At 43.6% G+C, this 57,671-nt stretch carries 48 protein-coding genes, 1 tRNA gene and 2 other RNA genes (2 of these 51 cut by a window edge); 25 read left to right on the top strand and 26 right to left on the bottom strand.

The window, feature by feature from the left end; translation table 11 throughout:
- On the bottom strand, positions 1-1,152 hold the 5' portion of the coding sequence (gene pncB, locus BMZ28_RS12505) for a nicotinate phosphoribosyltransferase (RefSeq protein WP_074823606.1). It extends 57 nt beyond the left edge of the window; only the first 1,152 of its 1,209 coding nucleotides appear in the window; it begins with the start codon at positions 1,150-1,152; its stop codon lies off the left edge, out of view.
- Between the two features lie 312 nt (positions 1,153-1,464).
- On the opposite strand from pncB, the gene pepN reads away from it, so the two are divergent.
- The 3 genes from pepN to BMZ28_RS12490 all read left to right on the top strand — a co-directional run bounded on the left by pepN (position 1,465) and on the right by BMZ28_RS12490 (position 6,118).
- On the top strand, positions 1,465-4,086 hold the full coding sequence (gene pepN / locus BMZ28_RS12500) for an aminopeptidase N (protein ID WP_074823603.1): 2,622 nt from the start codon (positions 1,465-1,467) through the stop codon (positions 4,084-4,086).
- A 276-nt stretch (positions 4,087-4,362) separates the two neighbouring features.
- Complete coding sequence (pyrD, locus tag BMZ28_RS12495) at positions 4,363-5,373, top strand: quinone-dependent dihydroorotate dehydrogenase (protein ID WP_047781333.1); 1,011 nt, start codon at positions 4,363-4,365, stop codon at positions 5,371-5,373.
- Between the two features lie 190 nt (positions 5,374-5,563).
- A complete protein-coding gene (locus BMZ28_RS12490; protein ID WP_047781332.1) occupies positions 5,564-6,118 on the top strand; it encodes a cell division protein ZapC in 555 nt (184 codons plus the stop codon).
- A gap of 18 nt (positions 6,119-6,136) precedes the next feature.
- Here BMZ28_RS12490 and BMZ28_RS12485 read toward each other — a convergent pair whose 3' ends face one another.
- The gene (locus tag BMZ28_RS12485; protein WP_047781331.1) at positions 6,137-7,240 is read right to left on the bottom strand and encodes a YcbX family protein; all 1,104 of its coding nucleotides are present in this window, start codon (positions 7,238-7,240) and stop codon (positions 6,137-6,139) included.
- 211 nt (positions 7,241-7,451) lie between these two features.
- Here BMZ28_RS12485 and rlmKL point away from each other — a divergent pair, with 211 nt between their 5' ends.
- The 6 genes from rlmKL to BMZ28_RS12455 all read left to right on the top strand — a co-directional run bounded on the left by rlmKL (position 7,452) and on the right by BMZ28_RS12455 (position 16,105).
- Positions 7,452-9,620, top strand: coding sequence for a bifunctional 23S rRNA (guanine(2069)-N(7))-methyltransferase RlmK/23S rRNA (guanine(2445)-N(2))-methyltransferase RlmL (gene rlmKL / locus BMZ28_RS12480; RefSeq protein ID WP_074823725.1), 2,169 nt, complete (start codon positions 7,452-7,454; stop codon positions 9,618-9,620).
- Positions 9,621-9,623: 3 nt separating this feature from the next.
- A complete protein-coding gene (locus BMZ28_RS12475; protein WP_047781330.1) occupies positions 9,624-11,528 on the top strand; it encodes an ABC transporter ATP-binding protein in 1,905 nt (634 codons plus the stop codon).
- Positions 11,529-11,874: 346 nt separating this feature from the next.
- The gene (gene pqiA, locus BMZ28_RS12470) at positions 11,875-13,077 is read left to right on the top strand and encodes a membrane integrity-associated transporter subunit PqiA (protein ID WP_047782669.1); all 1,203 of its coding nucleotides are present in this window, start codon (positions 11,875-11,877) and stop codon (positions 13,075-13,077) included.
- Between the two features lie 11 nt (positions 13,078-13,088).
- Complete coding sequence (gene pqiB, locus BMZ28_RS12465) at positions 13,089-14,717, top strand: intermembrane transport protein PqiB (protein WP_047781329.1); 1,629 nt, start codon at positions 13,089-13,091, stop codon at positions 14,715-14,717.
- The gene (pqiC, locus tag BMZ28_RS12460) at positions 14,714-15,283 is read left to right on the top strand and encodes a membrane integrity-associated transporter subunit PqiC (protein ID WP_047781328.1); all 570 of its coding nucleotides are present in this window, start codon (positions 14,714-14,716) and stop codon (positions 15,281-15,283) included. Before pqiB ends, pqiC begins: the two co-directional genes overlap by 4 nt.
- A gap of 72 nt (positions 15,284-15,355) precedes the next feature.
- Positions 15,356-16,105 carry a MipA/OmpV family protein gene (locus BMZ28_RS12455; RefSeq protein ID WP_074823597.1) on the top strand — a complete coding sequence of 250 codons (750 nt, stop codon included), beginning with the start codon at positions 15,356-15,358 and terminating at the stop codon, positions 16,103-16,105.
- 387 nt (positions 16,106-16,492) lie between these two features.
- On the opposite strand, the gene BMZ28_RS12450 is transcribed toward BMZ28_RS12455, so the two are convergent.
- The gene (locus BMZ28_RS12450; RefSeq protein WP_074823721.1) at positions 16,493-17,365 is read right to left on the bottom strand and encodes a D-hexose-6-phosphate mutarotase; all 873 of its coding nucleotides are present in this window, start codon (positions 17,363-17,365) and stop codon (positions 16,493-16,495) included.
- A gap of 102 nt (positions 17,366-17,467) precedes the next feature.
- Positions 17,468-18,463 (bottom strand): glyceraldehyde-3-phosphate dehydrogenase, encoded by a 996-nt coding sequence (gene gapA / locus BMZ28_RS12445; RefSeq protein ID WP_047781326.1) that lies wholly within the window; start codon positions 18,461-18,463, stop codon positions 17,468-17,470.
- Between the two features lie 360 nt (positions 18,464-18,823).
- Here gapA and msrB point away from each other — a divergent pair, with 360 nt between their 5' ends.
- Complete coding sequence (gene msrB / locus BMZ28_RS12440; protein WP_074823593.1) at positions 18,824-19,231, top strand: peptide-methionine (R)-S-oxide reductase MsrB; 408 nt, start codon at positions 18,824-18,826, stop codon at positions 19,229-19,231.
- A gap of 74 nt (positions 19,232-19,305) precedes the next feature.
- On the opposite strand, the gene pncA is transcribed toward msrB, so the two are convergent.
- The 3 genes from pncA to sppA all read right to left on the bottom strand — a co-directional run bounded on the left by pncA (position 19,306) and on the right by sppA (position 22,940).
- Positions 19,306-19,929 (bottom strand): bifunctional nicotinamidase/pyrazinamidase, encoded by a 624-nt coding sequence (pncA, locus tag BMZ28_RS12435; RefSeq protein ID WP_074823590.1) that lies wholly within the window; start codon positions 19,927-19,929, stop codon positions 19,306-19,308.
- Positions 19,930-19,942: 13 nt separating this feature from the next.
- Positions 19,943-20,968: an asparaginase gene (gene ansA, locus BMZ28_RS12430; protein ID WP_047781323.1), complete on the bottom strand. Its 1,026-nt coding sequence runs from the start codon at positions 20,966-20,968 to the stop codon at positions 19,943-19,945.
- Positions 20,969-21,083: 115 nt separating this feature from the next.
- The gene (sppA, locus tag BMZ28_RS12425; RefSeq protein WP_074823587.1) at positions 21,084-22,940 is read right to left on the bottom strand and encodes a signal peptide peptidase SppA; all 1,857 of its coding nucleotides are present in this window, start codon (positions 22,938-22,940) and stop codon (positions 21,084-21,086) included.
- A gap of 162 nt (positions 22,941-23,102) precedes the next feature.
- Here sppA and BMZ28_RS12420 point away from each other — a divergent pair, with 162 nt between their 5' ends.
- The 4 genes from BMZ28_RS12420 (at position 23,103) to BMZ28_RS12405 (ending at position 27,899) form a co-directional block, all read left to right on the top strand.
- Positions 23,103-23,651 carry an NAD(P)H nitroreductase gene (locus BMZ28_RS12420; protein ID WP_074823584.1) on the top strand — a complete coding sequence of 183 codons (549 nt, stop codon included), beginning with the start codon at positions 23,103-23,105 and terminating at the stop codon, positions 23,649-23,651.
- Positions 23,652-23,830: 179 nt separating this feature from the next.
- On the top strand, positions 23,831-24,874 hold the full coding sequence (gene selD / locus BMZ28_RS12415) for a selenide, water dikinase SelD (protein WP_047781320.1): 1,044 nt from the start codon (positions 23,831-23,833) through the stop codon (positions 24,872-24,874).
- Positions 24,874-25,968: a tRNA 2-selenouridine(34) synthase MnmH gene (gene mnmH, locus BMZ28_RS12410; protein WP_047781319.1), complete on the top strand. Its 1,095-nt coding sequence runs from the start codon at positions 24,874-24,876 to the stop codon at positions 25,966-25,968. Before selD ends, mnmH begins: the two co-directional genes overlap by 1 nt.
- Complete coding sequence (locus BMZ28_RS12405; RefSeq protein ID WP_074823582.1) at positions 25,968-27,899, top strand: DNA topoisomerase III; 1,932 nt, start codon at positions 25,968-25,970, stop codon at positions 27,897-27,899. Before mnmH ends, BMZ28_RS12405 begins: the two co-directional genes overlap by 1 nt.
- A 6-nt stretch (positions 27,900-27,905) precedes the next feature.
- Here BMZ28_RS12405 and BMZ28_RS12400 read toward each other — a convergent pair whose 3' ends face one another.
- From BMZ28_RS12400 to BMZ28_RS12365, 8 genes are all read right to left on the bottom strand, one after another.
- Positions 27,906-28,307: a pyrimidine (deoxy)nucleoside triphosphate diphosphatase gene (locus tag BMZ28_RS12400; protein ID WP_074823579.1), complete on the bottom strand. Its 402-nt coding sequence runs from the start codon at positions 28,305-28,307 to the stop codon at positions 27,906-27,908.
- Positions 28,308-28,366: 59 nt separating this feature from the next.
- Complete coding sequence (gene xthA / locus BMZ28_RS12395) at positions 28,367-29,173, bottom strand: exodeoxyribonuclease III (protein WP_047781317.1); 807 nt, start codon at positions 29,171-29,173, stop codon at positions 28,367-28,369.
- Between the two features lie 113 nt (positions 29,174-29,286).
- The gene (locus tag BMZ28_RS12390; protein ID WP_074823577.1) at positions 29,287-29,859 is read right to left on the bottom strand and encodes an LOG family protein; all 573 of its coding nucleotides are present in this window, start codon (positions 29,857-29,859) and stop codon (positions 29,287-29,289) included.
- A gap of 153 nt (positions 29,860-30,012) precedes the next feature.
- A non-coding RNA gene (locus BMZ28_RS12385) (RtT sRNA) lies at positions 30,013-30,142 on the bottom strand.
- Between the two features lie 43 nt (positions 30,143-30,185).
- Positions 30,186-30,316: non-coding RNA, RtT sRNA (locus BMZ28_RS12380), on the bottom strand.
- A 45-nt stretch (positions 30,317-30,361) separates the two neighbouring features.
- Positions 30,362-30,446, bottom strand: a tRNA-Tyr gene (locus BMZ28_RS12375).
- 190 nt (positions 30,447-30,636) lie between these two features.
- Positions 30,637-31,470, bottom strand: a complete 834-nt coding sequence (purU, locus tag BMZ28_RS12370; protein ID WP_074823576.1) for a formyltetrahydrofolate deformylase — start codon at positions 31,468-31,470, stop codon at positions 30,637-30,639.
- A gap of 116 nt (positions 31,471-31,586) precedes the next feature.
- On the bottom strand, positions 31,587-32,045 hold the full coding sequence (locus tag BMZ28_RS12365) for a YchJ family metal-binding protein (protein WP_047781314.1): 459 nt from the start codon (positions 32,043-32,045) through the stop codon (positions 31,587-31,589).
- 203 nt (positions 32,046-32,248) lie between these two features.
- On the opposite strand from BMZ28_RS12365, the gene rssB reads away from it, so the two are divergent.
- The 4 genes from rssB to BMZ28_RS12345 all read left to right on the top strand — a co-directional run bounded on the left by rssB (position 32,249) and on the right by BMZ28_RS12345 (position 36,794).
- Entirely contained in the window at positions 32,249-33,259 is a 1,011-nt protein-coding gene (gene rssB / locus BMZ28_RS12360) for a two-component system response regulator RssB (RefSeq protein WP_074823573.1), read from the top strand.
- Positions 33,260-33,499: 240 nt separating this feature from the next.
- A complete protein-coding gene (galU, locus tag BMZ28_RS12355) occupies positions 33,500-34,411 on the top strand; it encodes a UTP--glucose-1-phosphate uridylyltransferase GalU (RefSeq protein ID WP_074823571.1) in 912 nt (303 codons plus the stop codon).
- 26 nt (positions 34,412-34,437) lie between these two features.
- Positions 34,438-35,781: a UDP-glucose dehydrogenase family protein gene (locus tag BMZ28_RS12350; RefSeq protein ID WP_074823569.1), complete on the top strand. Its 1,344-nt coding sequence runs from the start codon at positions 34,438-34,440 to the stop codon at positions 35,779-35,781.
- An 8-nt stretch (positions 35,782-35,789) separates the two neighbouring features.
- Entirely contained in the window at positions 35,790-36,794 is a 1,005-nt protein-coding gene (locus tag BMZ28_RS12345) for an NAD-dependent epimerase (RefSeq protein WP_074823718.1), read from the top strand.
- Positions 36,795-37,100: 306 nt separating this feature from the next.
- Here BMZ28_RS12345 and hns read toward each other — a convergent pair whose 3' ends face one another.
- Both hns and adhE read right to left on the bottom strand, forming a co-directional pair.
- The gene (gene hns, locus BMZ28_RS12340; protein ID WP_047781309.1) at positions 37,101-37,508 is read right to left on the bottom strand and encodes a histone-like nucleoid-structuring protein H-NS; all 408 of its coding nucleotides are present in this window, start codon (positions 37,506-37,508) and stop codon (positions 37,101-37,103) included.
- 1,303 nt (positions 37,509-38,811) lie between these two features.
- Positions 38,812-41,484: a bifunctional acetaldehyde-CoA/alcohol dehydrogenase gene (adhE, locus tag BMZ28_RS12335; RefSeq protein ID WP_074823566.1), complete on the bottom strand. Its 2,673-nt coding sequence runs from the start codon at positions 41,482-41,484 to the stop codon at positions 38,812-38,814.
- Positions 41,485-41,954: 470 nt separating this feature from the next.
- On the opposite strand from adhE, the gene BMZ28_RS12330 reads away from it, so the two are divergent.
- On the top strand, positions 41,955-42,602 hold the full coding sequence (locus BMZ28_RS12330; RefSeq protein WP_047781307.1) for a YchE family NAAT transporter: 648 nt from the start codon (positions 41,955-41,957) through the stop codon (positions 42,600-42,602).
- A gap of 82 nt (positions 42,603-42,684) precedes the next feature.
- Here BMZ28_RS12330 and BMZ28_RS12325 read toward each other — a convergent pair whose 3' ends face one another.
- Together BMZ28_RS12325 and cls are read right to left on the bottom strand one after the other, a co-directional pair.
- Positions 42,685-43,020, bottom strand: coding sequence for an HI1450 family dsDNA-mimic protein (locus tag BMZ28_RS12325; RefSeq protein ID WP_047781306.1), 336 nt, complete (start codon positions 43,018-43,020; stop codon positions 42,685-42,687).
- A 38-nt stretch (positions 43,021-43,058) separates the two neighbouring features.
- A complete protein-coding gene (cls, locus tag BMZ28_RS12320; RefSeq protein WP_047781305.1) occupies positions 43,059-44,519 on the bottom strand; it encodes a cardiolipin synthase in 1,461 nt (486 codons plus the stop codon).
- Positions 44,520-44,710: 191 nt separating this feature from the next.
- Here cls and BMZ28_RS12315 point away from each other — a divergent pair, with 191 nt between their 5' ends.
- Complete coding sequence (locus BMZ28_RS12315) at positions 44,711-44,887, top strand: YciY family protein (RefSeq protein ID WP_136655900.1); 177 nt, start codon at positions 44,711-44,713, stop codon at positions 44,885-44,887.
- Between the two features lie 72 nt (positions 44,888-44,959).
- On the opposite strand, the gene BMZ28_RS12310 is transcribed toward BMZ28_RS12315, so the two are convergent.
- Positions 44,960-45,256 carry a YciI family protein gene (locus BMZ28_RS12310; RefSeq protein WP_047782666.1) on the bottom strand — a complete coding sequence of 99 codons (297 nt, stop codon included), beginning with the start codon at positions 45,254-45,256 and terminating at the stop codon, positions 44,960-44,962.
- 340 nt (positions 45,257-45,596) lie between these two features.
- On the opposite strand from BMZ28_RS12310, the gene BMZ28_RS12305 reads away from it, so the two are divergent.
- On the top strand, positions 45,597-46,274 hold the full coding sequence (locus BMZ28_RS12305; RefSeq protein WP_248296106.1) for a TonB family protein: 678 nt from the start codon (positions 45,597-45,599) through the stop codon (positions 46,272-46,274).
- A gap of 56 nt (positions 46,275-46,330) precedes the next feature.
- On the opposite strand, the gene yciA is transcribed toward BMZ28_RS12305, so the two are convergent.
- Positions 46,331-46,750: an acyl-CoA thioester hydrolase YciA gene (gene yciA, locus BMZ28_RS12300; RefSeq protein ID WP_074823558.1), complete on the bottom strand. Its 420-nt coding sequence runs from the start codon at positions 46,748-46,750 to the stop codon at positions 46,331-46,333.
- Between the two features lie 170 nt (positions 46,751-46,920).
- Complete coding sequence (locus BMZ28_RS12295) at positions 46,921-47,481, bottom strand: septation protein A (protein ID WP_047781302.1); 561 nt, start codon at positions 47,479-47,481, stop codon at positions 46,921-46,923.
- Between the two features lie 394 nt (positions 47,482-47,875).
- On the opposite strand from BMZ28_RS12295, the gene BMZ28_RS12290 reads away from it, so the two are divergent.
- On the top strand, positions 47,876-49,588 hold the full coding sequence (locus BMZ28_RS12290; RefSeq protein WP_074823556.1) for a SulP family inorganic anion transporter: 1,713 nt from the start codon (positions 47,876-47,878) through the stop codon (positions 49,586-49,588).
- Between the two features lie 134 nt (positions 49,589-49,722).
- Here the strand turns inward: BMZ28_RS12290 and BMZ28_RS12285 are convergent, their stop codons facing one another.
- Positions 49,723-50,487, bottom strand: coding sequence for a YciC family protein (locus BMZ28_RS12285; protein WP_074823552.1), 765 nt, complete (start codon positions 50,485-50,487; stop codon positions 49,723-49,725).
- Positions 50,488-51,157: 670 nt separating this feature from the next.
- Between BMZ28_RS12285 and ompW the strand changes: the two genes are divergently transcribed.
- Positions 51,158-51,808, top strand: coding sequence for an outer membrane protein OmpW (gene ompW, locus BMZ28_RS12280; RefSeq protein WP_047781299.1), 651 nt, complete (start codon positions 51,158-51,160; stop codon positions 51,806-51,808).
- A gap of 63 nt (positions 51,809-51,871) precedes the next feature.
- Here the strand turns inward: ompW and ppx are convergent, their stop codons facing one another.
- Positions 51,872-53,419 (bottom strand): exopolyphosphatase, encoded by a 1,548-nt coding sequence (ppx, locus tag BMZ28_RS12275; protein ID WP_047781298.1) that lies wholly within the window; start codon positions 53,417-53,419, stop codon positions 51,872-51,874.
- Between the two features lie 5 nt (positions 53,420-53,424).
- Complete coding sequence (gene ppk1 / locus BMZ28_RS12270; protein ID WP_047781297.1) at positions 53,425-55,515, bottom strand: polyphosphate kinase 1; 2,091 nt, start codon at positions 55,513-55,515, stop codon at positions 53,425-53,427.
- A gap of 252 nt (positions 55,516-55,767) precedes the next feature.
- Here ppk1 and BMZ28_RS12265 point away from each other — a divergent pair, with 252 nt between their 5' ends.
- A complete protein-coding gene (locus BMZ28_RS12265) occupies positions 55,768-55,977 on the top strand; it encodes a hypothetical protein (protein ID WP_047781296.1) in 210 nt (69 codons plus the stop codon).
- Positions 55,978-56,751: 774 nt separating this feature from the next.
- Complete coding sequence (locus BMZ28_RS12255; protein WP_074823715.1) at positions 56,752-57,150, top strand: hypothetical protein; 399 nt, start codon at positions 56,752-56,754, stop codon at positions 57,148-57,150.
- Between the two features lie 162 nt (positions 57,151-57,312).
- On the opposite strand, the gene fabA is transcribed toward BMZ28_RS12255, so the two are convergent.
- Positions 57,313-57,671, bottom strand: the 3' portion of a protein-coding gene (gene fabA / locus BMZ28_RS12250; protein ID WP_047781295.1) for a bifunctional 3-hydroxydecanoyl-ACP dehydratase/trans-2-decenoyl-ACP isomerase. The gene runs 160 nt beyond the window's last position; the window shows 359 of its 519 coding nt (coding positions 161-519); its start codon lies off the right edge, out of view — the gene reads right to left on this strand; it ends in the stop codon at positions 57,313-57,315.

The raw sequence follows: 57,671 nt of genomic DNA, 5'->3' as shown, positions 1-57,671 counted from the left end.
TCCTTTGTCCTGACAAATGGTTTTTCCTGGACTATCAGACAGCTTGGCAACGGGTTTACCGTTACATTGAATCAGTTTTATGACGATATTCAGCGGGTTAACGCCTGGAATGTCGCAGGTTAGGCGCGTTCCAATGCCAAAAACCAGTTTGACTCGAGTGTGAAAGCGTTTGTATAGCGCCAGCGCTTTGTCCAAATCGAGATTATCAGAAAAAACCAAGGTTTTCGTTAATGGATCAATAGCAAGATTCTGATAGTGAGCAATAGCCTTTTCGCCCCATTCAAAGGGATCGCCGGAGTCATGACGCAGCCCTTCATATTGAGTAGCAAACTGGATACCGAAATCATGCAGGAATGCGTCCATAGTAATGCAGTCAGTCAGGGCAATACCAAGCTGATTTGGATATTCATCCAACCAACCTTGTAAAGCGGCTCGCTGGCTATTGGCTAGAACCGGGCTAATTTGCTGGAAAGCCTGAAACCATTCATGGGCTTGAGTGCCAATCGGTGACAGATTCAGGCGGCGCGCCAGATCGTAATTACTGGTGCCAATCAGGTAAGGAGAGAACGATTGCTGTAATACGGTCACAATCGCTTGCTGCACATCTTTACTGTAGCGACGGCGTGTACCGAAGTCGGATACTTTAAACTGTGATAAATCGACGTCAGCGTAATTAGCACGAAAATGGGCAAGTTTGTTATGCAGGAAATCGATTGCCTGTTGGCGACCAATTTCAGGTGTTCTGTGGCGATGAATAGTTTCACTGATAACCGCCAGCAGAGGAACTTCCCACAGAATCGCTTCATACCACAGTCCGGTAATACGAATCTGTAATTTCCCGTTTTCATTGGTGACTTGTACCTGATCTGAATTGAAGCGGAATGTTTTCAGCCAGTCCAGATAGTCTTGATGAAAGAAGGGAAGAGAGGCCAGATAGTGGTACTCGTCTTCAGTTAACGCCAAGTCTTGCATTAAAAAGATTTGTTGGCGAATTTCATCAGCATAATCACCCAGAGCATCTTCACTGCGACAGCGAAACTCCGCAACCACGGTAGTATTACGGTAATGATGAAAAACAGCCTGCTGCATATGCAGCTTATAAGCATCGGTATCTAATAATGAAGTAAGAATGGGGCTTGCCTGTGGTTTCATGTTGCGGTTACTGTTTTCTCATTAAGTGACGCTCTGAAATGTCTGGGGAGTATACCTTTTATATTTCATCAAATAAAACGGTTGTATAAAGCCCTTCTATCGAGGGTACCTAAAAACAGGTGAGTGCCCAGCGGTAATGTTGGGCTTAGGTAAAAGGTTTATTGCGGTTGCTATCCTGATATTTTCGGTTAGTCAGACAATAGTAAGGAAGAAAATGATTATTTTTCTTATTTAGCCACGCGCGGTTTTGCAACTGACGAGGAAGAAGCATAGACTCAGTTTATGAATTGATTGAACAACATAGGTTTTTTTATGACACAGAAACCACAGGCAAAGTATCGCCAGGATTATCGTAAACCTGATTTTATTATTACTGATATTGACTTGGATTTTGATTTAGCGCCGGAAACCACTCGAGTAACGGCGGTAAGTCAGGTGCAGCGCAATGGAAAAAATAGTGCGGCATTAGTACTCGATGGGGAAAGCCTAACGCTGATCTCCGTTAGTGTGAATGATCAAGACTGGACGGATTATCAACAAAAGGAAGGTCAGCTGGTGTTGAACAATCTTCCCGACAGTTTTACCCTGAAGATTGTTAATGATATTCATCCGGCGACCAATAGCGCACTTGAAGGGCTCTACGTTTCTGGTGATGCACTATGCACCCAGTGTGAAGCTGAAGGTTTCCGACATATTACCTATTATCTGGATCGTCCGGATGTGCTGGCTCGCTTTACCACTCGGATCGTAGCGGATAAAAAAAGCTACCCTTATTTGTTATCCAACGGTAACCGGATCGACCAAGGGGAGCTGGAAGATGGGCGCCATTGGATCCAGTGGCAGGATCCTTTCCCAAAACCGAGTTACCTGTTTGCTCTGGTAGCCGGTGACTTTGATGTCTTACGCGACAAGTTTGTTACTTGCTCTGGGCGTAGCGTCGATCTGGAATTATATGTTGACCGCGGTAACCTCGATCGTGCGGACTGGGCGATGACCTCGTTGAAAAATGCCATGAAATGGGATGAGACCCGTTTTGGGCTAGAGTACGATCTGGATATTTATATGATCGTGGCCGTTGATTTCTTCAATATGGGCGCGATGGAGAATAAAGGATTAAACGTCTTTAACTCCAAATATGTGCTGGCAAAAGCCGAAACCGCAACGGATAAAGATTATCTGAATATAGAATCGGTGATTGGTCATGAGTATTTCCATAACTGGACCGGAAACCGCGTTACCTGTCGCGACTGGTTCCAGCTCAGCCTGAAAGAGGGACTGACGGTATTCCGCGATCAGGAATTCAGTTCAGATTTGGGCTCGCGAGCGGTAAACCGCATCGATTCCGTTAGAGTGATGCGCGGTGCGCAGTTCGCTGAAGATGCTAGCCCAATGGCGCATCCAATTCGCCCGGATAAAGTTATCGAGATGAATAACTTCTATACTCTCACGGTGTATGAGAAAGGATCGGAAGTGATCCGTATGATGCATACGTTACTGGGAGAAGAGAAGTTTCAGGCGGGTATGAAGCTTTATTTTCAGCGCCATGACGGTAGCGCAGCCACCTGCGATGATTTTGTGCAGGCCATGGAAGAAGCTTCCGGTATCGATTTAACGCTGTTCAAACGTTGGTATAGCCAGTCCGGTACGCCGCAGCTAACGGTACTTGACAGCTATGATGCGGATAAACAGCAGTATAGCCTGACGGTGAGCCAAATGACGCCACCAACTCAAGATCAGGCAGAAAAGTTACCTCTGCATATTCCATTAGATATTGAGCTCTATGGCAACGGCGGTGAAGTAATCCCGCTTTATACGGCAGGGAAATTGGTTAATCCTATTCTTAACCTGACGGAAGCCAAGCAAACCTTTGTGTTTGATAATGTGCCACAGCAACCAATTATTTCGTTGTTGAGAGAGTTTTCAGCCCCGGTGAAGCTGGACTATCCATATAGCGATGAGCAGCTAGCGTTTCTGATGCAGCATGCCAGCAATGATTTTGCTCGCTGGGATGCTGCTCAAATGCTGCTGGCAAAATATATTAAGCAGAATGTTGCAGATATACAGCAAGGTAAACCGTTTGAGCTACCTCTACATGTGATTGATGCTTTCCGCGCCATTCTACTGAGCGATAAGTTGGATCCGGCCTTGGCGGCGCAGATCCTGACACTGCCATCAGAGAATGAAATGTCTGAGTTGTTTGAGGTTATCGATCCAGACGCCATTCATACAGTAAAAGCAGAATTGGTGAATACCTTTGCTCGGGAAATGCAGGATGAGTGGTTGGCGGTTTATCTGGCTAACAGAACCAAAGCTTATCGGATTGAACATGGTGATATTGCCAAACGAGCGCTGAGTAACGTGTGCTTAAGCTATCTGGCTTTTACCGAAAGCGAATTTGCCGACGGGTTGGTAAGCCAGCAGTACCATCAAGCGAATAATATGACCGATTCTCTTGCCGCCTTGTCTGCGGCGGTTGCTGCTCAGTTACCTTGCCGGGATGCGTTAATGTCAGCCTTTGATGAGCGCTGGCATCAGGATGGTTTGGTGATGGATAAGTGGTTTATTTTGCAGGCCAGTAGTCCGGATCGTCATGTATTGCAGAATATAACATCGTTACTTAATCATCGATCTTTCAGCATGAATAACCCAAACCGGATCCGTTCATTGATCGGCGCTTTTGCTTCTGCTAATCCATCGGCATTTCATGCGAAAGATGGTTCAGGCTATGCGTTTTTAACTGAGGTATTGGTGGATCTTAATCAACGTAACCCGCAGGTGGCTTCACGGTTGATTGAACCGTTGATCCGTTTAAGTCGTTATGATCAAGTGCGTCAGGGGCTTATGCGTAATGCTTTAGAGAAGTTGAGAGGTTTGGATAACCTGTCAGGGGATCTATTTGAGAAGATAAGTAAAACGCTAAATAAATCATTCTAGGTAATATTAAGCCAGCTCGATAGTGTTTGTTGGTTAAGAACATTTGATGAGTTGGCTTTTTCTTTTGGCCTTTCTTTGAGCGCTGGAATGCAGGGGGCGTTCGTCCTTAACGCCCCTTGCTCGGCCACGTATATGGACGTTGATTTGTTCTCTGTACTGATAGTGGACGAAATATTCGCTGCCATTAAACTTAATTTCTGTCATTGATCATTTATTTTAACCACAGATTACTGAATAATGTGCCCCCGGTTGATAGCCGGATTTAAGGAGAGAGTAATGTTCTATCCCTTCATCAGGAAAGCGCTGTTTCAGCTTGATCCTGAACGTGCACATGAATTCACATTTCAGTTGCTTCATCGTATTAATGGTACGCCATTACAATTTCTTATTCGCCAGTCGGTGCCTGATAAACCCGTTACCTGTATGGGACTTACATTTAAGAATCCACTGGGTCTGGCGGCGGGTTTAGATAAGGATGGCGAGTGTATTGATGCATTAGGTGCCATGGGGTTTGGATCGATCGAAGTGGGTACTGTAACTCCGGAACCTCAGCCCGGAAATGATAAGCCACGGTTATTCAGGATCCTACCTGCTGAAGGCTTGATCAACCGAATGGGCTTCAATAATCTCGGCGTTGATAATTTAGTCGAGAATATAAAGAAGAGCCATTTTAATGGCATTATTGGCGTTAATATTGGTAAGAATAAAGTTACCCCGGTAGAACAAGGGAAAGATGACTATTTGATTTGTATGGATAAAGTTTATCCTTACGCGGGTTATATTGCCGTTAATATCTCTTCTCCAAATACACCTGGATTACGTACTCTGCAATATGGTGAAGCATTAGACGATCTATTAATGGCGATTAAGAATAGACAAACTGAATTAGCAAAACGCCATGCTAAATATGTTCCAATTGCCGTTAAGATCGCGCCGGATCTTTCTGAAGAAGAATTGATCCAGATTGCGGATAGTTTAATACGACATAATATTGATGGTGTTATTGCAACAAATACCACGTTAGATAGATCTCTGGTGAATGAATTAATTAATTGCGATCAAATCGGTGGTTTAAGTGGACGTCCTTTACAATTAAAGAGTACTGAAATGATCCACCGTTTAGCGATAGAGTTAAATGGGCGGTTACCTATTATCGGCGTGGGTGGGATCGATTCATTGATCTCCGCCAGAGAAAAGATAGCGGCGGGATCTTCATTAATTCAAATTTATTCCGGCTTTATTTTTAAGGGGCCAGCTTTAGTTAAAGAAATTCTTACTCATATTTAGTTTTATTTATTTTAATTAAGAGCCGGGGGTTTATTTTTTCCTCCGGTTGTTCTATATTTTAATAGTTTGATATTATATTTATCACTTCGGTTATGAATATCTCATTTTTACTACGCTAATAGGCGATATTTAATGTAGCCATAAGCCGTAAAAATACATTCATTTTGTTTTATAGTTTAAGGAAAGAATAATGAGGATTAAGCCAGACGATAACTGGCGCTGGTATTTTGATGAAGAACACGATCGATTGATGTTAGATTTATCTAATGAAATGATTTTTCGTTCGCGTTTTTCTACCAAGATGTTGACGCCTGATGCGTTTACCGAATCCGCATTTTGTGTTGACGATGCCGCGCTATTTTTTGAATTGGAAGAATGCTGCCGTTGCTTGCCTTTAACTAACGATCAGCGTGCAGAGTTAACGCTAAATGCGCTATCGGCTCATCGCTTTCTTAAACCGCTGATGCCTAAAAGCTGGTATTTTGTTCAGCAGGGTGTGGATCTCCAGCCTAAGTGTGGCGACCTGGTAGCCGTTACCCTGATTGAAAATGGTGAAACCGCTATTTTGCTGGTGGTCGATGCCGGTGAGAACGCCAGTCTGTGCCTGGTAGCTCAGTCTTACATGGCGCTCTCTGGTAAATGTCTACAGTTAGGTGATGCGATTAAAGTAATGCATGACAGAATGATGACCGTAGTGATTGAGAATACTGATTCACAAAGCCATTCATTGGCACGAGCCGTATAAATAAACTAGCTTAAATTATTAAGCTAGTTTGATATTGCCTTTAGGTATGCAGCTACAGGCAAGGACAGACCCATCTCTTTTGATTGCCCCTTTTCTTAACGCACTGACTTCCCCTGTTTCCAGCTTGATTCTACAACATCCACAAATACCCGCCCGGCAGGAATAAGGAATCTGGATACCATTTTGTTCCAACTGTTCCAGTAATACCTGTTGATTATTACCGAGGAAAGTATGTTCGCCATAGCTGATAACCACATCTTTGGGCTCAACGCTTTCTTGTTCTATGGTTTCTATTGGTTGACTGGATTTATACACTCTGGCGGGATGGGTTGCCAGAATCTCGATTTTATCCCCCAGTCTTACCACACCACTATTACGGGCAATCAGGTTTTGACCAAAATCAACATCGCCATTTTCCGCAGTTCTAAACTGTTGCAGGGTGCGTAACGGTTCACCTTGAGGATGTTTACGCCCATTTTCAGTGTTTACCGTGGTTAGAATACAGCGGCTACAGGGCTTAACCAGATCGAAAATAACCTCTCCAATACGAATGGTTTGCCAGTTATCTTCGGCAAACGGAGCGGCATCGCGAATAATTAAATTTGGCCGAAATTGCTCAATCACAATATTGCTGGGACAACGAGCTTGTAGTGCCTGAAAAGAGGTTTCATTAATCAACAGATAGGGAAAGCCATCAGCAAATGACAGCGGTGTTTCCGGACGATTTTTTACCCGACGGGTTAGCTCAGGCCCAACCCAACGTAGTTGAACCGTGCGGCGCAGATAGCTGCTGAGCCATTGGTTGATACTTTCTGGGGCAATATGGGCAGAAAAATGATTACCCCAGACTTCCGTGGGTGACATATCAGCAGAGAAGTCGCTAAAAGCGACGGTTTGATGTTGGCCATCAGGGGCAGTGATGGAAATACCGTTAATCAACAGAGCAGGAATAAAACGAACCAACTGCGGATATTGTCGAGCAGTAATAAAAGTCCCGTCAGGATCGGTCACCATAAAAATACGGTCAAAGGCTAAGCCGCTTTCGCCAACCTGAGCATGGGAAAGTTCCAGCCCGCGCATTGATTTAACCGGGTGTACATATAAACGGGAAAGAGTAACCACGCGAAAGCTCCATTGATGACTTAATGAATGTACTGATTTCTGCTGCTAAGGGCTTGGTCTGAGTGAATAAATGGCAGGGTTGCCAGGATCCAGTAACCAGAAAGACCCAACGGATTGGAGAATTCAGTAATAAATAAAGGGTAACTTTATGACAAAGCGCATGGATTGGCTATAATGCAGCACTATTTTTATTATGTGGTGTTATGACGTTATGATCTCTCTGTTTGCCAGTACGGCGCGTGGTCTGGAAGAACTATTAAAAACTGAGCTAGAAGCGCTGGGAGCAAGTGCCTGTAAAGTGGTTCAGGGAGGCGTGCATTTTGAAGGCGACGAACGCCTGATGTATACCAGTTTGCTATGGAGCCGGTTGGCTTCGCGTATTCTTATGCCGTTGAATGAATTCAAAGTATACAGCGATATGGATCTGTATCTTGGGGTGAATGCGATCAATTGGCCAGCGATGTTCGGTGTAGATAAAACCTTCGCGGTTAATTTTACCGGCACTAACGAAGAAATTCGTAATAGCCAATATGGTGCGCTGAAAGTAAAAGATGCGGTGGTTGATAGCTTTACACGTAAGGTTCAGCAGCGTCCGAATGTTGCTAAGCTACAGCCAGATATTCGAATTAATGTTTTCTTGCAGAAAGAGCGAGCCAGCGTTGCTATCGACTTAAGCGGCGATGGATTACATCAACGTGGTTATCGTGATGCTGCGGGGCTGGCGCCGTTAAAAGAGAATTTGGCGGCGGCGATTGTGATGCGTTCTGGCTGGCAGCCGGAAACGCCGATGGTTGATCCGATGTGTGGTTCAGGTACGTTGTTGATTGAAGCGGCTATGATGGCTGCTGATATTGCACCAGGTCTGCGTCGGGATTACTGGGGCTTTAATCAGTGGCTGGGTCATAACGCGGAACTATGGCGTGAGTTATTAGCAGAAGCTCAGGTTAGGGCGAGCCGTGGGGTCAATAACACCCAATCTCGTTTTTATGGCTATGACCACGATCGTCGAGTGATTGAAATTGCTAAAGTCAATGCGCGTCGGGCTGGCGTTGCCAGTTTAATCCATTTTGAAACGCAAGAACTAACACGTCTGGTCAATCCATTACCTGCGGGAACGCACGGTACGGTATTGAGCAACCCTCCTTATGGTGAACGTTTGGACAGTGAACCGGCATTGATTGCTTTGCACAGTGCCCTTGGCCAAATCATGAAACGTGATTTTGGTGGTTGGAATCTTTCACTGTTTAGTGCTTCACCGGACTTACTTAGCTGTTTGCAGTTGCGAGCGGGACGTCAGTTTAAAGCGAAGAATGGCCCTCTGGATTGCGTACAGAAAAATTATCAGTTGTCGGAGAATATGCGCCAAGGTGCTGACAGTCAGGAGAATAAGATTGCTGGACATGAACAGCCTCCTGAACAATCGGTGCAGATCGCCGCTGACTTCGCTAATCGCCTGCGTAAAAATGTCAAAAAATTGGACAAGTGGGCGAAACAAGAAGGTATTGAATGTTACCGTCTGTATGATGCTGATTTACCAGAATATAATTTAGCATTGGACCGCTATGGCAGTAAGTATGTGTTGCAGGAATATGCTCCACCGAAAAGTGTCGATCCGCAAAAAGCTCGCCAACGTTTGTTTGATGCGATTAACGCCACGCTGGCGGTGTTAAATTTACCGGCCAGCGCGCTGATCCTTAAAGTGCGTGAAAAGCAAAAAGGCAAAAGCCAATATGAAAAACTGGCGCAAAAAGGTGAATTTTTCCTGGTTAACGAATTTGGCACTAAACTGTGGGTGAATCTGACCGACTATTTGGATACCGGACTGTTCCTCGATCATCGTATTGCGCGTCGTATGCTAGGACAGATGTGTAAGAATAAAGATTTTCTGAATCTTTTTGCCTATACCGGTTCTGCCAGCGTGCATGCGGGTGTCGGAGGTGCGCGCAGTACCACTACGGTTGATATGTCGCGTACTTATCTGGAGTGGGCAGAGCGCAATCTGCGGGCGAATGACCTGACAGGCCGACAGCATCGTCTGATTCAGGCTGACTGTTTAGGCTGGATGAACCAGACAAATGAACAGTTTGACGTGATTTTTATTGATCCTCCTACGTTCTCTAACTCCAAGCGTATGGAGAATAGCTTTGACGTTCAGCGCGATCATTTAGCGCTCATGACCGATCTAAAGAGAATGCTACGCCCGCGGGGAACCATCATGTTCTCAAACAATAAGCGTGGTTTTAAGATGGATCTAGACGGCTTAGCCAAATTAGGGTTAACGGCGCAAGAGATATCAGAAAAAACGCTGTCTACCGATTTTGCTCGTAACCGACAAATCCATAATTGCTGGCTGTTAAGCCATGCTAATGAAGGTAAGTAACCGATGTCTTTAATTAATATGTCCGGCGCATGGCTGTCATTTAGCGATGCGCCTTTACTGGATAACACTGAACTGCATATTGAACCCAATGAGCGGGTTTGTCTGGTTGGCCGTAACGGAGCTGGAAAATCTACCCTGTTGAAGATTCTCAACAAGGAGTTACCGTTGGATGATGGCCAGTTGATATTTGAACAAGATCTGGTGGTTTCTCGCCTGCAACAGGATCCTCCGCGTAATGTTGCGGGAAGTGTGTTTGATTTTGTGGCCGAAGGAGTAGAGAAGCAGGCTGGGCAATTAAAAGAGTATTATCATCTGTCCCAGATCATCGGGCAGGATCCCAGCGAACAGAATCTGAACAAACTGGCTGTCTTACAGGAAGAACTGGATCATCAGGGAGCTTGGCTGATCGATAGCCGAATAAGAAGCGTGTTGGCTAAGTTAGAGCTATCGGCTGATGCGTTGCTCTCTTCGCTGTCGGGCGGTTGGTTACGTAAAGCTGCACTGGCCCGAGCACTGGTTTCTGAACCTGATGTTTTATTGCTGGATGAACCGACTAACCATTTGGATATTGAAACGATCTCGTGGTTAGAAGAATTTCTGAAAGAGTATCAGGGCAGCATTATTTTTATTTCCCATGACCGTTCATTTATTCGCAATATGGCAACGCGCATTGTCGATCTGGATCGCGGCAAGCTGGTGTCATGGCCAGGTAACTACGATCTTTATCTTCAAGGTAAAGAAGAAGCGTTACGAGTCGAGGAGCTACAAAATGCCGAATTCGATCGTCGCTTAGCGCAGGAAGAGGTTTGGATCCGCCAAGGGATTAAGGCGCGTCGAACGCGTAATGAAGGCCGCGTTAGGGCATTAAAAGCGATGCGTAATGAGCACGCAGCGCGTCGTACCACTATGGGTACGGCAAAAATGCAAGCGGAAGAGTCCCTGCGCTCCGGAAAAATTATTTTTGAGCTGGAGAACGTTAGCTATAGCGTTGGTGGAAAAACGTTGGTCAAAGACTTCTCTGTTCAGGTGCTACGCGGTGACAAAATTGCCCTGATTGGACCGAACGGTTGTGGTAAAACCACCTTATTAAAATTAATGCTACAACAGTTAAAACCTGACAGTGGTACAGTGAGTGGTGGTACCAAACTCGAGGTGGCCTATTTCGATCAGCATCGGGCTGAATTGGATCCGGATAAAACCGTGATTGATAATCTGGCAGATGGCAAACAGGAAGTAATGGTTAATGGCCGTTCACGCCATGTATTGGGTTATCTACAGGACTTCTTGTTCCATCCTAAACGGGCCATGACGCCAGTGAGGGCTTTATCCGGTGGGGAAAGAAATCGACTGTTGTTAGCTCGTTTATTTTTAAAACCGAGTAATTTACTGATTCTGGATGAACCAACTAACGATCTTGATATCGAAACACTGGAGCTATTGGAAGAACTGCTGAATGATTATACCGGTACCGTGTTGCTGGTTAGTCACGATAGGCAATTTGTTGATAACTCAGTGACCGATTGTTGGATTTTTGAAGGTCAGGGCGTGATAAAACAGTATGTTGGTGGGTATTTTGACGCTCATCATCAACAGGCCAATGTGCAAACGTTGAAGGCTCCAGCTTTCGCGGAAGAGGCTAAGCCTGTCGTTCAAAAAAATGAAGAGAAAAAGCGTACGGCCAGTAAGCTAAGCTATAACCAACAGCGTGAGTTGGAAGGGCTACCGGCTAAAATTGAGCAGTTGGAAGCTCAGGTTGCTACATTACAGGCTCAGGTTGGTGATGCTTCATTTTTTAATCAGTCTCATGAAGTAACACAAAAGACATTGATGGATTTAGCGACGGCAGAGAAGGCGTTTGAAGATGCTTTTCTCCGCTGGGAAGAGCTTGAATCGCAGAAAAATGGTTAATAAGCGCGTATTGAAATGTCACATTAGCAAATAGATACGGCGGTGACGGTAGCGCTCAAAGCTAATGAAAGCGTTTAATATTGTGTTACACCTATCATTCTTGGTGATGTGTGATGAAATAAATTACACATCACCAGTCTTGGTATTTTCATTTAATCGTATTAATTTGTTCGTAAATGATGGATTCTCTTTCTGACAATAAAAGGTGGTAGTTATGTGTACAGATGCAGGCTGTTCTCATGCATCGCTGCCACGGGCGGATGTTAAGCAAACTGGCAGTGGAAAGCCGCATGCAGTAGTGGAAGAAAAAACGGACAAGCTGGTTTTATGCCCACAGTGTGATTTGATGGTGCAACTGCCGGATATTCAAGAAGGGGATAAGGCCGTTTGTCCTCGCTGCCACACTACGCTCAGTGCTCGGTGGGTTGAGCCAGTATTACAACCTGTTACCTGTGCGGCCAGTGCCCTGATTATGATGTTATTTGCCAATTTATTTCCGTTTATCAATATGCGGGTATCCGGCATTTATAATCAGATTCGATTGATTGAGATCCCTCAAGCGATGGTCAGCGACGATTATGCTAGCTTGGCCACACTATTCGTTATTTTTGTGCAACTGATACCCGCATTTTGTATGGTGGCGATTATCCTGTTGTGCCTTAAGGTGAAGCTGCCTTATCGCTTAAAAGTGATGATGGGGCGGATGATTTATCAGGCTAAAGTCTGGTGCATGGTTGAGATATTTTTAGTCGGCGTCTTGGTGAGTTTCGTTAAGTTAATGGCTTACGGTGATATTGGTATCGGCGCCAGTTTTATACCCTATTGTTTGTTTTGTTTACTGCAGGTAAGAGCATTTCAGTGTTTGGATCGTTATTGGCTTTGGCAGAATATTCAGTCGCCTCCTCCTTTAACCAAAACACCTCAAGTTGGCCTGTCTGGCTTAGAGCAAGGTTTGCGCTCTTGTCCATGTTGTATGGCGATTCTACCCGCAGAGGAAACTAAGTGTCCACGTTGTCATACCGTTGCACATGCTCGGCGTGCCAATAGCTTGCAGTGGACTCTCGCGTTATTGCTAACCTCGGTTATTATTTATATTCCGGCCAATATATTACCGATAATGGTGACCGAAGTACTGGGAAATCCATCAGCATCCAACATTATGTCCGGAGTTATTTTATTGTGGCAGGATGGTTCATATCCGGTTGCCTTGGTGATATTTATTGCCAGTATTATGGTGCCTACTTTGAAGATTCTGGCCATTGCCTGGCTTTGCTATGACGCATCGGATAAAGGAAAGTCAAACAATCATCTCGATCGGGAAAAGATGCATTTTATTTATGAAATTGTTGAATTCGTTGGTCGTTGGTCAATGATCGATGTATTTGTGATCGGTGTATTATCTGCACTGGTTCGTATGGGAAAATTGATGAGTGTTTATCCAGATGTTGGTGCAATACTGTTTGCGATGGTGGTTATTTTGACCATGTTTGCGGCTATGATGTTTGATCCCCGTCTTTTGTGGGATCGTAATAAAGTGACTAATAAATAAGGAGCCTGATTGTGCAGGATAATTATCAGGACGTAGCAAAAATTGAAAAAATAAAGCGCTGGTCGCCGGTGTGGATCATTCCTATTGTCACCGTACTTATTGGTGCATGGATTCTGTTTTACCATTTTAGTACACAAGGGCCAAAGGTCACCTTAATTGCGGTATCTGCTGAAGGTATTGATGCGGGAAAAACGGCCATCAAAAGCCGTAACGTTGATATCGGGATGGTAGAAACGGTTAACTTAAGTGAGGACTTAAAGCAGGTTATTATCACGGCTCGCCTCCATGATGGTATGGAAAAACTACTGAACAAAGGTTCGGTATTTTGGGTTGTGAAGCCACAGATTGGTCGAGAAGGGGTCTCGGGTTTAAGCACGCTGTTATCCGGTGCGTATATTGAATTATTACCGGGGCAGGATAAGCAGGTAGAAAACGAATTTACTCTGCAAGACGCTGCTCCTTTAGCCTCTTCAGATACCAAAGGTTTGCGTATTGAACTGGAAAGTAAACAACCCAGTCGCCTGAATGCCGGTGATCCGGTGCTGTTTCGTGGTTTTCGCGTAGGGACCGTTGAAAGCAGCGAGTTTGACGCTAAAGAGCGTGTGATGCGCTATAAGCTGTTTATTATGGACGCTTATCGTGGTCTGGTGACCAGCAACGTGCGTTTTTGGCAAGATAGCGGTATTGCATTTGATATGTCATCTCAGGGGGTTCGGGTTGAGATGGCTTCACTGGATACGTTAGTGACCGGTGGAGTCAGTTTTGATTTACCAAACGGCTGGTCGATGGGCGATCCGGTAAAAGACTTGGATGAATTTGAGCTTTATGCCGATCAGAAAAGCATCCAGGAATCGTTATATACCCGACATGAAGATTTCTTACTCTATTTTGAAGATTCTATTCGCGGTCTGATTCCCGGCGCTCCGGTCGAGTTTCGTGGTATCAGAGTGGGTACGGTTTCGGAAGTGCCGTTCTATATGCCTGAATTGAAAATGACCAAGAATAAGAACTACTACGTTCCGGTGTTAATTCGTATTGAACCGGATAGAATTCAGAATCGTTTTGGCAAAGATTTCGATCTGAAGGCTCATTTACTTTCCTCAGTCACTGATAACGGGCTAAGAGCATCATTAAAGACGGGCAACTTGTTAACCGGTTCTCTGTTTGTCGATTTGGATTTCTATCCTGATGCTAAACCGTGGAAAGGGCCGAAAGAGGTTTACGGACATCCATTGATTCCATCGGTAAGTGGTGGGTTGACCGAAATTCAAAAACGTCTGATGCAGGTTTTGGATAAAGTTAATAATATGCCGGTTGAGCCAATGTTGGCTGAAATGACGCAGACATTGAAAGAAACCCGCAAAACTATGGCTAGCTTGAATGCTATTCTTTCCAGTAAAGAAACCAATAACTTACCGAAAGATATGCAGAAAACGCTTAATGAACTGAATCGCAGTTTGAAAGGATTCCAACCGGGATCGACAGCATACAGTTCTATGGTTTCTGATATGCAGCGTCTCGAACAGGTGATGCGCGAATTACAGCCTATCTTGCAGAAATTAAACCAAAAGAGTAATGCACTGGTATTCGAAGCGCCAAGTGCTAATGATCCTCAGCCCAAAAAGGCCAATAGCAAATGATGAAAAAGAATATTATAGCCATTGCGCTGCTATTAAGTGCTTGTAGCAGTCAGACTCAGGTATCTTATTATCAACTGCCAGCGGTTGCGGCTAAAACAAACAGCGTAGCTGAAATTGCGGTTAATTCCGGTAAGCAGCTTTGGATTGAAAATGTCACTGTTGCGGACTTCTTGACCGGAACTGGCATTGCTTATCAGACCAGCGATGTAAAATACACGATTGCTAATAATAACTTATGGGGCAGTGGCCTTGAGCAACAGCTAAAACAATCGTTGACCAATAATCTGAACGCGCTACTTAGCGGATGGATTGTATCCGCTCAGCCGATTGGTGGTAGTAGCGATATGGATATTTTACGCGTCACGATTAATGGTTTCCATGGTCGTTATGATGGATATGCTGTGGTCAACGGTTACTGGATATTGCAGCGCGGTGAACAAATTACTCGTAGGCCGTTTGATATTGAGATGCCATTACAAAAAGATGGCTATGATGAGCTAGTGCATACCTTAGCTAAGGCTTGGCAGCAGGAAGCTGAAGCTATTGCTAAGTCATTAAACAATTAATGGAAAGTAATTAAGATAGTAACGTAATGGTTAGTGTGATTGTTTGCGTTACTGAAACAAACGGAGATAGTAATGAGATCGAGTAATGTTTTTTTAAGTTCGTGTGTATTGGGAATGGTTTTGGTAGCGCCGGCTGCAAATGCGGATACATGGTCATTAGGGGCCAGTGCGGCTATTGAAATGTATCCTTATAAAGATGTTGATAACGACGTTTTACCGTTTCCAATGATCGGTTATGAAGGGGATAATTTCTTCTTCCGCGGCGCTGTTGCTGGCACCTATCTTTGGAAAGATGCAGAAAACCAACTGTCTCTGGATGTTTATTATTCACCTTTGCATTTTCGCCCAAGTAAAAGTGATGACCACCAGATGAAACAGCTGGATAAGCGCCGTTCCACGATGATGGGTGGAATAGGATATAAGCATATTGCTGATTGGGGTATTCTCCGTACCTCTATTGCTGCTGATATGCTGAATACCAGTAATGGATTACGTGCTGAAGGTGCGTATTTATACGCTTTCAATATTGATAACCTGAAGTTGACACCGGGAGTAGGTGTTAGTTGGTATAGCAGTAACTTTAATGATTACTACTATGGTATTTCAGGGCATGAATCTCGCCGTAGCGGTCTGGAACAATATAATGCGGGTAGCAGCTGGTCTCCTTACGCTGAATTAACTGCGAATTATCGCTTTAACCCGAACTGGAGTGCATTTGCCACTGCGCGATATACGCGTTTAGACAGTGAAGTAAAAGATAGCCCAATGGTTGATAAGTCATATACCGCCTTGATCGCTACCGGTATTACTTATACTTTCTAAAAGATTAAAGCTGACTTGTTTATCGTTGAGGCTGATTTATCTGTTATGTGGATTGGTTAAGACCATGTGATGAGTGAGTTTTGTCTTTTTCCCTTTCTATTGAGCGCTGGAATTCAGCCGACAACTGAGAGAGGGAGCACATCCAGCAAGGATGCAGGATGAGGCGCTGCTTCGTCAGGAACGAATCAGCGCCGGTGCGTTAACCCGAGCGAAGGCGGAGGGGAGTTGCGCAGCGACCTGGATTCGGGGGCGAAGGCGTGGAGTGCAGAGGCGCTCGCCTTAGCGCCTCTGCTCGGCCACGGACACCTATGTTGATTTATTCTCTGTACTAATAGCGGCCGAAATTTTCGCTGTTATTAATTTTAACTGACAAGCATTTCAACCCAATTAATTCCTACGACATAAAATAATCGATGACAGGCGCTGTGGTCTATCATTACGCACATCCACAGGATTACTAACGCTGGCAGTTTCTACACAAACCATGGTTTTATATCCGTCATTTTCCATATCACTCATGCCACTGGCACCTTCTGCGCCGGGATTCCAGGTAACAACATCAGTCGCATTGCGGTGATGAATTTCAATGGAACGGCCAGCAACGGGATCCTGAATCAGGCTGACGGATTCTGGCTGAGTATAAATGCGATCGATGGGGCCGTTAAAGGTTAACGCCTTCTCAGTGGAATCATGTTCACCACCAATCACTTTATCCATGTAGTGACCACCCAAGCCTGAAACATTAACCTGGCTAATATCGGCAATGTTCAAATAGGTATGCAAAGCGCAAGTGACAGGATAATCACCGTGAGATTCCAACTCGATTTCGCAGGTGGTGTTGATTTTTATTCGCGCGATTAAACGAAATGCATAAGGCCATATTTGGCGGGTATGTGGATTATCTTCCAGTGAAAACGTCAACCAGACGCCATCTTCATTTTCACTGTGCTCAGTTAATTGCCAAAGCTCATTTCTGGCAAAGCCATGAGAAGGCGTCCCTGCTTTGCCAAACCAAGGCCAACAAATAGGAACGCCACCGCGAATAGCGGCACCGGTTTTAAACTGGCTGGATTGACTTAGCCATATGACAGGCATTTCACCCTTGGGCTGCCACGATAGCAGATGCGCGCCTTGTAGAGCGATAGCCGCAGTTGCTTTTGGATGGTTAATCACGATGATGGATAAATCATCTTTTTTGCGTAGCGTTAGAGAAGGTGTGAGTTGTTGTTCTATTGGTAGAGAGAAAAGAGAGTCTGACATAGCGTTGGCCTTTTTATCATACTTGAATTGCAGCATAGTATAGCGCCAATAAAAAGGGCAGCGGTTAAGCTGCCCTCTTAAAATCAGATGTGACTCACTATCTTATTTAGATACGTGAGCAATCAGGTCTAATACTTTGTTTGAATAACCGATTTCGTTATCGTACCAAGCAACAATTTTCACGAAGTTATCGTTTAAAGAGATACCGGCTTTAGCATCAAATACAGAAGTGCATTTTTCGCCTAAGAAGTCAGTTGAAACTACGTCGTCTTCGGTATAACCCAGCACGCCTTTCAATGGACCTTCAGCAGCGGCTTTCATGGCTTCACAGATTGCTTTGTAAGAAGCTGGTTTCTCGATACGAGCAGTTAAGTCAACAACAGAAACGTCTGGAGTTGGAACGCGGAACGCCATACCTGTTAATTTACCGTTCAGAGCAGGAATAACTTTACCTACTGCTTTAGCTGCACCGGTAGATGAAGGGATAATGTTCTGAGCTGCACCGCGGCCGCCGCGCCAATCTTTGTGAGATGGGCCATCAACAGTTTTCTGAGTAGCAGTTGTTGCGTGTACAGTGGTCATTAACGCTTCAACAATGCCGAACTTATCGTTCAGTACTTTAGCAACAGGTGCCAGGCAGTTAGTGGTACAAGATGCGTTAGAAACGATATCCTGACCAGCGTAAGTTGAATCATTCACGCCCATAACGAACATTGGTGTGTCGTCTTTAGAAGGACCGGTTAACACAACTTTCTTCGCGCCAGCAGTGATGTGCTTACGAGCGGTAGCATCGTCAAGGAACAGGCCAGTTGCTTCAGCAACAACGTCAACACCAATTTCGTTCCATTTCAGGTTTGCTGGATCTCTTTCAGCAGTCACGCGAATTTTTTTACCATTAACGACTAAGTGACCGTCTTTCACTTCAACGGTACCTTTGAAACGGCCGTGAGTTGAATCGTACTTCAGCATGTATGCCATGTACTCAGCATCGAGCAAGTCGTTAATTCCAACGATTTCAATGTCAGTGCGCTCTTGTGCAGCACGGAATACGAAGCGACCGATACGGCCAAAACCGTTAATACCTACTTTGATAGTCATATTGTTCCACCAGCTTGTTTGTTAGTGAATGAAGTGAATTTCATAACCTACCAGTAAAATTACAAAAACCTTGCAAAACGTCAAGCGGAATCGTGTCAATCATTGTTAGCAATCACAAAAAAAATGCTAAATCACTATGCAGTAGACACAAAGAACTGCTGTTTTTTTGTACTTTAATGGTGGTTCATCGGGTGCCGATTCGATAATTATAACCCTTTTCAGGGGGAATTTGGTAATTATTGGTGGTGGATGGCAATGAATGACGTTTTAGTGAATAAATTCCCTGCTTCGTTGTTAATTTATTGTTATAATTGGCGCGGAAATTAATTTTTTGCCCGCATGCAGGTATAGGGGAAATATATGGCTAACAAATTGAATAATAAAGTTAACCAGCTGACAGAGCTACAACGGTTCGTTACGCAGGATCGAGGAACAGAATCACCCTATACAGGGCATCTTTTACATAATAAAAAGTTAGGGACTTACTATTGTATTTGCTGTGATTCTCCACTTTTTTATTCTGATACTAAATTTGATTCTGGCTGTGGCTGGCCGAGTTTCTTTCAGGCTATTTCACCGGAGGCTGTTCGTTATCTTGATGATAACTCTCATAATATGCATCGAGTGGAAATTCGTTGTGGCCATTGTGATGCCCATTTAGGACACGTGTTTCCAGATGGACCTCCGCCAACTGGAAAACGTTACTGTATCAACTCTGCATCGATGAAATTTGTTGATGAACAAACCGGAGAAGAGAGTATTGGCTGATTTTTAGCGAATAATTAACAAAAACGATTCAGCAAGAAACGGTGTTTTTTCATTAACGCTAAAGAATCCTTGAATTAAAGCTGCTGTAGCTGAATGATTTTTGCGCCTTGCTCCATCATATCTGTCAGGGCTTGTTCACTATCGGTTGGCTGTAGATTAACGCCTCGACAGCCGGCAGCGAGAACTTCAACTTGATAACCTAATTCCAGACCATCGAGAACGGTGAATTTAACACAGTAATCAGTGGCTAATCCCATAATAACCAGTTGACGGATATTCTGTTCCGTTAGCCAGTCATGGAGTGGTGTGGAGGAGCGTTTATCATTGTCAAAGAAGGCGCTATAGCTATCCGTTTCGCTATTTTGACCTTTATAGATCAAGGTGGTTATCTGCTGTTGTTCGAGTTTTTCATGTAAAGATGCGCCATGGGTATTTTGAACGCAGTGTACCGGCCACCATATTTGAGGCAAGCCGTTCAGCAAGCCTGACTCTCCGATTTGGCCGCCAGAATTAACGGCAAAACTTTTGTGATTTGCCGGATGCCAATCAAGAGTGGCAATAATTGGCCAGCCACGCTGATGAAAAACATGGATAGCTTGATTGGCGACATGAATAACCTCATCGCCATCAGGAACGGCTAATGCGCCATTCAGGCAAAAATCATGTTGTAGGTCAACCAGAAGCAAGGCCTTCTTCATTGTCACTCCTAAATTATTCATTTTCTGTTAATTCACCGCACAGGTTTTTTTGCATCAGTGACCGTACTTCGCTAACCGGTAAGTTCTGACTTAACAGAAAATGTAGTTTGGTTAGGGCTGCTTCAACAGTCATATCAAATCCACTGATCACACCTGCGTGAGATAGGGCATTACCCGTCGCATAGTCATCCATATTAACCCGACCGGACAGGCATTGTGTCAGATTAACCACGATAATATCCCGTTGAGCAGCATCGCGGAGTTCTTCGAGTAAATCCGGACGTTGTGGCGCATTGCCAACGCCATATGAGCGCAAAATTAAGGCCTTAACCGGTTGGCGTAGAAAATTGCTGATAATTTCCGCCGAAATACCCGGATAGATAGTGATAACGCCGATCGGTTGAGGCGCAATAGGATGAATCTTAAAGGCACCAGAATGGACAAATGGGTCTGGTGAGGCGATGCGTTTTATATGAATACCGGCTTCAAGTAAAGCAGGATAATTCGGTGAAGCAAAGGCGTCAAAGCCGTCGGCGTGAACTTTCGTGGTGCGGTTGCCGCGAAATAGTTTGTTATTGAAAAACAGACAAACTTCGTTAATAGGATAATTAGCGGCAACGTAGAGCGCGTTGAGCAAATTGGTTTGCCCATCCGACCTCAGTTCAGCTAATGGAATTTGTGAGCCAGTGACGATAACGGGCTTCCCAAGATTCTCCAGCATAAACGAGAGGGCTGAGGCGGTGAAAGCCATGGTATCGGTGCCGTGTAGAATGACAAAACCATCATAACGTTGATAGTTCTGATAAATATCATCAGCAATATTTTGCCAGTCTTGCGGGGTCATATCTGAAGAATCAATCAGTGGATGATATTCGTTAATCACAAATTCAGGCATCTCGTCCCGATGGAACTCAGGCATTTGGGCCAACTGCTGCTGTAGATGGCCAGAGACGGGAATATAGCCATGCTTAGAACGGTGCATGCCAATAGTGCCGCCAGTATAGGAAACGTAAATCGATTTCTTTTGCTTATTTTGCATGAGTATTCAAATCGCTTACCGGAAGGGATTTTCATTATAGAAGATTCAGCAGGGGATTAAAACGTACTGGCCGGATAGAAAAAAGCCCGGTAGTGAGAACCGGGCTTGAATAGGATTAATTGGAATAGCTACAGCTTAAGCAGTAGATATAACGATGTCCCGGATCGTTCATATTACCGAAAAATCCAGGTTGTTTATTCATATCATCCGCCACCTGTTGTAACGGTGCCGGGAGCTGGATTTTAAACGCTTCTGGCAGCAAGCTATTGACTGAAATAGAGGCCTGACCTAATAAAATATCACGTAAGCCAGGTTCATTTTTAGTCCATTTAAGATCATAGCTCTCTAACTTGGCCAGCTCAGCAGCTTTGTTAACGGCATCATCAAAATCCCCAAGCATATCAACCAGCCCGTTATTTTTAGCGTCTAAACCAATCCAGACTCTTCCCTGGGCTAATTTATCCACTTCCGCCGGTGTTTTATTGCGGGCTTTGGCGACCAGATTGATAAACGTTTTATAGCCATTTTCAATCGTTAACTGCATCATTTCGGCAAATTGCGGCGGCAGCTGTTTGGTTATGGTCGCCTCTGCGAGAGGTGATGTTGCGACCCCATCGGTATGAACGCCAATGGCATCAAGGGAGTTTTCAAAGGTATTAATGACACCAAAAATGCCGATAGAGCCGGTTAGCGTACTTGGGCTGGAGATAATATAGTCAGCAGGTGTTGATATCCAGTACCCGCCTGATGCTGCCAGTCCTCCCATAGAAACAACCACCGGTTTTCCGGCATCTTTCACGGCTTGAACTTCAGCTCGGATCATTTCTGAAGCGGTTACGCTACCGCCTGGGCTGTTAACTCTTAGAATGACTGCTTTAACATTGTCATCTAAACGAGCATCGCGTAACAGTTTGGCAGTGGTATCGCTACCTACCATTCCCGGCATTTCAGGACCGTCAACGATAGCTCCGTTAGCGAAAATAACTGCAATTTCAGCGTCTTTTTCGTATTTTGGCTCAGGATCGGGGATCTGATAATTATAAATACTGGTGAAATTGAAGTTTTTATTCTTTTCATTCCAGCCAAATTCTTTGGTTAGCACTTTCTCGATGTCAGCACGAGAATGGATGGCATCGACCAGTTTGCTGTTTAGCGCAAACTCAGCGGTGTTCCCATTGCTGGCTTTCAACTGTTTAATCAATTGTGTCGGCTCTGGATAAACCTCGCCAACGGAAAGGCCACGGTTAGCGGCAACATCGGTCAAGTAGTTAGACCATAAGGCATTGACCCAACGGCTATCGGCTTGACGAGCTTCTGGTGACATATCGTCACGAATAAAGGGTTCAACGGCTGATTTATAGGTGCCAACACGGAAGATATTGGTGGTGACTTTTAACTTATCCAGCAGCGACTTGTAGTACAAACCGTTGGTGGCGATACCAGGCAAACTAACATCCCCCATCGGAGACAGATAAATTTTATTGGCAAAACTGGCCAGATAATATTGTCCCTGAGAATAGCTATCGCCGATGGCATAGATCGGTTTACCACTGTCTCTGAACTCTTTTAGCGTCTTACCGATATATTTTAGCGAAGGTTGGTCGGCGCCGACAAAGTTGTTCAATGATAGAACCATACCGCTAATTTTTTCGTCGTCTTTGGCATAACGAATCTGTTTAACGATATCGAACAGCGAGTTTTCCTGTACCTCGTTATTGCCGCCGATGAGTTCTTGGCTCAATTGGCGTAGCTTGATATCGGAGCTAAGCGTGTCAACAATAGTCCCGCTTAGGTTAACCAACAGAGCGCCTTTCTCCGGACGCTGATTAGCATCTTGAACCTGAAGGTAAGCCCCTAAACCCACCAATAACACAATGAGAAATATCAGATTGAAAAAGGCCTGACGGATAAAATTAAGAACGCGCCAACTCAGTTTGAAGATGGCGACAATGATTTGCCACAATGCCCGCATATTTGCTCCGTTATTTGAGCTGTGAATAACAATAATGGATATCCTAAAGGTTGATGATAAAAAAGTCAGTGTAAAATAGTTAAATGTTTACGTTATATTGTGTTATCAACATGTTTTTTAACTTTATCATTGCCTATCATTCCCATTTGGAGAGTCTGTCTTATGGACGCATTAGCATTATTACTTAATCGTCGTTCGGCTTCGCGTTTATCAGCGCCTGCACCTCAGGGAGAGGCGCTGGAAAATATTATCCGTGCCGGTATGCGTGCACCGGATCATGGCATGCTGCAACCTTGGCGTTTTATTATTATTGAAGGTGATGCACGTAGCCGATTTGGTGAGGTGTTGCTAGCCGCTGCATTAGATGCCGATCAGGATGAATCGGTGCAGGAAAAATCAGTACAGGCACCTTTACGTGCACCAATGATTATCACGGTGGTTGCACACTGCACTGAGCATCACAAAGTGCCCCAATGGGAGCAGATAGCCTCAGCAAGTTGTGCTGTGCAGGCTATGCAGATGGCAGCGGTCGCTCAAGGGTTCGGTGGAATCTGGCGCAGTGGATTTTGGACTGAAAACCCGATCGTCAGAGACGCATTTGGTTGCCGTGAGCAGGATGCCATTGTTGGTTTTCTCTATTTAGGTACGCCGTTGGTGCAACCGGCAAAGGTGAAAGCCGAAGATACTTCACCTTTTGTATCGTATTTTTAATATAACGGCGAAGTTCCTTAATTAAAACCCGGAAATTTCCGGGTTTATCTTATTGAAAACGGCTGAAATCTGAGCGGTTCATCGACGAACTGTGTGGTATGTCTTATCAATAGCGGTGAGGCGCGTTACTATATAGCCTTAATCCAAAAGACTGACTTGGTCGGAAAGGGGAATTGACGATGACAAAGCAAGCTATCCGTTTAACACAATACAGCCATGGTGCGGGGTGTGGATGTAAAATCTCACCTAAGGTGTTGGAAACCATTCTCCATTCCGAGCAAGAAAAATTTATCGATCCGCATTTATTAGTGGGTAATGAAACCCGTGATGATGCCGCAGTTTATGATATCGGTAACGGCATTGGCATCATCAGTACCACCGATTTTTTTATGCCTATCGTTGACGACCCGTTTGATTTTGGTCGGATCGCGGCAACCAATGCGATTAGTGATGTTTATGCCATGGGCGGCAAGCCGATTATGGCTATTGCCATCCTTGGTTGGCCCGTTGACAAGCTGGCGCCTGAAATTGCGCAGAAAGTTATTGATGGTGGTCGTTATGTTTGTCAGCAGGCGGGTATTTCTCTGGCCGGTGGCCACTCCATTGATGCGCCAGAGCCGATATTTGGGCTGGCAGTCACCGGCATAGTCAGTACCGATCAAATTAAGAAAAACAGCGCAGCAATAGTCGGCTGTAAATTATTTCTGACTAAGCCTCTTGGCATTGGTGTACTGACGACGGCCGAGAAGAAAAGTAAGCTGAAAGATATTCATCAGGGTATTGCCACTGAAACGATGTGCCAATTAAACAAGCCTGGTGCGGAATTAGCTAAAGTTGATGGCGTAACGGCCATGACGGATGTCACCGGGTTTGGCTTATTAGGCCATTTAAGCGAGATTTGTCAGGGTTCCGGGCTTCAGGCTAATGTTTGGTTTGACGCGGTACCAAAACTGCCGGATGTTGAACAATATATTGCAGAAGGCTGTGTTCCCGGCGGTACCCAACGTAACTTTGATAGTTATGGGCACTTGGTGGGTAAATTAACGGATTTACAGCGCAATTTATTATGTGACCCGCAAACTTCTGGTGGATTGTTAATTGCCGTTATGCCTGAGGCTGAAGATGAAGTGCGTAAAATAGCTGAACGCCATCAGATAACCTTAACGGCTATTGGTGAGTTAGTTGAAGCTCAGCAAGATCGCGCTCTGATTGAGGTTTGTTGATGTTTCGTGGTGACAGCGCTGACTATCAGCATATTTTTCTGAACGATCTTCCCTTGGTAGACGTACGTGCCCCGATTGAATTTATCCAAGGTGCGTTTGAACACGCGACCAATCTACCGTTGATGAATGACGATGAGCGTCAGGCTGTCGGTATCTGTTATAAGCAGCAGGGGCAGGATGCGGCCATCGCGTTGGGAGAACAGCTGGTTAGCGGTGAAACGCGTGAACAACGTATTGAGCAGTGGCGAGATTTTTGCCGTCAGCATCCGCAGGGATACTTGTACTGCCTGCGCGGTGGCTTACGTTCCCATATAACCCAACGCTGGCTACGTGAGGCTGGCGTAGATTATCCTCTGGTTAAGGGCGGTTATAAGGCATTAAGAAACTGTCTGATGGACATTAATCGTCAGGCTGCGACGATGCCATTACGGGTTATTGGCGGCAATACCGGATGCGGAAAAACCCTGTTGGTTCGTGATTTACCTTTTGGTCTTGATTTGGAAGGGGCAGCCCGACACCGGGGCTCTTCTTTTGGGCGAACGCTGGTGAGCCAAAGTACCCAGATCAATTTTGAGCACCGAATCGCGGTAACCTTGCTGAAAAAACACCATGCAGGTATTAACCGTTGGGTGATTGAGGATGAAGGGAAAACTATCGGCTCAAATCATGTTCCGTTAGAGATGTATGAGTCTATGCAGCAAGCGGGGATGGCGGTGATTGAAGATCCGTTTGAGGTTCGTCTGGCGCGTTTACAGCAAGAATATATCGATAATATGAGCGCTGAATTTGAACGGGTTTACGGTATTGAATCCGGTTGGGAGAAATTCTGCGAATATCTGCGCCACGGCATGTTTGCTATTCGTAAGCGATTAGGCATGGAGCGTTATCAGGTGCTGCTTAACGAGTTGGATATGGCGCTGTTAGCTCAGAAACAAGGTAAGGGTAGTACACAACATGAAAGCTGGTTGGTGCCTTTACTGATTGAGTACTATGATCCGATGTATGCGTATCAGCTTAGTAAAAAAGCCGATCGCATTATTTTCCGTGGCAACTTTGCTGAAGTTCGTGACTTTTTATTGAATGATATTCACTAATGCGTTTGTTTATTGCCGAAAAACCGAGTTTGGCACGGGCTATTGCAGATGTATTACCTAAACCGCATAAGCGTCAGGACGGCTATATCGTTTGTGGCAGCGATCAGGTTGTAACCTGGTGCGTGGGTCATTTGCTGGAACAGGCTCAGCCGGATCAATATGATGCCCGCTACGCGCGTTGGTCGCTGGCCGACCTACCGATTATTCCTGAAAAATGGCAATTAAAACCGAGAGAGTCGGTCGCAAAACAGCTTAATGTGATCAAACGGTTGCTAACCGAAGCTAGCGAAGTGGTACATGCCGGTGACCCGGATAGAGAAGGGCAACTATTGGTCGATGAAGTACTCGACTTTCTTGAGCTGGATTCGGAAAAACGTCAACAGGTTAAGCGCTGTTTGATTAATGACTTGAACCCGCAAGCGGTTACCCGGGCGATAGATAAGCTTCGCTATAATCGTGAATTTATTCCCTTGTGTGTTTCTGCTTTGGCTCGCGCCCGCGCTGACTGGCTCTACGGTATTAATATGACCCGGGCTTACACGCTGTTAGGGCGCAATGCTGGGTATGATGGTGTGTTATCCGTAGGTCGGGTACAAACGCCGGTGCTTGGGCTGGTGGTGCGCCGCGATGAAGAAATTGAGAACTTTGTACCGAAAGATTTTTTTGAGGTCAAAGCGCATATTGTTACCCCGGCTGAAGAACGCTTTACTGCGATTTGGCAACCCAGTGAATCCTGTGAGTCTCATCAGGATGAAGAAGGGCGGTTATTAAATCGTGCTCTGGCGGAGCATGTGGTTAAACGCATCACCGGCCAGCCAGCATATGTGACGGAATACAATGATAAGCGAGAGTCAGATATTGCGCCGTTGCCATTCTCTCTTTCTGCCTTACAAATTGAAGCGGCAAAACGTCACGGACTAAGCGCCCAGCAAGTGTTGGATCTGTGTCAGCGTCTGTATGAAACCCATAAATTAATTACTTATCCTCGTTCCGATAGCCGCTATTTACCGGAAGAGCATTTTGCCGATCGTCATGCGGTATTGGCTGCTATCGAGATTCATCAGCCGCAACTTTTCCCCCTGCCGGTGATGGATACTGAAAAACGTAATCGCTGCTGGGATGACAAAAAAGTGGATGCCCACCATGCGATCATTCCTACCGCCCGCAGTTCATCAGTCTCTTTGTCAGCGGATGAACAGAAAATTTATGAGTTAGTTTCTCGACAGTATCTGATGCAATTTTGTCCGGATGCTATTTTCCGCAAGTGTGTGATTGAGCTGGATATCGCCGGTGGAAAATTCATTGCCAAAGCCCGTTTTCTGGCAGAAGCCGGCTGGCGAGTGTTATTAGGCAGTAAAGAACGGGATGAAGAGAATGAAGGTACCCCGTTACCAGTGGTGGCTAAGGGTGATGAGTTATTGTGTGAAAATGGCGAAGTGGTTGAGAAACAGACTCAGCCACCTCGACCTTTTACCGATGCATCATTGCTTTCAGCTATGACGGGAATTGCCCGTTTTGTTCAGGATAAAGATTTAAAGAAGATCCTGCGAGCAACGGATGGACTTGGTACTGAAGCAACGCGGGCAGGTATTATTGAACTGTTGTTTAAGCGCCGCTTTTTGCAGAAAAAAGGACGAGCGATTACCGCTACGGAAGCGGGACGTGCATTGATCCATTGTTTACCAGAAACCGCTGCCCGACCTGATATGACGGCACACTGGGAATCTACCCTGACCCAAATTAGTGAAAAGCAGTGCCGCTATCAGGATTTTATGCAGCCGATGGTCATCACATTGCAGGAACTGATCTATCAGGCTAAGCGTAATCGCATGCCAAAGGTGTTTAAAGGCATACAGACAACGGTAGACGAAGCGGAAAGTAAGCCGAAAAAGAAACGCGCTAAAACCAGCAAAAAGAAGAATGAAGAGTAATTCAGCCTATTTTTTTAGCAACGTAAGACAATAGGCGTTTAACAAGGGAATATCTGCCGGAGCCAGCAGGTAATGTCGAGCCTCATCGGGGGTTACCCAACGATAGTCAGTATGGCAATGTAGCTGGATATTTCCCTGATAGGCGACAACTTTCCATGCCTGTAGCTGTATTATGCGTTCAGGCAGCCGAATGTGGCTGGTTGCGATGTAATCGGTGACCTTTACCTGTTCAATATTCAACTCCTCATACAGCTCACGGCAGAGTGCCTGCTGAGGTGTTTCATTAGCTTCAATTTTGCCACCCGGGAATTCCCAGTAGCCAGCAAGATCGCTTTGGTTATCCCGTTGGGCGATTAAGATATGATCTTGATGCTCAATAATTGCAGCGACAACATTAATGATTTTCATGATGGTCAGCAAAGGTATGCCCTTCCCGGGAGGGAAAGGCAGTTAGTCTATTGAGGAGTTCAGAGCTTAAACTCAGCCCATATAGGAGCGTGGTCGGAAGGTTTTTCCATGGCTCGAATATCGTAATCAATACCGGTAGCGATGCAGTGGGGAGCTAAGGCCTGACTGGCTAATACCAGATCGATACGCAGTCCGCGGTTTTCATCAAATCCACGAGAGCGATAGTCAAACCATGAATATCGGTCGGTTGTTTCTTGGTGGGCATGACGGAAAGTATCCACTAATCCCCAGTCCAATAGTTTAGCCATCCACTCCCGCTCTTCCGGTAGGAATGAGCATTTTCCAGTACGTAACCAACGTTTACGGCTATCTTCACCGATGCCAATATCGTTATCGGTTGGGCTAATGTTCATATCGCCCATAATCACTACTGGATTAGCCGGATCTAACTGTTGTTCCAGATAGGACTGTAAGTCGGCGTAGAATTTCTGTTTAGCAGGGAATTTTGTGGCGTGATCGCGGCTCTCACCCTGAGGGAAATAACCATTGATAACGGTTAATGTGCCCATTGGGGTAGCGAGATCGGCCATGATAATACGGCGCTGGGCTTCATCATCATCGGTTGGAAACCCTTTTCTTACCGCGAGTGGTTCTGCTTTGGTTAACAGAGCTACGCCATAATGGCCTTTTTGACCATGGTAAAAGACGTGATAACCGTGTTGACTCACTTCCTCAAGCGGAAACATATCATCATGGACTTTGGTTTCCTGTAATCCGATCACATCCGGCTGGTGCTGTTCAATAATCGCAGCAAGCTGGTGCGGGCGGGCTCTTAATCCATTGATATTAAATGATATAAATTTCATGAGTATCGTCTTTTATCTGCCAAGAAGGTTGAACAATAGTAACAGAGATTGAGTCTTATTGTTACATTAACCGATGTAGTATTGTTGACTACATCGGCCAGATCAGAGGCTAATTATTTAGCCCAGCGATCGAGGTTATGTGGCTGGTATTGATCAAACTGTTCCAGCAGCTGATGAGCCGAATCACTGACTAATAGCGTATTCAGATAGCTCTGGCGTACAAATCCTTCATCAACAACATGCTGCAAGAATTGACTCATCGGCGAGTAAAAATCTTGAATATTCAATAAGCCAACCGGATTTTTATGGTAGCCAATTTGGCTCCAGGTCCACACCTCAAATAGCTCTTCAAAGGTACCAATGCCACCAGGAAGGGCAATAAACCCATCGGCCAACTCACTCATGCGTGCTTTGCGAATGTGCATATCGGCCACAATTTCCAGCTTGGTTAAACCATGGTGCGCGGTTTCGGCCTCAACCAAAAGCTCAGGAATAACGCCGGTTACTTCACCGCCAGCCTCTAATACTGAATTAGCCAAAATGCCCATCAGACCTTTGTTACCACCACCATAAATTAAGCGACGACCTTGTTGTGCAATGGCTTTTCCAAGTTGTTGAGCCGCTTCAGCATAGACAGGATTATTCCCGGTGCTAGCACCACAATAAACACAAATATTTTTACGCATGAGACACCCTGATAAATGAATATAAGGGGCTTGGTATAGCTTATTTAATCTCTCGCTTCAAGTTAGGGATGAAAAAAACGATGAATTGTTGATGCTCTTAATGCATCACTTTGGCATTAAGAGTGGTGAGGTAAAACTAAAAATCAAATAAGATGGTGGTGGGAGAAGGATGACTCATCACGTTGTGATTCGCCCTATGGGCCGTTGCTGATAGCAACGTTGTCTCGCGTTGCTCGGCTCGAACCTTGGTCGAAGCTTCTCACCTTCTCCCGAGGAGTAATAATCACCAGAGAAGTTGCGGAGTAAACCAGATGCTTGAATAAGGATGGTGGTGGGAGAAGGATGACTCATCACGTTGTGATTCGCCCTATGGGCCGTTGCTGATCGCAACGTTGTCTCGCGTTGCTCGGCTCGAACCTTGGTCGAAGCTTCTCAACCTTCTCCTAAGGAGAAATGATTGGCGCAAGAGTAGTAATGGGGTAAAGATAAGAATCAAATAAGATGGTGGTGGGAGAAGGATTCGAACCTTCGAAGTCTGTGACGGCAGATTTACAGTCTGCTCCCTTTGGCCGCTCGGGAATCCCACCAATAACGATATTTATTATTCTGCTTTACAGCAGGGACGCGCATCATACCAAAGTCCGGCGGACTGTAAAGCATTCTGATGGAAAAAATAAGTGATTGCTGATTTTTCCAACGTGAAGCGGTGGTTTACTGTACTTTTGATTATAGCGGCATGAATAAGACATGCCGCCTGACTTTCAGTGAGGATTGTAATTAAAGAATGACGGTTCTATTACCGTAAACAAAAACTCGCTGAGTGAGCACATGATGTAAGCCGTGGCTTAATACATTCTTTTCAACATCCCGACCGGCACGCATCATATCTTCTGCGCTGTATGTGTGGTCGACGTGGATAACATCCTGCATGATAATTGGTCCTTCATCAAGGTTATCATTAACAAAATGAGCCGTTGCACCAATAATTTTCACGCCACGTTCATAAGCTTGGTGATAAGGACGCGCACCGATAAAGGCTGGTAGAAATGAATGGTGAATATTAATGATACGATTAGGATAGTGGCGCACAAAGTCAGGGGTCAGGATACGCATATACTTGGCTAGAACCACATAGTCAGGAGCAATCTTGTCAATCGCCTCAACCACTAATTTGTCATGTTCATCACGGGTTAAGCCTTCATGGCTAATCAGATGAAATGGAATATCAAAGCGTTCCACCAAAGTGCGCAATGTATCATGGTTGCCGATAACCGCAGCAATTTCCACATCCAAACCACCGTAAGTGCTCTTCATCAGTAAATCGCCCAAACAGTGGGCTTCTTTGGTGACTAAAATAACGATTTTTTGTTTACCGGCCTCATTCAACTCGCGGATGGAGCCTTCAGGTAAGGCACCGTCTAAATCAGCTAACAGAGTTTGATCGTTAAAATATCCCTCAAGCTCTGTGCGCATAAAAAAGTGGCCAGTGCGATGGTCGACGAATTCATTATTTTGCACAATGTTCAATTGATGCTTGTAACAAATATTGGTTATCTTGGCGATAAGTCCTTTAGCATCAGGGCAAATGGTACGTAGTATTTTCTTTTGCATGTTTTTTCTGGCCTTTGGATGTGTGCTGTTACTTATTTTATTATAAGGGGGGTTATAGGTATAAACCGGCGTTCATTGTGGCATACCGCGATTCAATAGCCGATGGTTTGATTCAATTATTTTCCGCAACATTTTTTATATTTTTTTCCAGAATGGCAAGGGCATAGCTCATTACGTCCAAACGAAGGTTTAACACCCGAGGTATAGTACCAACTGTCTTTCTGTTTTATAAAATGAGAACGTTCATGAATGGCATGATGCTCTTGTGTCTGGGTATCACGAAATTTAGCGATAAACTCAACGTATCCTTCATTTAAACCGTCTGCGGTTGAGATGATGGTTAATCCCAGCCATTCAGTATTCTCAAAGCTGTGGGTGAGGGATTCCGCTAACTCAGGATGACGATAGTCCGGATGCCATGTGGCGATTAAATAATTAACGTCATGTTTGACATAGGCACTGTAACGGGATTTCATTAAATCCAGCGTGGTTAATGCGATAGTTTGTCCTAATATAAGAGGCTGACAGCATAAACTGAACTCTTTTAAACTATCGCAAGGGCACGGGTTGAACAATATGAACTCCTTTGTGTCATAAGAAGGATGATTAGCCAGAACTTTAACTTAAACAGAGTGGCAGGAAAACTGCAATGAGGAATCTCATGATGAAGATTGAAAAGCCTAACAATAATAATTATCAAGAATAAATAATGAATTTAGCAGGCATAAGTGCCAATTTTGGACCAAAATATAATAAACCGTGAAGCATGGAAGTTGATATGACACCCCCTTTAGTTAATAAACATATATTGCTTGTTGAAGATGATGCTGTATTCCGCTCAATGCTGGCTGGATACCTTACTTCACTTGGGGCCGTCATTGGTGAAGCGGAAGATGGTGAGCAAGCATTAGTCTATGTTGAACAGTTTCAACCAGAATTGATGATTTGTGATTTAAATATGCCGAATATGGACGGTATTACCTTAGTTGACCGCCTGAGACATCAGGGATGTCAGATCCCGGTTATTGTCATTTCGGCCACGGAGAAAATCACCGATGTCGATAAAATGCTGCGCCTCGGTGTTCATGATGTTTTACTCAAGCCAATCTCTGATTTAAATCACCTGAGAGAAGCACTATTAGCCTGTTTTTATCCCTATCTCTTTTCGTCTCCTGCCAGCGATGAAATCGCCATGTTGGAAGATTGGGCAGATTTAAGTGAAAAACCGCAAGAAGCATTGCACTTGCTGCAGCAGTTACAACCTCCGGCACAACAGGTCATTTCTGGCTGCAATATCAACTATCGTCAATTAACGTTGGTAGATCGTCCTGGTATTGTTTTTGACATCGCAGCGCTATCTAACGATGACTTCACTTTTTACTGTCTGGACATCTCTAAAGTTGGTAATAAAGGGGTACTGGCGGCATTAATGTTACGCGCCTTATTCAATAATTTATTGCAAGAACATTTAGCCGAGCAGAATGAAGCCTTGCCGCAAATGTCGACGGTACTTAATCGTATCAATAAGTTATTACATCAATCTTATCTGGAAGGGCAGTTTCCATTTTTAGCTGGCTATTACCATGTGCCGAAGCAAAAGCTACTGGTTGTTTCCGCGGGATTGCATATTTCTATTGATGCTAACGATCGAAAATACGAATTAAATGATAGTGTTCCTATGGGAACATTACAAACCCTCTATCCCAGCCAAACCAGTTTGGTGGCCGAACGTTGGAGTTGTCGTATATGGGGAAATGGCGGCCGCCTACAGCTAAATGTCACGCCTTAATCATAGATATTGATGATTTATCGCATTATTAAGATAAGGAAGTTTATCGGATAATATCACCTTACCTGATATACTGAGGCAACTATTTGTTCTGAATAGCTATACTCCATAATCTTATGACACTGAGTGTCTAAATATGGGGCAGGACAATGCTGAACAAGGCCGGATTCATGTTATGAACGCCAGAGCGTCTTATCTTTGAACAGGCCCTTGATATTTTGAATAGTGAGAATTTACTCTATGTCACAGCCTAAGATCAAAAAAGCCATCATACCGGTTGCTGGATTAGGAACCAGAATGCTACCCGCGACCAAAGCCATTCCGAAAGAGATGTTACCGCTGGTTGATAAGCCGCTTATTCAGTATGTGGTGAATGAATGTATTGCGGCCGGAATTGATCATATTGTATTGGTAACCCATTCTTCTAAAAACTCGATAGAAAACCATTTTGATACCAGCTTTGAGCTGGAAGCCATTTTGGAAAAGCGAGTTAAGCGCCAATTACTAGAGGAAGTACAGGCTATTTGCCCCAGTAATGTGACCATTATGCATGTACGTCAAGGGCTGGCAAAAGGGTTAGGTCATGCCATTATGTGCGCATATCCGCTAGTAGGACATGAGCCTTTTGCCGTCGTGCTGCCTGACGTGATTATTGATGAGTATGACTCGAATCCGAAGAAAGATAATCTCAGTGAGATGCTTTCTCGTTATGAAGAAACTGGACATAGCCAAATTATGGTTGAACCTGTTCCGATTAACGAAGTGAGTGATTACGGTATTGTTGATTGTGATGGTTATGCCCTGACAGCGGGAGAAAGTGCGCCAATTATTAAAGTGGTAGAGAAACCAAGCGTCACTGAGGCTCCATCCAATCTGTCGATTGTGGGGCGCTATGTCCTGTCTGCTGATATTTGGCCGCTGTTATCTAAAATTCCACCAGGAGCAGGTGATGAAATCCAGTTAACTGATGCGATTGCATTATTAATGGAGTCCCAGCCGGTGGATGCTTATCACATTAGAGGGCGCAGCCACGATTGCGGCAACAAGATGGGGTATATGCAGGCTTTTGTGGAGTATGGCTTACGTCATGCAAGTCTGGGTAGCGAATTTCATTCTTGGTTGCAACAGCTGCAACTGTCTGCGAAGAACTAATTAACGGTATATGTGGATATCATAAGATGAAAGTAACAGTTTTTGGTATTGGTTATGTTGGTTTGGTTCAGGCCGCCGTATTGGCTGAAGTTGGCCATGATGTGATGTGCGTTGACATTGATGAAACTAAAGTCGCCAATCTTAAAAAAGGTATTATTCCTATTTTTGAACCAGGGCTAACCCCTTTGGTTAAAGAAAATTATGAAGCAGGACGGCTGATTTTCACCACCGATGCTAAACAAGGCGTTGCTCATGGCGAAATTCAATTTATCGCTGTTGGTACTCCACCGGATGAAGATGGCTCCGCTGACTTAAAATATGTCACCGCTGTTGCTCGCACCATTGCTGAGCATATGACAAGTTATAAAGTGATTATTGACAAATCTACCGTGCCGGTAGGAACAGCGGACAAAGTCCATGAAGTTGTTAGTGAAACCTTGAAAAAACGTCAGTCAGAACTATCGTTTGACGTTGTGTCAAATCCTGAATTCCTCAAAGAAGGTGCCGCTGTTTCTGACTGTATGAAACCGGAGCGCATTGTTATCGGTACGGATAATGAGCAAGTATTGGATTTGATTCGTGAGCTGTACAGTCCTTTTAACCGTAATCACGACAGAATGGTGATTATGGATATCCGCAGTGCCGAGCTGACTAAATATGCCGCAAACTGTATGCTGGCGACTAAAATCAGCTTTATGAATGAGATGTCTAATTTAGCCGAGATGCTGGGTGCTGATATCGAGAAAGTTCGTCAAGGTATTGGTTCGGATTCTCGTATTGGCTACCATTTTATTTATCCTGGTTGTGGCTACGGCGGTTCTTGCTTCCCTAAAGACGTACAAGCGTTAATCCGTACTGCTCAACATATCGGATATCAACCAGAACTACTTCAGGCTGTTGAAGCCGTTAATGCCAGACAAAAACATAAACTATTTAGTTTCGTACAGCGCCATTTTAATGGCGATCTAAAAGGTCGGACGTTTGCGCTGTGGGGACTGGCATTTAAACCAAATACTGACGATATGAGAGAGTCATCCAGTCGGGTTCTTATGGAAGCGTTATGGCAAGCCGGAGCTAAAGTTCAGGCTTTCGATCCAGAAGCCATGGAAGAAGCCCAGCGCATATATGGCAATCGTGACGATTTGCTCTTAATGGGCACGAAAGAGGCAACATTGCATAACGCTGATGCATTAATTATTTGTACGGAATGGCAAAATTTCCGTGCGCCAGATTTTGACTTGATTAAAGCTACGCTTAAACATCCTGTTGTTTTTGACGGGCGTAATCTGTACGAACCGGAAAGAATGAACCAACGTGGGTTTACCTATTATGGTATCGGCCGCGGAGCCTCCGTTAATCCCGTTATTTAAGGTCTATGATGAAATTTTTAGTTACTGGCGCTGCTGGTTTTATTGGTTTTCACGTTAGCCAGCGCCTTCTTTCGTTAGGTCATGAGGTTGTCGGTATCGACAACCTTAACGATTATTATGATGTGAGCCTCAAGGAGGCTCGCCTTGCATTGATTGAAGAACACCCTCAGTTTCGCTTTATCAAGCTCGATTTAGCTGATAGAGAGGGGATGGCCGCATTGTTTGCTGCTGAGGGATTCCAGCGGGTGATTCATCTGGCAGCTCAGGCTGGGGTGCGCTATTCGTTAGAGAATCCTCATGCTTATGCTGATGCAAACCTTATCGGCCACTTAAATATTCTGGAAGGGTGCCGACATCATAAAATTGAGCACCTTCTATACGCTTCTTCAAGTTCAGTGTATGGATTAAATCGTAAGCTACCATTCTCTACGAATGATACGGTTGATCATCCTATTTCGCTGTATGCGGCGACTAAAAAAGCCAATGAGCTAATGTCTCACTCATATTCCCATCTGTTTAATTTGCCGACTACCGGATTGCGCTTTTTTACCGTCTATGGCCCTTGGGGGCGTCCTGATATGGCCTTATTCAAGTTTACCAAGGCGATTATTGAAGGACGAAGTATTGATGTTTATAACCATGGGGATATGCGCAGGGACTTTACCTATATCGATGATATTGTTGAGTCGATAGTTCGTATACAGGCGGTTATCCCGGCAGCTAATCCATCATGGACGGTTGAAACAGGTTCGCCAGCGACAAGCTCTGCTCCTTATGCCATATATAATATTGGCAATAGCCAACCTGTACGTTTGATGGAATATATTGAATCTCTTGAAAGAGCATTAGGGAAAATAGCTAAAAAGAATTTGTTGCCAATGCAACCAGGTGACGTTTTGGAAACGAGTGCGGATACTTCCGCATTAGATAAAGCGATCGGCTTTAAACCGCAAACGTCTGTTGAAGATGGCGTACAGAGATTTGTTGATTGGTACCGGAGCTTTTATCAATAGTGGGTAATATTTACCTGATGATATTTAAAAAGGGCTTTGCCCTTTTTTTATTAATTATTATTGATACTTAATAACGGATATGGGAAAAATCAACGCATTTGGTTGTAATTGGTATTGTTACAATTGTAATTATCTAAAAATGTTTAGGAATATTTACTGAAGCGTCGTTGAATGCGTGCTGATTTAATACAGGCCCGGTAAAATATTCAATACTTAGCAAAGGATTAGAAGAACAATATTATATTTAGCACCCGAAAAGATAAAAGCCCCCATAAAATGGAGGCTTTTAAGGATAATATTAGCTAATTACAGCAGGAAATCGTCTAGGGATTTACCTTGTTCTTCAATAGCTTTCTTAATAACTGCTGGTGTACGGCCTTGGCCAGTCCAGGTTTTTAGCTCACCGTTTTCATCAGTGAACTGATATTTAGCTGGGCGAGCTGCGCGCTTAGACTTACTTGAGATTTTAGCTGCAGAAAGAGTTTGAAGTAATTCATTAGGATCAATGCCATCAGCGATCAGCATTTCACGATATTGTTGTAATTTACGAGTGCGTTCTTGAATTTCAGCTTGGCTAGCCTGTTCTTCTTCACGACGCTCTTTTACTACAACTTCCATTTTTTCTAACATTTCTTCTAAAGTCTCAAGAGAGCATTCTCTTGCTTGAGCACGCAAAGTACGGATGTTGTTAAGGACTTTTAATGCTTCGCTCATTGTATCGTTCTCAAATTAATTATGGATTGAAATTTTCATCAATAATAAAACGCTGAATTAAATTCTGCAATAGGGTATTACATAAATAAAGTTAATTTATTTATAAGCGATAGTCAAATATTGTCAATGTAAGGAGGAAAATAGGTCAAAAAAACACATTTCGTCTGGATTAACAAATTTCGGCCTATATCCCCTGACCAGTTAAAGGGCGTTTTAATTCACATAGATAATAGTCGGAAAGAGATATTTAAGCTATTAATGTTATGATTTTCACTAATAAAAAGACATAAATCATCAATAATGGTTAGTTATAAATTAGGTTACTGACTAACGTAAATTTTAATTATTGCTATTTGTAAATGCTAACTATCTTGAATTTTAATAAGTTAGCTAGGTTTTCATCGGTTGGAGGGCGATATGTTAAAAGTTTATTTATCAGCAGGGATATTTATAACGATGAGTGATTTTATAGCCGGTAAGTAAATAAAAAAGTGTGAGTTTAAGATATAGTTCTAGGAAAAATACTTAGCGTGCAAATTTTTTGCCGCTATGGATTAACGTGTTTACATGCGTCATATATTTTATGTAATCAAAACATGGGCTCCCGTTTTAGTGGCGTGAATACCGGGGCTAGGGGCTTTTTTAGGTGGGTACCATTGTTTATGTCTCAGGACCAATGGGTATATGTTTCCAGTCCTTTCAAAATAAAATCAAAATTAGGTTTATGTTGTAATATCGTGTCATTTTCCCGTAGAGAATATACGTTACATCCTTATCAATCTTATCATTTTTGAGTCAACTTATTATGGTGTGGGCTCATATATATTAGCCAATATTGAGCGTTATTCTGGTTACTCTCTCTATTTAAAGGAAAAAATGTTTTTGGTGATATCAGAGAGGAGTCTGAGTGATTGTTAAGATAGTCACATCATATGGCGATGATGTGTTTTATCTCATTGTGGTTATGTTAGAGACGTTGTTGGCTAATGTTACATTTATTTATAATTCTTCATAATTCTTAACTTAATATGATAAAAACTAAGAGTTATTTTTAGTATAGAAAAATCAATATGTTAATTTTAAGACTATATTCCTTGTCCTATTTGTAAGCTGACTAGATGTGTTGCCAGTTTGTTCTTATGGAGTCAGAAGAGGGAGGCAGTGGCTGGATAATGCAGTTTCACCATGGTCAGCAAGCATGAAGCGTACTTAACGTACTCACAAACGAGATAATGAACGGGTTAACAGAATAAAAAAAACCGCCTTCGTGAAGTGAAGGCGGTTGTTAACGATATTTATCACACTACTTTTTATTCTTTTTCACTGAGGATTTCGCTTTGGTTTCCACAACGATTTGGGACTGTTGTTGTTCCATGTAGTTGCGGCCATAGTAAGTATCCAGAAGAATTGTTTTCAATTCAGAAATCAGCGGATAACGCGGATTAGCGCCGGTACACTGATCGTCGAACGCATCTTCAGATAATTTATCGACCTTGGCCAAGAAGTCAGCTTCAGACACTCCCGCTTCACGAATTGATGCCGGGATATCTAATTGTTTCTTAATATCATCAAGCCAATCTAATAGTTTCTCGATTTTAGCGCCAGTGCGGTCGCCTACAGCAGAAAGACCAAGGTGATCGGCAATTTCTGCATACTGGCGACGGGATTGCGGGCGATCGTATTGACTGAAGGCTGTCTGCTTTGTTGGATTATCATTGGCGTTATAGCGAATGACGTTACAAATCAACAAGGCGTTGGCTAAACCATGTGGTAAATGAAACTCTGAACCTAGTTTATGCGCCATTGAATGGCAAACACCAAGGAAAGCGTTTGCGAAAGCAATGCCTGCAATGGTGGCGGCATTATGTACCCGCTCACGCGCTACCGGGTTTTTAGCGCCTTCTTTATAGCTAAGGGGTAGATACTCCTTCAGCAGTTTTAATGCCTGTAGCGCTTGGCCATCGGTATATTCGTTGGCTAATACGGAAACATAGGCTTCCAGAGCGTGGGTGACCGCATCCAGACCACCAAAAGCACATAATGATTTAGGCATATCCATAACCAGATTAGCATCAACTATCGCCATATCTGGTGTTAAGGCGTAATCAGCCAATGGATATTTCATACCGGTTTTATCATCGGTGACGACGGCAAATGGGGTGACTTCTGAGCCGGTACCTGATGTTGTGGTGATCGCAATCATTTTCGCTTTCACACCCATTTTAGGGAATTTATAGATGCGTTTCCGGATATCCATAAATCTTAAGGCTAGCTCTTCAAAATGGGTCTCTGGATGTTCATACATCACCCACATAATTTTCGCCGCATCCATAGGAGAACCGCCGCCTAATGCAATAATGACATCAGGCTTAAAGGAGTGCATTTGTTCCGCTCCCTTACGCACTATGCTCAGCGTAGGATCGGCTTCGACTTCAAAGAAAACCTCTGTTTCAACACCGTGTTGTTTTAACACATTAGTGATTTGATCGGCATAACCATTATTGAATAAGAAACGGTCGGTAACGATAAATGCGCGCTTAGCACCATCAGTTGCCACTTCTTCTAAAGCAATAGGTAGTGAACCTCGGCGGAAGTAGATTGATTTAGGAAGTTTATGCCATAACATATTTTCAGCTCGCTTAGCGACGGTCTTCTTATTAATAAGATGTTTAGGACCCACGTTTTCAGATATAGAGTTTCCTCCCCATGAACCACAGCCTAAAGTTAATGATGGTGCCAGCTTAAAGTTATAAAGGTCACCAATACCGCCCTGAGATGTCGGGGTATTAATGAGAATACGAGCGGTCTTCATCTTATCGCCGAAATAAGCGATACGTTCACTTTGATTATCTTGATCGGTATACAGGCCAGAGGTATGACCGATACCGCCCATAGCCACCAGTTTTTCAGCTTTATCAACGGCATCGTTAAAGTTTTTAGCCCGATACATGGCTAACATGGGGGAAAGTTTTTCATGAGCAAAAGGCTCTGATTCATCAACGTCAGTGACTTCACCAATCAGTACTTTTGTGGTTGTCGGAACGGTAATACCTGCCATCTCTGCGATTTTAACCGCTGGCTGACCAACGATAGCCGCATTGATCCCACCGTTTTTAAGGATAATGCCTTGGACGGCTTTTAATTCTTTGCCTTGTAGCATATAACCACCGTGAGAGGCAAAACGCTCACGCACGGCATCATAAATTTTATCTATCACGATAACAGACTGCTCTGATGCGCAGATAACGCCATTATCAAAGGTTTTAGACATCAGAATAGAGGCAACAGCACGCTTAATATCAGCGGTTTCATCAATCACTACTGGAGAATTACCTGCGCCAACGCCAATAGCGGGTTTACCTGAGCTATAAGCCGCCTTAACCATACCTGGGCCGCCGGTGGCAAGAATCAGGTTAATATCAGGGTGATGCATTAACTGATTAGACAGTTCTACGCTGGGTACGTCGATCCAGCCAATAATATCTTTTGGTGCTCCTGCCGCAATGGCTGCCTGTAGCACAATATTTGCGGCTTCATTGGTTGCATTCTTGGCACGAGGATGGGGTGAGAAAATAATACCGTTACGAGTCTTTAGACTAATCAGTGCCTTGAAAATGGCAGTAGACGTTGGGTTGGTGGTTGGAACAATGCCGCAGATAATTCCAGTGGGCTCGGCGATAGTAATGGTTCCAAAAGTCTCATCTTCTTCCAGAATACCGCAGGTTTTTTCATCTTTGTATTTGTTATAAATGTATTCGGATGCAAAGTGATTTTTAATCACTTTATCTTCGACAATTCCCATACCTGACTCTTCAACGGCCATTTTAGCCAGAGGAATCCGCGCATTTGCCGCAGCCAGCGCAGCTGCTCTGAAGATTTTATCGACTTGTTCCTGAGTGTAGTTAGCATACTCGCGTTGCGCTTTTTTCACTCGAGCAACCAGTGCATTAAGTTCAGTAGCGTTACTTACTATCATGGGACTCTCCTAAGATTGATAAATTTTTTTAGTGAGTAGGCCGCGGTGTCAGTATTAAGTATGGTGAACGTTTTAATATATCAACACGATTTACTTACTGAAAAAACTTAACTTAATCTATTGTTATCAGAAGATATTTTATTGATAGCAGCTAAAATATATTATCCCAACCTGCTTATGGATGACTTGTGATACAGCTTACCTATTCATATTGGCTTATATCGTGATCTGCATCACAATAATGCCATGCTGACACCATTCAGCTTTTGGTTTTTGGCTGTTTTTTACTGTTTTTCGAGGATGATGCTAAGTTTTTGAAAAACAGCTTTGCTATATTAGATTTATACTTAAGTACTTTTTCGGTTATTCGGTTCTATAACTGATTTTTGCGCTAGACCTTAAAAGATAACTCAATTACATTAGCGCCGTTTAGGTTGTTTACCCACTGTTCTATTTTATAGGGAGTCCAAATGGGTCATGCCATGCTGGATTTATCGGGATACATTAAGTTCCTTGTTGGTATGTTTGCATTGGTTAATCCGGTAGGTATTCTTCCGGTTTTCATTAGTATGACTAACTATCAGTCGCCAGCAGCCAGAGATAAAACAAATCTAACGGCCAACCTTTCCGTCGCGATTATTTTGTGGTGCTCTCTGTTTCTGGGGGATGCAATATTACATTTATTCGGCATTTCCATTGATTCTTTCCGTATTGCTGGCGGTATTTTGATTGTCACCATCGCGATGTCGATGATTAGTGGAAAACTGGGGGAAGACAAACAGAATAAACAGGAAAAAACGGAAACCGCTATTCGTGATAATGTCGGGGTGGTGCCATTAGCATTGCCGTTAATGGCCGGTCCGGGGGCGATCAGCTCAACGATTGTCTGGAGTACTCGTTATAATACCTGGATGGATTACCTAGGTTTTTTTATTGCTATTGCCTTTTTCTCATTCTGTTGCTGGTTATTGTTTAGAGCGGCACCGCTGTTAGTGCGTATATTAGGTCAGACGGGTATTAACGTTGTTACTCGTATTATGGGCTTATTACTCATGTCGTTAGGCATTGAGTTTATTATCACCGGCATTAAAGTTTCTTTTCCGGGTTTAGTGGCTTAATTTCACGATGACAAATAAAAACCCCGTTGGCTAAAACCAACGGGGTTTTTATTATCTGTTGAACCGGTCATTCAGAGAAACATTACTCTTTCCACAGAATATGACAGAATTTATGATCTTTTTCCCGGCTAATGAGTATCCGGGCAAAAATGTCATCAACTTCATCCTGTTCGTTAGTTAGCCCGATGAGCACTTCAGCAAAGAAGTCTGGATTTAAGTCGAAGTCTACGTGCTCAATCCACTCATCTGAAGGATCGTGAAGTTCTGCAGCACCACGATCTTCAAATTGAAGGTTAAACAGGATGACATCCGCAGGATCAAGGTTGTCTGAGGCCAGTTCCAAAAAGATGTCGTACGCTTGATCCAGCGTTTCGTCTTCATCTAATCGGTTATTTAAATCAAAGTCTGTGATATCCATTTAGTGTACCCATAAAAATAGTAAGTCGAAATTTGTCGCTATAGTAATGGACTGAAGAAATAAAACAAACGTTCTATGATTCGTTGCCACATTGGACGTTTTGACCATTCTTCAGGGTTTAATAATGTTGAACGGGCAATGTAATCTTCTTGTACACAGGCCAGATCTTCACCAAACGCTTTATCATCAACAACAATGGTAACTTCAAAGTTTAACCACAGGCTACGAATATCCAGATTGACGGTACCAACAAGGCTTAGCTGCCCATCAACCAACACACTTTTGGTATGTAGCAATCCATCTTCGAACTGATAGATTTTGACACCAGCTTCGAGCAGCTCTGAGAAAAATGAGCGGCTGGCCCAGCCCACCATCAGGGAATCATTTTTTTTCGGTACGATAATATTAACATCGACTCCCCGCAAAGCGGCAGTACAAATGGCATGCAATAAGTCATCACTGGGCACCAGATAAGGTGTGGTCATAATGAGCTGTTTTCTGGAAGAGTAAACGGAGGTCAGTAGCGCCTGATGAATCATTTCTTCTGGGAACCCTGGGCCAGAAGCAATTACCTGAACAGTATGACCCGCTTCTTGCTCAAACGGCAATATCGCGGTATCAGGAGGAGCAGGAAGCTGGCGCTTACCGGTCTCAATTTCCCAGTCGCAGGCATAAATGATGCCTAACATTGTTGCAGCAGGGCCTTCTGCCCGCGCCATTAAGTCAATCCACTGACCAACGCCGGCACCTTGTTTAAAGAAGCGAGGATCGACCATATTCATGCTGCCGGTATAGGCGATATTATTATCGATAATGACGATTTTACGGTGCTGGCGTAGATCCATACGGCGCAAGAAAACCCGTAAAACGTTAACCTTTAGGGCTTCGACCAGTTCAATTCCGGATTCGCGCATCAGTGCTGGATAGGGGGTACGAAAAAAGTGCATGCTGCCTGCTGAGTCGAGCATCAAACGGCATTGAACACCACGGCGAGCCGCAGCCATCAGCGCTTCTGCTACGTTATCGACCAGCCCGCCGCTTTGCCAAATATAGAACACCATTTCAATGCTGTGTTCAGCTAATTCAATATCACGAATTAGCGATTTCATAGTGTCTTCGGTGCTGGTTAGCAGTTGAAGCTGGTTACCTCGTACCGCAGGTACACCGTGCCGGTGAGCACAAAGTTGAAACAGTGGCTCTGAAACTGGGCTGATATGAGTGGCAAAAATATTTTTGCAGTTTTTTAATTCACTCAGCCAAGTTGCGGTAGAAGGCCACATCTCTTTAGCACGCTCTGCGCGACGCTTACCCAGATGTAGTTCACCAAATAATAGATAAGCAATGATACCCACTAATGGAAGAATATAAATGACCAGCAACCAGGCCATGGCGGATGGAACGGAGCGCCGTTTCATCAACACTCTTAACGTTACACCGGCAATTAATAACCAGTAACCTAATACCAGTAACCAGCTCAATACCGTATAAAAAGTGGTCATCGGAGATTCGCTATCCTGTTTTCTTTTAGTGGTAGAAGGTTGAGTGTACGCAGTGTAATGAAAAGGTAAAACATTTCTTCACTTTTAGCGGTAGATTTTTGTTACTCAATTTTTGATTTAATTGGCTAAAAGTCAAAATCAAATGCGCTACAATAATCCACCATTTGTTTGTCAGAAGTATGTTGGTCACTATGCACAGATCCCGTACTGAAGTTGGACGCTGGCGTATGCTACGGCAGGCACAACGTCGCCGTAACCGCTGGTTGGAAGGACAATCCCGCAGGAATAGCCGAATACACCACATTAGGACAGAAAAACAGCTTGGTCGTCAGCAGCGTTCATTGCTTTATGCACATAGTTATGAGTAGCGTTGTTAACATATTGCGAGCATGCTTATTGGGGTTCTGCAAAATAGTACTGGAACAGAACCCCGGATTGAGTTAGAAAACCCGCTTAAATGGTTTAACCGTCACATTTTGGTATACGCCTGCTTCAATATACGGATCCTTGCTGGCCCATGCTTTTGCTTCTTCCAAATTCGGGAAGTCGGCAATAATCACTGAACCAGAAAAACCCGCGCTGCCAGGATCTTCACTATCAGCAATGGGATTTGGACCGGCAAGGACTAATCTGTCAGCATCTTTTAATAATTGCATACGGGCTAAGTGGGCAGGGCGAGCGGCAAGACGTTGTTCAAGGGTATTAGCGACATCTTCAGCATAAATCAGATATAACACGGTATCATCCTCAATGTTATTGTTAGTTACGTCAGCGGGTAAGTTATGTGATTTCTGAGAAGACATCAATGCTAATTTATGGCCGGCTACGGTTGCCAACAAATGAAAATCAAAATGTTACGTTAGATATGGATACGGCAGTGCATTGAGATTAGCATCAAATTGATATTGAATATCATTACCATTTTCATTTAGAATCATTGCTATCATAAAACCTAAAAGTGGCTCTTTTTTGAAAAAGTTCTTTTTAGCGCGTCGATTTTCCTGGCCGCTCACGTTTTCAATCTGCTTACATGCATCGCTTATCGGTGGACTTGTTTTCGCGTCGATAAAAGATCAGATGATGCTTCCCATTGCTGAAGAATCCGCACCAATGAACGTAATCATGGTCAATCCAGCCATGTTTGCGACTCCAGCGGAGACTGCTGAGCAAAATGCGCCAGCAACGGAAGCGAAAAGTGAACCTGAAGTTGTTGAACCGATACCAGACTCTGTACCTGAGCCAATTCCAGAGCCAAAACCGATTGAAATAGAAAAACCTAAACCTAAACCTAAGCCTGAACCAAAACCCGTTCCTCAGCCGAAACCGCAGCCAAAGAAAGAACGAAAAAAAGAACCTAAAAAACAGCCTAAAAAAGAGGCGGTTCAGCAGTCAAACGTAGATAAACCGGCGACAAGTACAGCGGTAAGTCCTAATACTGCTCCGGTAGCCAGTGGCCCAACCTCATCAACTTTGGGGGCGGCACCATCCAGTGGCTCTAAAGTGCTAAAACAGGTAGAACCTTCTTATCCAAAACAGGCTTTCGATCGACGGATTGAAGGGCAGGTTGAAATTATGTTTGATATCAATGACGACGGCCGGGTTGAGAACGTGCGTATTCTCTCTGCCAATCCACCACGAATGTTTGAGAGGGATATTAAAGCGGCCTTGAAGAAATGGCGCTATACGCCGGTGGTGGTGAAAGATAAGAAGATGACTATTGTGTTCAAGATTGATGGTGGAGCTCAGATCCGTTAACTGACTTAATGGATGAGTCCTGATATAGCTGGTTATGTATCAGAACTCATCAATGATTAGTCAAATGACAGGTTTTTCTTGTCTTCAGGCAGAGAGCGGGCTTTACTGAGCTCGTTAACTGCAACATAAGTAAATACGGCTTCAGTGACACAATAACGCTGACCAATAGGTTCTGACGATACCTTCTTAACCCAAACTTCCATGTTGACCGTAATTGAACTGCGGCCAGTGCGAAGGCAGTGGGCATAGCAGCAAACCACATCACCCACCGTAACGGGTTTTAGAAAAGTAATGGCATCCACGGCAACGGTAACCACTCGTCCTCGGGCTATCTCTTTGGCCATAATGGCGCCGCCAATATCCATCTGTGACATAATCCATCCACCGAAGATATCACCATTAGCATTAGTATCTGCCGGCATAGCTAAGGTTCGAAGGACTAATTCTCCGCGAGGAGTGCGTTCTTGTGTACTCATAATATATTTCTGATTCGGTTCGTTATTGGTTAAAGATAATGGCTGATTTAGTCAGCCATGATTCGACAATTTTCATTATTTTTACATAACTCATCGCTACTCTCGATGGAGTAGTCGCATAAGTTAAAGCGTTATTCTTGTATTATGATCCAGTATTGCGGTTCTACAACCTAGTCTTGCCTATTCTTTGCCGGATTTTTTTGCTCGTCTGGAATATGACGATAAATATAGATTCCGCTTAATAGTGTAAAGACCAGTGTCATACCGGTTAATCCAAATACTTTAAAGTTCATCCAAATATCCAGCGATAGCCAGAAAGCAATATAGATATTGAGTAAACCGCAGCCTAGAAAGAATACTGCCCAGGCAATGTTTAATTTTGACCAGACATGTTCAGGCAGAGTGATTTCTTTCCCCAACATACTTTTTATCAAGATCTTTTTCAGAACCAATTGACTGAAGAGTAGGGCCAGAGAGAATAGGGTGTAGATCGCGGTAACTTTCCACTTGATAAACTCATCGGAGTGGAAAACGATGGTTAGCGTGCCAAAAACAACCACCATGGCAAACGTCACGAGCATCATTTTTTCTACTTTACGATATTTTATCAGGCTATAAACCACAGCCAAGGCAGTAGCAACAATCAGGGCGCCTGACGCAACAAAAATGTCGTAAAGCTTATAAAAGGTAAAAAATACAATCAGGGGTAAAAAGTCTAAAAACTGCTTCATAAATCTTTCCATTGGTCAGTAAGCCGCTGACTATACCGGATTTGGCATCAGGTTTACACTATCGCCGAATTATCGAACGACTCATTTATTGCCAAGTATGCCGGTAAAGCATCATTACGGTGTGATTCATCACATGGTAACGATGAATAGGAATTATACCTAGCCCAACAACGCTAATTTTAGCGGTTGATATATTCTTATAGCAATCGGAAAGCATATTTTGTGTTTTTTACTTAAGAGCTGCTGAAGCAAAACCATAAATTAGCGTCATCCCGTTATAAAATAAGCATAATAAGTCACGCAACACTTTGTTAAACCGCGATAACCATGCATTATGTAGTATGTTTGGGATGAGGGTTGCCGAATAGCTGAATGGCCGGTCACTGAGGATAATATGTTTTCAAAAGCACTTTTAAAATGGATGCCAGGATTACAGAACCTATTGGCCTACGATAAAAGTTGGCTGAAAGCAGACGTTCGGGCTGGACTATCTGTCGCAGCGGTTGCGCTACCTGTCGCTATTGCTTACGCTGAATTGGCCAACGTGGGGGCGATTGTGGGTCTTTATTCCTGCGTTCTGCCGATGATTGCGTATGCACTATTTGGATCTTCTCGTCAATTGATTGTTGGACCGGATGCGACCACCTGCGCCGTTATTGCTGCGGTAGTGACACCTTTAGCGGCGGGGAACAGTGAAATACAGTGGCAACTCACCATTATTATGACCCTGATTATGGGAGGGTGGTGCATACTCGCCAGCAAATTCAGATTAGGTGCTTTAGCTGATTTACTCTCACAGCCAATACTAACCGGTTTGCTGAATGGGGTAGCCGTTACCATTATGGTGGGGCAAGTGGCTAAGATTTTGGGGATTCAAATCAATGCCAATCAGCTGATCGAAAAAATGATGGCTATTCCGCTACAAATTATGGATAGCCATCTACCCACGCTGGGTATGTCTGCATTAACCTTACTGCTATTAATCGTTATAAAAAAATTCCGTAGTCAGTGGCCTGCACCATTGATTGCCATTATTGTTGCCACAACTTTGGCTTGGGGGTTCTCTCTTCAACAATATGGGGTGGAAACGATTGGTTCTTCGGGTTTTGATTCTGGCTTACCGGTGGTTCACTGGGGCAGTTTTCAGCCAGGTTTGATTCGTGAGTTGGTGATACCGGCGTTAAATCTGGCATTGATTAGTTTTGTTAGTCTGATGCTGACAGCTCGAAGTTTTGCCGCTAAAAATGGCTATGATATTGAGGCTGATGCGGAATTTCGAGCCTTGGGGATCGCCAATATTATGTCGGGATTGTCGCAAGGATTTGCTATCAGCGGAGCGGATTCCCGAACCGCCGTCAATGACGCCAACGGTGGGAAAAGCCAACTGGTCTCAATTATTGCTGCGTTAGTGATTGGGCTGGTGGTGATCTTTTTTACTCAGCCACTGCAATATATTCCGGTTTCCGCTCTTGGCGTAGTTTTGGTCTATGCCGCATGGTCATTGATGGATCTCAAGGGAATTTGGAACCTGAGACGACGTAATCGCCAAGCGTTTAGTCTGGCTATTTTTACGTTTGTTTGCGTGCTGCTTATCGGCGTGATTCAGGGGATTGGTTTAGCCGTGCTATTGGGGCTCTTACAGTTCTTACGCACGGTATTCCGGCCGACAGAACAGCTCTTAGGTGTTAATGAGGACGGGATGATCCATTCGTTAGGAAATACCAATACGATTAAAGCCGTTCCGGGCGTCATGATGTATCGTTTTAATTCACCGCTAACTTATTTTAATGTGGCTTATTTTAAACGCCGGATCTTGAATTTAGTCGACAGTACGCCATTTCAGCCGCGTTGGGTGGTGATTGATGCCGTAGCCAGCTTTACCTATGCGGATATTAGTGTGTTGGCTTCTATTGATGAATTGAAGCGCGATCTTAAGATTCGTCAGGTTAAATTAGTGTTGGCGGGGCGTCGCACGGAACTGACCCGATGGTTTAAAGATAACCGGCCAGCAATGAAAGAAGAAGATATATTGCTGGTACCGGATCTCTATCTGGCATTGAAACTCATTCAAAGTAAAGAAAGTGCTCATAATCCAGAAGAACAGTAGTGAGTCTAGCGCTGTGGGTGTAGTAAAAGCCGGTTTATACCCAATGTCAGCTAATTAAGCATTTTCACTCTGTACATTATGACCGATTAACCAAGATCCCGGTAGAAACCAGGATCTTGGTTTTAGTTGACTGATTAACCTTTGACCTGCATATACAGACGAAATAGATAAACAAACATAAATGCGGTAACCAAATAGCTGATGGCATCTACGAGTAGTGAGATAGCGACGGGTGATGAGGCCGCTACATTAACCGACAGCATAAATAGAATAAATTTAACTGATAAAGTAAATAGCACTATCGGCAGGATAATCTTAACGTTGCTGAATGCCATGCTCCAACTGGTGGATATCGCATGAATCAGACCCTGTTTGGACTCCAGTAGGATAATGGGTGCCATAACCAACACAAAGATAAAAAATATTCCAGGTAACAGATAAAGAGAAAAACCAAAGAAAATCAGCGGCAGTGAAATCACCAGTAATAGCAACAACATGGGGAGAGAAGCTGCAGATGAACCGATTGACCGTAGAGCGCTGGTTTTGTGGCCTTGTGAAACCTGCATAATCAGCGTGACTACACCACCAATTAGCAACAAGTTACTCAATAAAAAACTCAGCCCCATTGCGCCAAATAACGGCATTGCCGCTTCAACAATGCTTAACTGCTGCTCACGAGACATGCCATTTATCACACTCTGAAGTTCTGAGCGACTGACTTGAGAGGTGCCAATGGCATCAGTAATGATTTTATGTAGCTCAGTGGTATTGGGTACCAAGGCCTGAAATAACATATAAGAAATAAATGACGCCAGTAATGCCAGCATAATAAAACTGGATAGTTGGTTACGTATAAAGTTTACGCTGTCACGGAAGAGGGAATTGGCCGTGATGGGCATAATGTCTCCTGTTGATGGTGGTATTTGGTTCGCTGGGAAGGATTGTAACCTGTTAGCTATAACTCTTGCATCTTATTGTCACTGCGGGGTCTGTTTATTGTGTCATCAAGGGATAATAAATATAGCGAGGTTTATACTGCCGATATAACAGGGAATAAATATGATGGCTAGGAGCTTAATGTCCACGCTTGGCCTAAGGTCGAGCCCCCAGCTTTTGCTGGGATGACGGCATAGATTTATCGTCATTCCGGTGAAAACCGGAATCCAGGTTTTAGCTTAATGTTCACGCTTGGCCTAAGGTCGAGGTCCCAGTTTTCGCTGGGGAGCCTTCAATGCAGAGGGCGTTCGCCCTAACGCCCTTTGCTCGGCTACGTATACCAACGTTAAATTATTCTCTGCACTGATAGTGGGCGAAACTTTCGTTGTTATTAATTTTAACTGACAAGCGTTACTGTTAGCACTTAGATTATTTTAATCATGATACTTATTCACATGAGTTGTTTTTTGAAAGATTGATCCAAATCAAATATATGAATATAAAGGAAAACAATTAACTTGTTTAGTTCACTATTTTGTCAATTTTTGTCAGGAACTGTGATCTGGGTTGGATCAATTTTACTTCTAAATAGGTATATTCACACGCATATTAACCCTTCAAGGAATATGGATAATGAAAAAACTCCCTTTGGTTTGTTTAATTGCTGCCACGCTTGCACCTTCACTGACTTTTGCTCATCAAGCTGGTGATTTTCTTTTCCGTGCCGGGTCAGTCACAGTAAGACCAAATGAAGGTTCGGACAACGTAATGGGTTTAGGTTCATTTAACGTTAATAATGACACCCAGCTAGGTTTAACCTTTGGTTATATGGTGACAGATAACATTGGTATTGAACTGTTAGGCGCAACTCCGTTTAAACACGATGTGGGTTTAAAAGCGACGGGTACCATTGCGACAGTTAAACATTTACCACCATCTCTGATGGCACAGTACTATTTCGGTACTAAAGAGAGCCAATGGCGTCCATATCTGGGAGCCGGTATTAACTATACAACCTTCTTTAGTGAAGAATTTAATAACACCGGTAAAGGCGCTGGTTTAAGCAACCTGAGCGTTGATGATTCTTGGGGCGTTGCACTGCAGGCCGGTGTTGACTACAACATTGATAAGAACTGGATGGTGAATACTTCAGTATGGTGGATGAACATCGATACTGACGTTAACTTTACCTCTACCGATGCCGCAGGTAATCGTACTAATCACAGCATCAGCACTCGCCTTGATCCGTGGGCATTTATGTTTGGTGTAGGTTATAAGTTCTAATCATCGCCACGATGTTATAAGAAATAAAAAACGCCAACATATTTGTTGGCGTTTTTTATTGGGTTAATCAGCTCTCACTTTTTCGTCATCGCTTTTCAATTTTAACTTCCAGCCGGCGACATCTTGCCAATATTCCTGTTCCCGTTCTAAGTCAGCAGCAACCAGACTGTTTTTATCCATATAGCCTTGAGGGAAAATCAGCGTGATATGGTAATCATCGCTAATAAGGCGTAAGTATTCCGGCGCTGTCGTGGCCTGTCGTTGATTACTCAATAAAATGGCTAAACGAAGCAATTGGATAAGGGGAATAACCTGACGTTTTTTAACCAGATTAAAACTGGGAAGTTCATCCAGCTTAATACCTTTACGGTGAAAACGTACCAACGTTGCCAACAGCAGCTGATGCTCCTGATTAAACCCAGGTAGATTGGTATTCTGGAGAATATAGGCGGAGTGGCGTTGCATATTACTATGGTTAATGCTTAAACCCACTTCATGTAGCATAGCCGCCCAACCAAGCAGCGCTTCCAATTGTGGATTAGCCAGAGAACTATTCTGGGCTAGCCATTGGGCATAGAGCTGTTGTGTAGTGTCTAAAACGCGGCTGGCTTGTTCTCTGTCGATATTATAGTGTTCCGCCAGACTAATGGCTGTCCGACTTCTGATATCCTGATGGCGGAAACGGCTTTCCATTTCATACAGAACGCCTTCACGCAGTGCTCCATCTGACAATCTAAGCTCTTTAATATCCAGCGCATTAAAAACACCGCATAAAATTGCCAGCCCAGGCACAAATACGCTCTGGCGATCGGGTGATAATCCATCCAGATCGATTGATCTAAACGATTTAAATTTCAGTGTTAAGTTGACCACTTGAGCCAGTCTTTCCGGCGTGATGATGCCATCCCGTTCAGCCAGCTCTTCAACGATAACGTTATGAACCGCTTTAATGGTACCTGAAGCGCCTAAAGCGTATTGCCAGCCTTGAAGACGGTATTGCCAGGCCAGATTCTCTAATTTTTGTTCTGTGGCCAGCTGAGCCTTATGAAAATTTTGTTTGCTAATCTCTTCATTAGGGAAAAATTGTTTAGAAAAACTCACGCAGCCCATGCGGCGACTTTCTGCCAGAATAGGGGAGAAGTCTTCACCAATAACTAATTCGGTAGAACCACCGCCAATATCGATGACTAGCTTTTTGCCTTTTTCTGGTTGTGTATGGGCCACCCCCATGTAGATAAGACGAGCTTCTTCCTGACCAGAAATAATCTCAATAGGATAGGGCAGGATCTCGGTGGCCCGCTGAAGAAACTCCTGACCATTGACGGCTAGCCGAAGCGTATGGGTACCAACAACTCGTACACTATCCGGTGAGAACCCCTGTAATCGCTCAGCAAACAGACTGAGGCAGCTTAATCCACGGGCCATGGCCTCTTCACTCAGGTAATTGTCTTTATCCAGTCCATCGGCTAAATAGACCCGTTGTTTGACCCTGCCTAAAACTTGCAGTGCACCGTTAACTACCCGGGCGATAATCATATGAAAACTGTTGGAACCCAAATCAATCGCTGCGATCTCTTGTGGTTTTGTTGTTATTGAGTCGTTCAAAGGCATTATTATTACTCTGCTGAATCTGGTAATTCTGAAGCGGGTGATTGCTCAAGGTTTTTTAGGTAATCATAAATCGCAATTTGTGAGCGTACTTTTCTGCGGTTACCTCTGGGAACGTATTGGTTACTCAGATCTTTATCAATAATTCGAGCTTTTACCGTATCGGCAAGCTGTAGGTCAATAATATCCAGAACTCGTTGCTTTAATACCGGATCGAGAATAGCGACACCCACTTCAATACGGTAATCAATGTTACGGGTCATCCAATCTGCAGAGGAAATAAATACTTGGTTATCCCCTTGATTGTCAAAAATATAGACGCGAGCATGTTCCAGAAAACGGTCAACGATGCTGGTAACCTGAATGTTTTCGCTTACGCCAGGAATATTCGGTACCAGCGCACACATGCCGCGTACAATCAAACGAATTTTTACGCCAGCGCCGGAAGCCGCATACAGTCGGTCAATCAGCTCTTTATCAACCAGACTGTTAACTTTTAATGTAATTCCTGCACTCAGGCCGGCTTGGGCAAAGGAAATTTCTCGATCGATTAATTTATTAAGCATTAAGCGTGAGTTTTGTGGTGAAACTAACAGATGCTCAAAGCTGACCGGGCGGTAGGGGTTTTCAATAAAGTTAAAGACACGGCGGACTTCATTAGTAATGCGCGAATCCGCGGTTAACAGAGAGAAGTCGGTATATAAGCGGGCGGTTTTTTCGTTGAAGTTTCCAGTACCGATATGGGCATAGCGTACAATCTGCCCATCTTCAATGCGTGAAATTAAAAAGAGCTTGGCGTGAATTTTCAGACCAGGGGCAGAGAAAATGACGTGTACACCGGCTTCGGTTAACCGCTTGGCCCAGTGAATATTCGCCTCTTCGTCAAAGCGCGCCTGTAGTTCAACGACCACCGTAACCTTTTTACCGTTATGCGCGGCATTGATCATCGATTCCACAATGCGTGAATCTTTTGCGACACGATAAATATTAATTTTTATGGCTAGTACGCTAGGGTCGAATGATGCCTGACGCACTAATTCCAATACATGCTCAAAGGTATGGTAAGGATAATACAGTAGGACATCTCGCTCTTTAATGGCATCAAACCCATTGCGAAAATGACTAAACCAAATGTGTCTTAAACGAGGTAGCGGTTTGTTGACCAAATTAGCTTTGCCAACGTTAGGAAAACTGATGAAGTCTTTAAAGTTATGATAACGACCGCCTGGAATAACCGAGTCATAGGAGGAGATACCCAGTTTCCTACGTAATATTTCTACCATATCATTCGGCATATCGCGCTGATAAACGAAACGCACTGGCTCAGCCGTTAGACGTTGCTTCAGGCTGGAAGACATCAGTTCCAGCCAACTAGACTCCATTTCATTCACCAAATCATATTCGGCATCCCGAGTCATTTTCATCGAGTAGGCATTTAATGATTCATAATCAAAGAAGCCTTTAAAGATATCGTCCAAACAAAAGCGGATAATGTTGTCTAACAAAATCATCGGCTTGCGGCGGCGCGGTGGCTCTGGTGGTAATGTAATGAAACGAGAGACTTTGTTGGAGGGAATTTCCAACAGCGCATACTCTTTTTTCTCAGCGTTAACGATAATTTCAACCGCTAAATAGGTGTAATCATCTTTCAGGAATTCAAGCAGGCTAATATCGTTATTCAACAGGATTGGCGTAATATGCTGTCTGAGATGGTTTTTAAAATAGTGACGTAGCCATAGTTGCTGGTTTTCGGATAGTTGACGTTCATTAATCAGAAAAACCTGATTACGTGCCATTTCCAACAGCAGTTCGTTATACAGATTGTCAAACTCCAGATCGGTTTTGAGTACTTTAGCCTGAATTTTCTTCAGGACATGTCTGGAACTGGAGGCGGAGCCTTGCTCTTCTTTAATCAGGATGCGGCGTTTCACATCGGCAAAACGTACCTTATAGAATTCATCCAAATTGCTGGAATAGATACCTAAAAAACGGATGCGTTCAATTAGAGGGTTACTTTTATCGGCAGCTTCCTGCAATACCCGTTCATTAAACGATAACCAGCTAAGCTCTTTTTCAATGTAGAGTTTTTCCTGATTCATCATGGCCCCATAGCAACTGAATAATTTTACCATTATGGCGATTAGTTGGGGGTTAAGTCTACAGATACCTGACAGGATTTGATGGAGATTAAGGTATTTAGACGGTGAGGGTAAACGACGGTAAATAAAGATAAGAGTAGGGTTCGATAATTTTACCCACACATCTGTAAGATAAAATTTAAGTTATTTAGTTATCGTGACGTCTTTAACTTTATTCGATGGATATGAATAGATGAATTAAAGAAGGAATATATGCGTAGTCACAAAAACACCGTTCAAACTGAAGGCGATGACTTTTCTTTGTCATACCACTGCCCTTACTGTCAGCAAGTTCTCTTATCCAGAGCACCTTATAAAAATGAAGTCTGGGAAAGCTCTATTTGCTGCCATCATTGTGAAATGATTATCTATTCTATTTTCTACCATAACCGCGTTGACGCTTTTCGCCTGACGGCAAATTAGTTATTCAGGAACATTTCAGCGATGAAGAAAATTTTAGCCTTTTCAGATATCAGGGCCTTTTCATTTCAAGGCTCATTCACTGAGAGGACTTGATAATAATATAGTTTTAATAAAATAAGCATGTTGGCATGAATACAATAGGATAGAGGATGCTTGATTACTTTAGTACAGTTAAAGAGGCTTTCAATTGGAGATGTAAGCTTGGGTTAAAGCCATTGCTGATTTTCATGTTTAAGAGTGTACTTGCTTATATATTTCTGGCCGGATTTTATATAGTTGGGTTTCAGATCTTAGTGCGAACACCTCTAATGCATTACATGAGTGTGGAAAACATTCTCAATATCACCAAATATACAACTTTAGTCATTATAATCGTAGTTTCTGTGCCTGTGGGGTTACATATTCTAAAATTTTTAATTGGTTGCATTACAAGTAACCATAAATGACAGATGTTAAAAATCCGGTCGAACCGGGGCTAGGCGGAATATCACGAATAGAGAGTAAGTGAGTATTACGGCGGCTTCCAACCCCGCTTATGAGCGTTCGATTCCTTCATTCCTTACCAATTCATAATATTTTTCTATAAAGCATCAATAACACAGAAGTTCGATGCTTACGGGATGATAACTGAGAAGATAAAACAGATCGGCGCATGTGTTTTAGCCGCATAAATCAAACCTCCTTCGGGAGGTTTTTTATTTCTAGTAACAACGACAGGTGATTGATTGGCTTCAGGTTGATATGATGAAAAAAATATATCAACAGGATAATTTAATGAAAAAGCTATTTTTATTAATTGCAGTCATGATGGGAATAGCATGTACTGCTAGACCATACACGGCCGCTCATGAAACTTATGATTCTAGATATCTTGTTGAGAACAAAAGCAAGACACACGTAAGGATACATCGAGTAAATCAAATATCAGGATCCGGTCTTCCTGATGATTGTCCTTTGGTTCTTAAAGTTGATGGTATTGATGTAGTCGGATTGCAGCAGAATCAGTTTGTAGATTTGTATTTACCAAACGGTGAGCACTCTTTATCTGTAAAATTTAAGTGTGCTCTAACAGAATGGAAGAAGTCTGTCACCCTTGTGGCTGACGGGGCTACTCAGGAATATGAAACTGAAATTGGAGTTGCTGGACAATATCGAATGTGGCGAACAAAGTAATTCAATTAATTTAAGCCATGACACCTCCTTCGGGAGGTTTTTTGTTGAGTTGTATTTTAAGAGATTTTAATTTTAGGGAAATTACCGTATATCACTCAATATAAAAAAGGTGATATCAATTAAGATAATCACCTTTTAAATTATATAGATAGGAATTATTGATTAAAAGCTGCTGGTATCTTTAAACAGACCCACTTTTAGGTCGGTAGCGGTATAAATGACTTTGCCATCAACCAATACTTCGCCATCAGCCATTCCCATAATTAAACGACGGTTAATCACACGCTTTAAGTGTAAGCGGTAGGTGACTTTAGTTGCCGTAGGCAGAATTTGTCCCATCAGTTTTACTTCACCAACGCCCAGAGCGCGGCCTTTACCTTCGCCACCAAGCCAACCTAAGTAGAAGCCAACTAATTGCCATAGAGCATCGAGGCCTAAGCAACCAGGCATAACTGGGTCACCGATAAAATGACAGCCAAAAAACCACAGGTCAGGATTGATATCCAGTTCAGCTTCGACAT

Origin of the sequence: Pragia fontium DSM 5563 = ATCC 49100 (genome assembly GCF_900112475.1) — a bacterium.
Classification (GTDB): Bacteria; Pseudomonadota; Gammaproteobacteria; order Enterobacterales; family Enterobacteriaceae; genus Pragia; species Pragia fontium.
Note: the sequence above shows the minus strand (reverse complement) of the source record. Positions and strands in the feature narration are given on the sequence as shown.

Coding starts and splice junctions, on each gene's coding strand:
- pncA (WP_074823590.1), bottom strand. CDS start 19,929: ATGAAGAAGGCCTTGCTTCTGGTTGACCTACAACATGATTTTTGCCTG.
- BMZ28_RS12330 (WP_047781307.1), top strand. CDS start 41,955: ATGGGTCATGCCATGCTGGATTTATCGGGATACATTAAGTTCCTTGTT.
- cls (WP_047781305.1), bottom strand. CDS start 44,519: ATGACCACTTTTTATACGGTATTGAGCTGGTTACTGGTATTAGGTTAC.
- BMZ28_RS12315 (WP_136655900.1), top strand. CDS start 44,711: ATGCACAGATCCCGTACTGAAGTTGGACGCTGGCGTATGCTACGGCAG.
- BMZ28_RS12390 (WP_074823577.1), bottom strand. CDS start 29,859: ATGCGTAAAAATATTTGTGTTTATTGTGGTGCTAGCACCGGGAATAAT.
- BMZ28_RS12285 (WP_074823552.1), bottom strand. CDS start 50,487: ATGCCCATCACGGCCAATTCCCTCTTCCGTGACAGCGTAAACTTTATA.
- msrB (WP_074823593.1), top strand. CDS start 18,824: ATGGCTAACAAATTGAATAATAAAGTTAACCAGCTGACAGAGCTACAA.
- BMZ28_RS12400 (WP_074823579.1), bottom strand. CDS start 28,307: ATGAAAATCATTAATGTTGTCGCTGCAATTATTGAGCATCAAGATCAT.
- ppx (WP_047781298.1), bottom strand. CDS start 53,419: ATGCCTTTGAACGACTCAATAACAACAAAACCACAAGAGATCGCAGCG.
- BMZ28_RS12295 (WP_047781302.1), bottom strand. CDS start 47,481: ATGAAGCAGTTTTTAGACTTTTTACCCCTGATTGTATTTTTTACCTTT.
- BMZ28_RS12305 (WP_248296106.1), top strand. CDS start 45,597: ATGATGCTTCCCATTGCTGAAGAATCCGCACCAATGAACGTAATCATG.
- pqiA (WP_047782669.1), top strand. CDS start 11,875: ATGGTGCAACTGCCGGATATTCAAGAAGGGGATAAGGCCGTTTGTCCT.
- ompW (WP_047781299.1), top strand. CDS start 51,158: ATGAAAAAACTCCCTTTGGTTTGTTTAATTGCTGCCACGCTTGCACCT.
- rlmKL (WP_074823725.1), top strand. CDS start 7,452: ATGATCTCTCTGTTTGCCAGTACGGCGCGTGGTCTGGAAGAACTATTA.
- pqiC (WP_047781328.1), top strand. CDS start 14,714: ATGATGAAAAAGAATATTATAGCCATTGCGCTGCTATTAAGTGCTTGT.
- ansA (WP_047781323.1), bottom strand. CDS start 20,968: ATGCAAAATAAGCAAAAGAAATCGATTTACGTTTCCTATACTGGCGGC.
- BMZ28_RS12265 (WP_047781296.1), top strand. CDS start 55,768: ATGCGTAGTCACAAAAACACCGTTCAAACTGAAGGCGATGACTTTTCT.
- hns (WP_047781309.1), bottom strand. CDS start 37,508: ATGAGCGAAGCATTAAAAGTCCTTAACAACATCCGTACTTTGCGTGCT.
- BMZ28_RS12350 (WP_074823569.1), top strand. CDS start 34,438: ATGAAAGTAACAGTTTTTGGTATTGGTTATGTTGGTTTGGTTCAGGCC.
- mnmH (WP_047781319.1), top strand. CDS start 24,874: ATGTTTCGTGGTGACAGCGCTGACTATCAGCATATTTTTCTGAACGAT.
- yciA (WP_074823558.1), bottom strand. CDS start 46,750: ATGAGTACACAAGAACGCACTCCTCGCGGAGAATTAGTCCTTCGAACC.
- sppA (WP_074823587.1), bottom strand. CDS start 22,940: ATGCGGGCATTGTGGCAAATCATTGTCGCCATCTTCAAACTGAGTTGG.
- xthA (WP_047781317.1), bottom strand. CDS start 29,173: ATGAAATTTATATCATTTAATATCAATGGATTAAGAGCCCGCCCGCAC.
- BMZ28_RS12290 (WP_074823556.1), top strand. CDS start 47,876: ATGTTTTCAAAAGCACTTTTAAAATGGATGCCAGGATTACAGAACCTA.
- pepN (WP_074823603.1), top strand. CDS start 1,465: ATGACACAGAAACCACAGGCAAAGTATCGCCAGGATTATCGTAAACCT.
- BMZ28_RS12405 (WP_074823582.1), top strand. CDS start 25,968: ATGCGTTTGTTTATTGCCGAAAAACCGAGTTTGGCACGGGCTATTGCA.
- adhE (WP_074823566.1), bottom strand. CDS start 41,484: ATGATAGTAAGTAACGCTACTGAACTTAATGCACTGGTTGCTCGAGTG.
- BMZ28_RS12455 (WP_074823597.1), top strand. CDS start 15,356: ATGAGATCGAGTAATGTTTTTTTAAGTTCGTGTGTATTGGGAATGGTT.
- galU (WP_074823571.1), top strand. CDS start 33,500: ATGTCACAGCCTAAGATCAAAAAAGCCATCATACCGGTTGCTGGATTA.
- rssB (WP_074823573.1), top strand. CDS start 32,249: ATGACACCCCCTTTAGTTAATAAACATATATTGCTTGTTGAAGATGAT.
- BMZ28_RS12420 (WP_074823584.1), top strand. CDS start 23,103: ATGGACGCATTAGCATTATTACTTAATCGTCGTTCGGCTTCGCGTTTA.
- BMZ28_RS12475 (WP_047781330.1), top strand. CDS start 9,624: ATGTCTTTAATTAATATGTCCGGCGCATGGCTGTCATTTAGCGATGCG.
- gapA (WP_047781326.1), bottom strand. CDS start 18,463: ATGACTATCAAAGTAGGTATTAACGGTTTTGGCCGTATCGGTCGCTTC.
- BMZ28_RS12325 (WP_047781306.1), bottom strand. CDS start 43,020: ATGGATATCACAGACTTTGATTTAAATAACCGATTAGATGAAGACGAA.
- BMZ28_RS12490 (WP_047781332.1), top strand. CDS start 5,564: ATGAGGATTAAGCCAGACGATAACTGGCGCTGGTATTTTGATGAAGAA.
- BMZ28_RS12255 (WP_074823715.1), top strand. CDS start 56,752: ATGAAAAAGCTATTTTTATTAATTGCAGTCATGATGGGAATAGCATGT.
- selD (WP_047781320.1), top strand. CDS start 23,831: ATGACAAAGCAAGCTATCCGTTTAACACAATACAGCCATGGTGCGGGG.
- pyrD (WP_047781333.1), top strand. CDS start 4,363: ATGTTCTATCCCTTCATCAGGAAAGCGCTGTTTCAGCTTGATCCTGAA.
- BMZ28_RS12450 (WP_074823721.1), bottom strand. CDS start 17,365: ATGTCAGACTCTCTTTTCTCTCTACCAATAGAACAACAACTCACACCT.
- ppk1 (WP_047781297.1), bottom strand. CDS start 55,515: ATGAATCAGGAAAAACTCTACATTGAAAAAGAGCTTAGCTGGTTATCG.
- BMZ28_RS12345 (WP_074823718.1), top strand. CDS start 35,790: ATGAAATTTTTAGTTACTGGCGCTGCTGGTTTTATTGGTTTTCACGTT.
- purU (WP_074823576.1), bottom strand. CDS start 31,470: ATGCAAAAGAAAATACTACGTACCATTTGCCCTGATGCTAAAGGACTT.